The 43051-nt window shown below is 55.4% G+C and carries 39 protein-coding genes and 1 pseudogene (1 of these 40 cut by a window edge); 14 read left to right on the top strand and 26 right to left on the bottom strand.

The genetic code is table 11. From position 1 onward, the window contains the following. The coding region (locus I9182_RS18130; protein WP_245222715.1) for a LysR substrate-binding domain-containing protein at positions 1-582 on the top strand (582 nt) is incomplete at its 5' end. Here the strand turns inward: I9182_RS18130 and I9182_RS18125 are convergent. The 9 genes from I9182_RS18125 to I9182_RS18085 form a co-directional block, all read right to left on the bottom strand. Next, positions 570-1334, bottom strand: a complete 765-nt coding sequence (locus I9182_RS18125) for an SDR family NAD(P)-dependent oxidoreductase (RefSeq protein ID WP_170486583.1) — start codon at positions 1332-1334, stop codon at positions 570-572. The genes I9182_RS18130 and I9182_RS18125 overlap by 13 nt on opposite strands. Positions 1335-1741: 407 nt before the next feature. Next, positions 1742-2884: a serine hydrolase domain-containing protein gene (locus I9182_RS18120; RefSeq protein ID WP_010443828.1), complete on the bottom strand. Its 1143-nt coding sequence runs from the start codon at positions 2882-2884 to the stop codon at positions 1742-1744. Beyond that, entirely contained in the window at positions 2881-4971 is a 2091-nt protein-coding gene (locus I9182_RS18115; protein WP_209599175.1) for an acetate--CoA ligase family protein, read from the bottom strand. The genes I9182_RS18120 and I9182_RS18115 overlap by 4 nt, the downstream gene beginning before the upstream one ends. Beyond that, positions 4968-6128, bottom strand: a complete 1161-nt coding sequence (locus I9182_RS18110; protein WP_245222714.1) for an acyl-CoA dehydrogenase — start codon at positions 6126-6128, stop codon at positions 4968-4970. Before I9182_RS18110 ends, I9182_RS18115 begins: the two co-directional genes overlap by 4 nt. Before the next feature lie 11 nt (positions 6129-6139). Then, positions 6140-6937, bottom strand: a complete 798-nt coding sequence (locus I9182_RS18105) for an ABC transporter permease (protein ID WP_209599173.1) — start codon at positions 6935-6937, stop codon at positions 6140-6142. Beyond that, positions 6934-7782, bottom strand: coding sequence for an ABC transporter permease (locus tag I9182_RS18100; protein WP_010443824.1), 849 nt, complete (start codon positions 7780-7782; stop codon positions 6934-6936). Before I9182_RS18100 ends, I9182_RS18105 begins: the two co-directional genes overlap by 4 nt. A 65-nt stretch (positions 7783-7847) precedes the next feature. After that, a complete protein-coding gene (locus I9182_RS18095) occupies positions 7848-8954 on the bottom strand; it encodes an extracellular solute-binding protein (RefSeq protein WP_170418321.1) in 1107 nt (368 codons plus the stop codon). Between the two features lie 76 nt (positions 8955-9030). Continuing rightward, positions 9031-10032, bottom strand: a complete 1002-nt coding sequence (locus I9182_RS18090) for an ABC transporter ATP-binding protein (RefSeq protein WP_209599172.1) — start codon at positions 10030-10032, stop codon at positions 9031-9033. Then, a complete protein-coding gene (locus I9182_RS18085) occupies positions 10025-10915 on the bottom strand; it encodes a 3-keto-5-aminohexanoate cleavage protein (RefSeq protein ID WP_120981302.1) in 891 nt (296 codons plus the stop codon). Before I9182_RS18085 ends, I9182_RS18090 begins: the two co-directional genes overlap by 8 nt. Positions 10916-11058: 143 nt before the next feature. Between I9182_RS18085 and I9182_RS18080 the strand changes: the two genes are divergently transcribed. After that, entirely contained in the window at positions 11059-12105 is a 1047-nt protein-coding gene (locus I9182_RS18080) for a GlxA family transcriptional regulator (RefSeq protein WP_245222713.1), read from the top strand. Here I9182_RS18080 and I9182_RS18075 read toward each other — a convergent pair. The 4 genes from I9182_RS18075 to I9182_RS18060 are packed head-to-tail and all read right to left on the bottom strand — an operon-like array spanning position 12087 to position 16375. Further along, the gene (locus tag I9182_RS18075) at positions 12087-13034 is read right to left on the bottom strand and encodes a 3-hydroxyacyl-CoA dehydrogenase NAD-binding domain-containing protein (RefSeq protein WP_209599170.1); all 948 of its coding nucleotides are present in this window, start codon (positions 13032-13034) and stop codon (positions 12087-12089) included. The two genes, I9182_RS18080 and I9182_RS18075, sit on opposite strands and share 19 nt — an antisense overlap. After that, on the bottom strand, positions 13034-13837 hold the full coding sequence (locus tag I9182_RS18070) for a carnitinyl-CoA dehydratase (protein WP_209599169.1): 804 nt from the start codon (positions 13835-13837) through the stop codon (positions 13034-13036). Before I9182_RS18070 ends, I9182_RS18075 begins: the two co-directional genes overlap by 1 nt. 4 nt (positions 13838-13841) lie before the next feature. Next, the gene (locus I9182_RS18065; protein ID WP_209599168.1) at positions 13842-14882 is read right to left on the bottom strand and encodes an LLM class flavin-dependent oxidoreductase; all 1041 of its coding nucleotides are present in this window, start codon (positions 14880-14882) and stop codon (positions 13842-13844) included. An 11-nt stretch (positions 14883-14893) separates the two neighbouring features. After that, positions 14894-16375, bottom strand: coding sequence for an aldehyde dehydrogenase (locus I9182_RS18060; RefSeq protein ID WP_209599167.1), 1482 nt, complete (start codon positions 16373-16375; stop codon positions 14894-14896). A gap of 142 nt (positions 16376-16517) precedes the next feature. Here I9182_RS18060 and I9182_RS18055 point away from each other — a divergent pair, with 142 nt between their 5' ends. The 6 genes from I9182_RS18055 (at position 16518) to I9182_RS18030 (ending at position 22592) form a co-directional block, all read left to right on the top strand. After that, positions 16518-16919 carry a RidA family protein gene (locus I9182_RS18055; protein WP_209599166.1) on the top strand — a complete coding sequence of 134 codons (402 nt, stop codon included), beginning with the start codon at positions 16518-16520 and terminating at the stop codon, positions 16917-16919. After that, the gene (locus tag I9182_RS18050) at positions 16919-17719 is read left to right on the top strand and encodes an alpha/beta hydrolase (RefSeq protein ID WP_209599165.1); all 801 of its coding nucleotides are present in this window, start codon (positions 16919-16921) and stop codon (positions 17717-17719) included. Before I9182_RS18055 ends, I9182_RS18050 begins: the two co-directional genes overlap by 1 nt. After that, the gene (locus I9182_RS18045; RefSeq protein WP_209599164.1) at positions 17716-19824 is read left to right on the top strand and encodes a CoA transferase; all 2109 of its coding nucleotides are present in this window, start codon (positions 17716-17718) and stop codon (positions 19822-19824) included. Before I9182_RS18050 ends, I9182_RS18045 begins: the two co-directional genes overlap by 4 nt. 13 nt (positions 19825-19837) lie before the next feature. Next, entirely contained in the window at positions 19838-20440 is a 603-nt protein-coding gene (locus I9182_RS18040) for an amino acid synthesis family protein (protein ID WP_209599163.1), read from the top strand. A gap of 497 nt (positions 20441-20937) precedes the next feature. Further along, positions 20938-22086 carry an AAA family ATPase gene (locus tag I9182_RS18035; protein ID WP_029622285.1) on the top strand — a complete coding sequence of 383 codons (1149 nt, stop codon included), beginning with the start codon at positions 20938-20940 and terminating at the stop codon, positions 22084-22086. A gap of 92 nt (positions 22087-22178) precedes the next feature. Then, entirely contained in the window at positions 22179-22592 is a 414-nt protein-coding gene (locus I9182_RS18030) for a hypothetical protein (RefSeq protein WP_170568171.1), read from the top strand. 210 nt (positions 22593-22802) lie between these two features. On the opposite strand, the gene I9182_RS18025 is transcribed toward I9182_RS18030, so the two are convergent. Beyond that, positions 22803-23171, bottom strand: coding sequence for a hypothetical protein (locus tag I9182_RS18025; protein ID WP_209599162.1), 369 nt, complete (start codon positions 23169-23171; stop codon positions 22803-22805). Between the two features lie 399 nt (positions 23172-23570). Between I9182_RS18025 and I9182_RS18020 the strand changes: the two genes are divergently transcribed. Then, on the top strand, positions 23571-25949 hold the full coding sequence (locus I9182_RS18020; protein ID WP_245222712.1) for an autotransporter outer membrane beta-barrel domain-containing protein: 2379 nt from the start codon (positions 23571-23573) through the stop codon (positions 25947-25949). Between the two features lie 88 nt (positions 25950-26037). Here I9182_RS18020 and I9182_RS18015 read toward each other — a convergent pair whose 3' ends face one another. Continuing rightward, a complete protein-coding gene (locus I9182_RS18015) occupies positions 26038-26967 on the bottom strand; it encodes an SdiA-regulated domain-containing protein (RefSeq protein WP_209599161.1) in 930 nt (309 codons plus the stop codon). Positions 26968-27149: 182 nt separating this feature from the next. On the opposite strand from I9182_RS18015, the gene I9182_RS18010 reads away from it, so the two are divergent. After that, positions 27150-27908, top strand: coding sequence for a hypothetical protein (locus I9182_RS18010; protein WP_209599160.1), 759 nt, complete (start codon positions 27150-27152; stop codon positions 27906-27908). Here I9182_RS18010 and I9182_RS18005 read toward each other — a convergent pair whose 3' ends face one another. From I9182_RS18005 to I9182_RS17960, 10 genes are all read right to left on the bottom strand, one after another. Next, on the bottom strand, positions 27909-28850 hold the full coding sequence (locus tag I9182_RS18005; protein WP_209599159.1) for a metallophosphoesterase: 942 nt from the start codon (positions 28848-28850) through the stop codon (positions 27909-27911). Then, positions 28840-30273: a hypothetical protein gene (locus I9182_RS18000; RefSeq protein ID WP_209599158.1), complete on the bottom strand. Its 1434-nt coding sequence runs from the start codon at positions 30271-30273 to the stop codon at positions 28840-28842. Before I9182_RS18000 ends, I9182_RS18005 begins: the two co-directional genes overlap by 11 nt. 19 nt (positions 30274-30292) lie before the next feature. Beyond that, positions 30293-30937 carry a hypothetical protein gene (locus I9182_RS17995; RefSeq protein WP_209599157.1) on the bottom strand — a complete coding sequence of 215 codons (645 nt, stop codon included), beginning with the start codon at positions 30935-30937 and terminating at the stop codon, positions 30293-30295. 94 nt (positions 30938-31031) lie between these two features. Next, the gene (gene glnT, locus I9182_RS17990) at positions 31032-32360 is read right to left on the bottom strand and encodes a type III glutamate--ammonia ligase (RefSeq protein WP_209599156.1); all 1329 of its coding nucleotides are present in this window, start codon (positions 32358-32360) and stop codon (positions 31032-31034) included. 78 nt (positions 32361-32438) lie between these two features. Then, positions 32439-33776 (bottom strand): FMN-binding glutamate synthase family protein, encoded by a 1338-nt coding sequence (locus I9182_RS17985; RefSeq protein ID WP_209599155.1) that lies wholly within the window; start codon positions 33774-33776, stop codon positions 32439-32441. Positions 33777-33786: 10 nt separating this feature from the next. Continuing rightward, complete coding sequence (locus tag I9182_RS17980) at positions 33787-34470, bottom strand: GXGXG domain-containing protein (protein ID WP_209599154.1); 684 nt, start codon at positions 34468-34470, stop codon at positions 33787-33789. A gap of 1 nt (position 34471) precedes the next feature. Further along, on the bottom strand, positions 34472-35368 hold the full coding sequence (locus tag I9182_RS17975) for a glutamine amidotransferase family protein (RefSeq protein ID WP_142638722.1): 897 nt from the start codon (positions 35366-35368) through the stop codon (positions 34472-34474). A 167-nt stretch (positions 35369-35535) separates the two neighbouring features. Next, entirely contained in the window at positions 35536-36186 is a 651-nt protein-coding gene (locus I9182_RS17970; protein WP_142638724.1) for an XRE family transcriptional regulator, read from the bottom strand. 780 nt (positions 36187-36966) lie between these two features. Then, on the bottom strand, positions 36967-37968 hold the full coding sequence (locus tag I9182_RS17965; RefSeq protein WP_209599153.1) for an ABC transporter permease: 1002 nt from the start codon (positions 37966-37968) through the stop codon (positions 36967-36969). Between the two features lie 10 nt (positions 37969-37978). Next, complete coding sequence (locus I9182_RS17960) at positions 37979-38695, bottom strand: ATP-binding cassette domain-containing protein (RefSeq protein WP_209599152.1); 717 nt, start codon at positions 38693-38695, stop codon at positions 37979-37981. A 42-nt stretch (positions 38696-38737) separates the two neighbouring features. On the opposite strand from I9182_RS17960, the gene I9182_RS17955 reads away from it, so the two are divergent. Beyond that, entirely contained in the window at positions 38738-39448 is a 711-nt protein-coding gene (locus I9182_RS17955; protein ID WP_209599151.1) for an IS6 family transposase, read from the top strand. On the opposite strand, the pseudogene I9182_RS17950 reads toward I9182_RS17955, so the two are convergent. Beyond that, positions 39437-39781 (bottom strand): annotated as a pseudogene (locus I9182_RS17950) (DUF6880 family protein); the annotation flags it as partial. The gene I9182_RS17955 and the pseudogene I9182_RS17950 sit on opposite strands and share 12 nt — an antisense overlap. 282 nt (positions 39782-40063) lie before the next feature. Between I9182_RS17950 and I9182_RS17945 the strand changes: the two are divergent. The 3 genes from I9182_RS17945 to I9182_RS17935 all read left to right on the top strand — a co-directional run. Then, a complete protein-coding gene (locus tag I9182_RS17945) occupies positions 40064-41011 on the top strand; it encodes a response regulator (protein ID WP_209599149.1) in 948 nt (315 codons plus the stop codon). A 66-nt stretch (positions 41012-41077) separates the two neighbouring features. Beyond that, entirely contained in the window at positions 41078-41377 is a 300-nt protein-coding gene (locus I9182_RS17940; protein WP_209599148.1) for an Hpt domain-containing protein, read from the top strand. Between the two features lie 34 nt (positions 41378-41411). After that, positions 41412-43051 carry the 5' portion of an ATP-binding protein gene (locus I9182_RS17935; protein ID WP_209599147.1) on the top strand. Its footprint extends 481 nt past the window's final position, so the window shows 1640 of its 2121 coding nt (coding positions 1-1640); it begins with the start codon at positions 41412-41414; its stop codon lies off the right edge, out of view.

Below are 43051 nucleotides of genomic sequence, written 5' to 3'. Positions count from 1 at the left end.
CATCTCCTTTGCTGCAATAAATGCTATCAAAGGAGCGGCATCAAACCGCGACACGTCCAGTTCGACAATGAGCGGTTTGATCTCGATATCCAATACGGCACAGGGAAGTGGCCAGGATACAAAGCCGACCGGTTAACTTGGGAGGTGATCAAACCGGTTTGCTCTCCAATTTTGCTTGAGGGTTCCAAAGCGATCCGCAAACCAGATGATCTTGCCCACCATCGCCTGCTACACGTGCTCGGTTACGAGGAGGGTTGGGCTGACTGGTTGCGTTATGCAAAGGCAAGCGGTGTCAACTCGGGACAGGGGTTACAGTTCGACACCTCGCTGCTTGCTTTCGAGTTTGCCTCTCGTGGTGGCGGTGTAGCTTTAGCACGGTCCTCAATGTGCGGCGTCGAGATCGAGCGCGGACGACTTGTTGAACCCTTCGAGCTCGAAGCGCCCCTGCAGGAGGCTTTCTACTTGATCGCACCGGAAGCGGATCGCGACCATCCTGATGCCCAAAATTTTCGCGAGTGGCTGATCGAGACGTCAGAAAACGACCTCGAAAACAAGCGCATTCGAGAGACCTATCCGGCTTGAAGCCGCACGCCTGCGTCAAGACGAATGGTCTCGCCGTTCAGCATTGGGGTTTGGATGATGTTAACGGCAAGGCGCCCAAATTCCGCGGGCTCGCCAAACCTGTTTGGAAACATCCGGCCATCTAGCATCCCGTCGATTACCTCCTGCGGAATATGATCAGCGATCGGAGTGCGAAATAATCCGGGCGCAATTGTCATGACCCGCACTCCGCGGGGCATGAATTCACGGGCGGCCTGCAATGTCAGACTGGCAATCGCGCCCTTTGAAGCCACATAAGCCCCCTGCCCAATTTGACCCTCGATTGAAGTAATCGAGCCTGTGTTGATGATAATCCCGCGCTCGCCATCTTGATTGAGCGGCTCCTGCTGCATCATCCGGGCTGCGCATTTCGTCATGACGCTGACGGTTCCCATCAGGTTGACGTTGATCACCTTCGCGAAAGCTTCCATATCAACTGGACCGTCCCGTCCGACAAGTCGCATACCGCCGGGGATGCCCGCACAGTTGACAACTATGCGAATTGGTCCGCTCCGGTCTTCGGCCAGATCCAAAGCGGCCTCGACCGCAGAACTGTTGATAACATCACAACCTATGCCAAGCGCGCCGATTTCCGCTGCCGCGTTTTTTACCCGAACTTCATCGAGGTCCAGCAAGGTAACTCGTGCTCCGGCTTTGCTGAGCGCCTGTGCAGTAGCAAGCCCCAGTCCTGATCCTGCCCCGGTCACGATCGCAGATAGTCCTTCAATATCCATGCGTGATAATCTCCGTTTGTTCAAAACTTCTTAACCCAGAACCAGAAGTTAAACATCGAAGTTCTATTTACCCTTTGGCCAACCAAAAATCATTTTGCCTCCGCGTGCAGTGCAATATGTCGGGACGGACGGGTCACAAACCTGCGCTGTTGTTTGGAACAATTGCTCCGCGATAAGCGACTTCAGGCGGGTTGAGTCACACCCGCGACATGCCTTGTTGACAACTTCGGCAGGATATCCCGACAGACGTAAATGCCGCGCTGAGAAGAAGTTCAGTTTAGGTGATCGAAACTGGATGATCGAAGAGTGGGTCGGATCACTCTAAAAGATTCGGCCCAGGTCAAGGACTGCAAAGCGGCCAATCCGTGCCTTCCCCGCTGACACCTAGCTCGGCAACTGCAAACCCGTCAAATGACAGAAAGGCAGACGTCTCGAAGCGTTGTGGCCAGCTCTCCCATATAGGTGTCATCGTAACCCGAGTCATTCTCCAGCACACTTAAGAATGCACAGCTGGTGCCGGTGACCATATCCACCATGAGGAACTGCCCTCCATAGCCAGCATGACCGATTAATCGACCGTCGGTCATGGTCTGGTTTGAGTACTTGAGCCAATTCTTGGGTGGTGTCATCGCTGGCGCGCGGCGGATCAGAGTTTTTTGCAGGAAACCGGTGTTGGCCATAGGTCGACCGTGCAGGTCGCGGCCTTCCCGCGCCAGTAGCAACCCGAACCGCGCGAGGTCGCGCACGCTTAGGCAACCGCCACCGGAAAACGCTGGGTGCCCGTCCTTGCTGAGGCTGATGTGAAACGCGCCCTCGTATCCTGCGGCATCAGCAATCTCTTCGATTTGCTCAGCCATTGGAATGGGCGAAACCTTGGCCGCTATCAGGGTCAGGACATCCGTGTTCGCGGATTTATAATCGGCTTGTCGCACCCCCGAGTTTGCCCTGAAACCAGTAATCGAGGCCGCAAATTCCGCAAGCGTGATTTCCTTTTCACCCACGCCGGGCAAGCGCCAACCCAAGGCGACCTCTTCAGTATAGCAGTCGGCATCGGGGTCAGCATAATCCTCGGTGAAGTCGTTATCGACGTTCATATCGAGCAGAGATTGAATGCTGGCCTCGGCATACCCGCTGCCGATACCCGGCAGATAGTCGCGGACCTGCGCGTCCAATGACAACAGCCCCTGTGCAAGCAGACGACCTATGATTAAGTGGATGTGTAGCTTTGTCACTGACTGGATGGAATGCGGCGCTGAGGTCGAAAAATCATCTGCGGCTTTTTCCAGAATGATCTGGTCATTCTTTAAACAGCAGAACGCAGAGAAAGCCGGATGGGCAAGCATTTGTGCCAGTTCAGGCACTCGGGCGCACAGATTCTGCTCGGCGGCTTCCAGCTGCAAAACCTCTCTGGAACGCACCATGAGACATCGGCGGAACAGCCGATATGCATTGTGGAACCCATGCCGGCGAAATTCCGGCTGGTTCCACCGCTGCTTGTTGTCGTCTCCAACAGCCAGATCGGGATTGGGTATGATCCTATTCCTGCTCATGACCGGGGCACCTGGATCAGGGCATCAACGGCGACGATGTGATCTGGGTAGACAAACATAGGGTTGATCTCGATTTCTGCGACCTCGCCGCGCGCCTTTAGGAATTCAGTGCACAACCGGTGTAGCGCATCCGCAATTCGTGGAATGTCCGCCTGTCGACTGCCCCGGTACCCCTCTAACAAGCGAGCTACACGGAGCGAACACAATGCGCGCTCGATCTCGTCTTTTGAGGCAGGCAACAACACAGTGCGCGCATCTCGGACCAATTCGGTCAAAACACCGCCGCTACCGATGACCAAACTGGGACCAAATTGCGGATCAGCACGCAGCGTGACGATCAGCTCTGCAAGCGGCTTGGGCGACATGGCTTCGATCAAGAAGCGATCCGTCACCGCCGCGCGGTCATACGCCGCAACCGATGCCGTCATTGCCTTGATCGCCGAAGACAGCCCCTCTGCATCCTTGATCCCCAAAGCGACCGCGCCCGCTTCGGTCTTGTGAGGCAAGCTTGGTGACATCATTTTCAGTGCGACCGGATAGCCGATATCCTGCGCAACGCCAGCTGCCTCGGCCGCATTGCAGACATGTCCGTTTGGCACAGCAACAGCCATTTGCCTGAGCCAGGATTTACCTTTGTCTTCGGTCAATACCATTGGGTTCTGTATAGTTGCACCGGGTCGCAAGGCAGCAGGCCGGTCAATCCTTGTCCGCGCCCTTGCTTCGGACCACCAAATAGCATCACGCATGGCATTCAACGTCTCGTGAATACCCTGCATAGGCGCAACCCCCAGTTCAATGAGATGTCTGCGGGTCCCACGATCAAGATTTTCAGGTAGGGTCGCGCAGATCGCTGCCGGGACGGAGTGTTCCTGAGCGGCCTGCGCAAAAGCTGCAGCATCGTTCTGGTAGTAGATCTTGGACGCGTCCAACCCTTCTGCCGGGTAGTCCTGCACCAGAACAGCCAGATCCGCGTTGAGGGCCGATAGCGCCGTGGCAAAAACCGGGTAAGTCTTATCGCCCTGTCCCCAGATCGGGGTTGTATAGTCCAGCGGGTTGGAAACCGTCGCGATCTCAGGCAGCAAACTGGTCAGGCTTTCCTGCCCTGCAGAGCCCACTTTGGGAAAGCACACACCAATCCTTTCCGAGTGATCTGCGAGCATCGTCGCCCCGCCCCCAGAACAGGTAAAGCCAGCGACACGCCTGCCTTGCGGCGCGCCTGCTACGCAGAGGTACTTCAGCGTTTCTAGAAACTGCGACGGGCTGGTGACGTCGATCACCCCGGTGCGATCAAACAGTGCCTGATAAAGCTCGCTCGAACCAGACAGAGAGCCGGTGTGACTGACCGTCAGAGTCGCCCCAATGGCGGAATTGCCGGTCTTCAGTGCGACAACCGGAACCCCCCGATCCAGGGCTTTCAGCGCGGCGCGTTCAAAAGCAGCAATGTCACGCAACCCTTCGATGTGCAATCCAATGGCGCGCACAGCCGGGTCTTCAGCAAAGGCATCCAGGAATTCCTCAATCCCCAAGACCGCCTGATTGCCTGCAGAAACCATATAGGCCATTGGCAAGGAACGCGCGCTCATTGTGATGTCGGATGAGAACATACCGGACTGGGTAACGATCGCTGCACCGTATCCCGGCGACCAGCCGCCATGTTCAAATGACCAAAGAGCGGCATTGTCGATATAGTTGATCATGCCATAGCAGTTTGGGCCGATCAGAGCCATATCTCCGGCGACTTCGATCAGATCTCGTTCCGATTGTATGTCGCCAGTTTCCTTGAAGCCCGCGGAAAAACAAACGACACCACCTGCACCCATCTGTTCCAATTCTCTCAGGGCATCAGTCACCCCGGCCGCAGGGATAGCGAGATAGACGGCATCAGGTGGCTCCGGCAGGTCCGAGATGCTGGGAACACAGCCCACGCCATCCAGATCGGCGCGTTTGGGATTAACGGCCCACATTTGCCCTTGAAATCCACGCCGGCGGGCTTCGCGCACGGCAATGGTCGCATCACGTCCACCAATAAACGCGATGTGGCGCGGCTTTAAGAGACGCTCAAGGTTTTCGCGCCGCGCCGGCGTCATGCGCCAAGTGGCCTCAGGATGGACCTGGTGATGATGTGGCGTTGGATTTCGCTGGTGCCGTCCCAAATCCGCTCCAATCGGCTATCGCGCCAGAACCGTTGGATCGGCATTTCCTCCATCAATCCCATGCCACCAAAAATCTGAACGGCATCATCGGCGATTTTGTTGAGCATCTCTGAGCAGTAAACCTTGACCATTGCCGCATCTGCATCACCCATGACACCCGCTTCGGCACGTGCAACGGCGTCTTGCACCATCAGATCGGCCGCGCGCAACGTCATCGCACCGTCCGCCAAACGGAAGCCGGTGGCCTGAAACGTACCGATCGGTTTACCGAATTGCTTGCGCGTTGCGGCCCACTCGGTCGCCAGGTCAAGGATGCGTTCGGCCTTACCGCAGCAGGTCGCGCCGACCCAGATACGCCCCATGCCGAGCCACTTTCCCGACAGCTCAAGCCCGCGACCCTCTTCGCCCAGGATCTGGTCCGGACCAAGACGCACATTGTCGAAACTCAACTCAAAAGTCTTGTAACCGCGATAGCTGACGCAATGCGTCCCTTCGCGGCAGTCGAACCCCGGAAGGCCCACATCGACCAGAAAAGCCGTCACCCGTTTGCGTGGGCCGCGTGGTGTTTCATCTGTGCCAGTTGCAGCAAATACAATCGCGAAATCCGGCATGCAGGGACCGGAGATAAAGTGTTTGGATCCATTCAGGATCCAGTCATCCCCGTCGCGTATCGCATTGGTCTTCATCCCCATGACATCCGAACCTGCGTCAGGCTCTGTCAAGGCAAAGAGCTCACGCTTTTCACCGCGCACGGCAGGAAGCAAATATCGCTCACGCTGGTCTCCTTCGCAGGCCATCAGCAATTCCGTCGGGCGCGCCGCCCAGCTTTGTAGCGCATGGCTTGTACGGCCGTATTCCCGCTCGATCAGGGACATGGGTCCATATCCCAGCCCTCCGCCACCGACCTCTTCGGGCAGGTTGCAGGCGAAGAGGCCCAATTCATGCGACCTCGCCTCAATCTGGCGGCCGATCTCCTCGGGCACATAGCCTAAGCGGTCCACCTCTCCTTCATGCGGATACATCTCTGTTTCGACAAATCGGCGAACAGTGCTAACCAGAAGCTCTGTTTCGTGACGGGTTTCCAGATTCATGGCAGCCTCATTCATTCTGCCTGAGCCCGCGTGTTTCGCCGCGACAGAATCGCAGAAACGGCAAAGGCAATCAGGGTGATGGCAATCAGGATCACGGCAGCGGCAGCCACTGTCGGATCGGTGTTTTCACGGATGCCGTTCCACATGCGGCGCGGCAACGTGTAGACGCTGTATTTCGAGATGAACAAGGTCACCACGATCTCATCCCAGCTGAGGATAAATGCAAAGAGCGCACCGGCAAAAACCCCCGGCCTGATCGAAGGCAGGATCACCCGGCGCATGGTGGTCCAGTTGGAGGCCCCGAGATTCTTGGAGGCTTGTTCAAGCTTGGGATCAAACGTTGCCAAAGACGCGCTGACTGTGATCAGCACCATGGGGGCTGCCAGGATTGTATGCGCAAGGATCAAACCGGTGTAGCTGTCCAAGAGGCCCAGAGGGATCCACAACCGATAGAACGCCATGGCGGAAATAATCTGCGGTATGATCAAAGGCAGCAGCAGAAAGGCGCGAACCAATTCGCTGTACCGCGATGACACCCGCCATAGACCGATCGCACAAAGCGTGCCTAAAAGCGTCGCTAATGCGGAGCAGGACAGGGCAATCACGCCACTTTGGAAAAAACTCGACAGCCATTCCTCACTGGTGAACAGCTTCTCGAAATGACGCAGAGAATACTCGCCCTGCGGCATGGACAAAAAGCGTTTCGGCGTCAACGAAACAGGGATGGCGATCAGGGCCGGTGTCACTAGAAACAACAGCAGCACCCATGCCCCCACGCGGTTGAAAAATGAGAACAGGCCCGGCTTCATCGCGCTGCCCCCCCGAACACCGTGCTCAGCTTCATGAACCGCGACATGATCCAAAGCATCGCCAGAACGCCAAACAGCATGATGGCCGCCAGCATCGCCGCCGTGCCCCACTTCAAAGTCACCAGCAATTGAACCGAGATGTATTCTGCCACCATCAGCACCTTGCCGCCGCCCAACACGGCCGGGGTGACATAAAACCCGAGGCTGAGGATAAAGACCAACAGGGTCGAAGCCACAAGCCCCGGCATGGTCATGGGCAGGTAGACCCGCCAGAAGGTCTGGCTTCCGCTGGCCCCCAGGTTGCGCGAGGCGTCCATCACCCTCTGATCAATGGATTGCATCGAGACCAGCAATGGCAACACCGCATAGGGGATCATGTAATGCACCATTCCAATCAGAACGCCCAACTCGTTGCGCATGAAGGCGATGGGTTCAGCAACTAGGCCGATGTCTTCCAATGTGACATTGACCAGCCCCTTGCGTCCCAGCAACATGAGCCAGGCGAAGGTGCGTACGAGGATGGAGATCCAGAACGACACCAATAGCAGGGTCAGCATGTAAGTCTTCTGGCGTTGATGGCAGTGCACCATCGCGTAGGCGATGGAATAGCCGAAAATGACGCTGAAGACCGTCGTGATGATGCAGATGCGTACCGTGGTCCAGACAATGCGGATCAGGGCGTCACCTTCCGTCAGCTTGGCATAGTTGCCGAACCCGGGCTCGGGGTCTGTCACGCTCAGCCAAAGGATATTCAGGATCGGCCCCAGATAGAGCGCGACCACCATCAGCAGCAAAGGCGCGATAATCAGCCATCCTGGGTGGATATGACGGTTTAAGGCTTGCATCCAGAGCTTTCGACATGGGTTTGGCAACCCGACCCTTAGGATCGGGTGACCATAAGCTAAAGCGATCAGCTGATCGCTTCGAGGAAGGCATTCACCGCGTCGCCGCCGTTTTTACCCCACCATTCAGGATCGTTGTAGACGATCTTGTCGATGTTCATGGCCGAGGTTATCGCATAAGGCTGTTGGTCCTCGGGGATCTGGCCGAAGGCCTCGGGATTCGACGGAGTCATGCCAAGGCAATCCAACAGCGCCAGCTGCGCTGGTATGTCCTGCGCCGTGGCGATGAAATCCATGACTGCGGCGCCAGCCGGGTTGCCCTTGGGCACGATATAGGCCCCCGGCATCGCCATCGCCTGATTGTTCACCAGCTTGTATTGGCCATCGGTGTCGTTTTCGATGTTGCGACCCCGGTTCTGCCAGATGATCGCCATCGAGACCTCGTTGTTGACCACCATCGAGTGAACTTCCGATCCAGAGCCCCAGTAAAGGCTGTCATCTTTGATGGACTGGATTTTGTTCAGAGCTCGATCCATATCAAGCGGGTAGAGATCGCTGCCAGCGACGCCATCGGCCATCAATGCGGCCTCGAGCGACCCATTTGCCCATTTGTAAAGCGCACGGGTCCCGGGGAATTTCTCGGTATCAAAGAAATCGGCCCAGTTTTGCGGTGGATTATCGCCATAGGCTTCAGTGTCATACACAAAGGCATACCCGTAGAGGATGATCGACACCCCATATTCCAGCGCATAGCCGGGCAGCGTTTTATCCTTGGACACCACGGAATAGTCAATCGGCTCCAGATGCCCGGTTGGTCCAAGTGACACGGCGTTGAATAAGTCCGCATCCGCCACATCGGCAGTCACATTGCCACTGTCGACCATTTCCTTGATCTTGCCTTCCAGCGGACCAGAGGTATCAAACTTCAAACCTTTGCCGGTTTTGGCGGTAAAGGCCTCACCGATGGCCGAGCCATGGCATTCTTCGGATTGGCCGCCCCAGTTCCACATCACGACATGGTCTGCCGCCGCTTCGGCGTCGCCCGCCAGTACCGCATTCATTGCAACACCCGAGGCACCGCAAAGCGCAAGAAACGTGCGCCGGTCCATACGGCCAGCCCTAAACGCCTGGGCACTTTCGGCAAGCATTTCCTTTTTGAATTGTTTATCGTGCATTTTCTTCCTCCCATTTGATCCGAGATTTGACCCGGCTTTCGGTCATGACGCCTCTGGGCGTTCTGTGTTGGGGTGCCTAGCCCGTTTGTAGCTCCACTGCTGCTGAGTCCTTCCAAAGCAAATCCACCCGCACCCCCTCTGTCAGATCAGAGGCGTTGCGCCAGACGTCGATATCTACCTCAATCTCGGCCCCTTCGTCGGTGTCCACGATGATCCGCTGCATCGAGCCGAAATAGGTGATGCTGCGAATGGCGCCCCTCATCCGGGCCTCGGTGTTTTCGTTGCCAGGCATCAGATCAATTTTTTCCGGGCGCAGGGCAAAGACCTTTCCGTTTTGATGAATAAAGTTCGATTTCCCGAGGAAACTGGCGGTGAACTGATTGATCGGGCGCTCGTACAGCTCTTTTGGCGTTCCGACCTGCTCGATCGCGCCGTCGCGCATGATCACGATGCGGTCAGACATCGACAGTGCCTCTTCCTGATCATGCGTGACATAGATGAAGGTAGTGCCAACGCGGCGATGAATGTCCTTGAGCTGCTCCTGCACTTCGACACGCAGCTTTTTGTCCAGCGCTCCCAGCGGTTCGTCCAGCAACAGCACAGGCGGCGCAAAACACAAGGCACGTGCAAGGGCCACACGCTGTTGCTGACCACCAGACAATTGCCCCGGTTTGCGATCTGCAAACTCCTGAAGCTGAACCAGCTCCAGCATCTCGTCGACACGGTTCCGAATTTCGTCGGCGGGGCGTTTACGCACGCTTAGCGCATAACCTACGTTGTCGCGAACAGTCATATGGGGGAACAAAGCATATCCTTGAAACACCATGCCGAAATTGCGCTTTTCGGCGGGCACATTCGAGATGGACGCACCGTCCAGCGCAATCTCTCCTTTCGATATGTCGAGAAACCCGGCGATCATCATCAACAAGGTGGTTTTGCCCGATCCCGACGGGCCCAACAGCGTCAGGAACTCTCCATTTCGGATATCCAGGCAGATGTCGTTGACAGCACGGAACTGACCAAAAAACTTGGAGACATCGCGAATTTGCAAGCTACCGGTTTGGGTTGGATCAGCCATCCGCCCCCCTCAGGTTCAGCTTGTTGCGCGACTCTTGCGGTGTCAGGATCCGCCCACCCATCCGTTCGATAATCTCTCGGGCGCGGGTGACAAGCTGGCCGTTTGTCGCCAGAACCCCGCGATCAAGGTAGATGTTGTCCTCAAGACCGACACGCACATTCCCGCCAAGCGCGACAGCTGCGGCTGCCATCGGCATCTGCCCCCGCCCAATCCCAAAACTGGCCCAGCTGGCGCCTACGGGCAGTTGCGCCTTCATAGCCGCCATGGTTTCCACCGTTTGATCGGCCCCCCATGGAATTCCAAGGCACAACTGGAACATCGGCGGAGCATCAATCAGCCCCTCCTCCACCATCGCCTTGGCAAATCGGATATGGCCGAGATCAAAGACCTCAAGCTCGGGCTTCACACCCCATTCCTGAACCAGTGCCGCCATCCGACGCAGTGTCGGTGGCGTGGAAATATAGATCATGTCCGTGTCGGAAAAATTCAGCGTGCCACAATCGAGAGAGCAGATTTCAGGCAGGCATTCCTTGATATGGGCCAGCCGTTCTTCTGGTCCGATCATGTCGGTGCCCGGACCGGGCATGGCGGGATTGGACGGGTCTGAAATCCAATCGCCCCCCATACCTGCCGTAACATTGATGACCACATCCGTATCGCTTTCGCGTATTCGATCCACGATTTCCTTGAAGAGCGCCGGATCGCGCGAGCCCTGCCCCGTTTCAGGATCACGCGCATGCACATGCGCGGCAGAGGCCCCTGCCCTGGCGGCTTCGATTGCCGCATCAGCAATTTCTTTCGGGGTCACCGGCACGTGAGAGCTCTTGCCGGTCGTATCTCCCGCACCGGTAACTGCGCAGGTCAGCACAACTTCGTAGGTCATATCCGAGCCCCCCTTTTTACCTAGATTGCCGCGCGATTGACGGATAAAGATGTCGATTATCCGCCACAGATTAGGTTAGAATGGCGAAAAATCTGACCTAAAGCTTCTTGGTAAAACCAATGCATGTCGACATCACAACGCATATGGCTCGAGCTAAACGGCATGCCGTATTTGTCGTTGTCCCGCGTTTCAACCTGACCACGCTGATCACCATGATCGAAACCATGCGGATCGCAAATTACCTGGCGCCAGAACCGATGTTTTCCTGGGACATCGTCTCGTTCGACGGTCCTGAGATTGTTGCCAGCAATGGCATGACGACCGCAGTTGACACCGACTACGGGAGCCTCACTCCGGCAGGTTTTGTGTTTGTGTTGGGCAGTTGGGGTACTGAACACTACGAAAACACCGCTTTACTCACCTGGTTGCGAAAACGCGCACGCGCAGGCGAAACTGTTTGCGGCGTTGAATTGGGCAGCTACATCGTCGCACGTGCAGGCCTGTTGGACGGCAAACCTGCGACTATTCACTGGTCGTGGTTGAGCGGGTTCCGGGAATCCTTTGATCGGGTCGATGTCCATGAGTGTCTGTTCACTATTGACGGCAAGGTAATGACGTGCGCGGGCGGGTTGGCTGGGGTCGATCTGATGCTAAGGCTGATTGAATCCATCAGCGACAGCGGCTTTTCGGGGGAGATCGCAGACCAGATGCTGCATCACCCCATTCGCGACGCCGCCTCACCCCAGCGCAGCACCATGGGCCGGAGCACGGAAACCATGCTTCCGTTGATCCGAGAAGCGATGACCCTGATCGAAGAAAACATAGAAGAGCCGCTCAAAGTGCCCCAAATCGCTGATGTTCTGGGTGTTTCTCAGCGTCAACTGGAACGCCAATTCAAGAAACACGTGGGCTGTACCGTGGTGCAATTCGGCTTGTTGCGCCGATTGCAGAATGCTCGCCTGCTGTTGATTTCGACCGACCTCAGTGTACGCGAGATTGCCACCGCATCAGGATTCAATACACTGTCACATTTTGCCTATTCATTCGGTAAATTCTTCGGCCGGCGCCCATCCGAATACCGTGAGGCATGGCCGAAAAGCGAGCCGGCACCCAGCTGGCCCGGCTCTCTCTCGGATTTCTTGTCCATTCTGAACAATGTGCCATCGCAAGGTTATCCCCCACGGGACTGACGCAGAGCATTCAGCACTGCAACTATTTCGCGATCCCGTTGGGCCGCCATGTCCTCGAAATCCCGGTCGCCGGCGACAGCGTTGCAGCCATCGACCATGCGATCCCGCAATTCCTTCGTCAGCTCAGGTGCCTCCAACCGGCTCCAGGGCAGTTTAAGCGCCGGGCCGAACTGATCCAGGTTGGTGGCCATGCCTCCGGCACCACAGGCCACGTGAAAAGCCATACACTGACCCTGCGAGACCATACGAGGCGCCGGGCCGTTCATGAGTGCGATGTCGATGTCTTCCGGCGTTGCCTCTCCATTGGCGACCATATGCAGGGCCTCTCGCCAAAGCGCCTCTTGCAGTCGGGTCGCGACAAAGCCGGGGATCTCTTTTTTCATCATCAACGGGGCCTTGCCCGCGATTTCGTAGAATTTCCCGGCCCAAGCCACCGCCTCTGGTGATGTCTGTTCGCCGCCCACGATTTCGACCAGTGGTAGCAAATAGGGTGGATTGAAGGGATGGCCGATCACACAGCGTTCCGGTGTCGCGCAAGTCGCTTGGATGTCGGTCATCATCAAGCCGGACGTGGAAGAGCCAATCACGACGTCTGTTGGCAAAATGAGCCCGAGTCGTTGATAAAGTGCCTGCTTGATCTCAAGACGCTCGGGCGCGCTTTCCTGCACAAATTCGGCGCCGTCCAGCGCAGCCTCCAAATCTGTAACGATGCGCAAGCGGTCAAGCGACGCACCGGCGGCAAGCCCCAAATCCGTCAAGCTCTTCCAAGCAGTGCGTAAGATTGCGTGAAAGGCATCGGATTCGCTCGCGTCATGCAAATAGGCGGTCACATCATAACCACGCGCAAGAAAATGCGCTGCCCAGCCGCCGCCGATGGGGCCGGCTCCAATGCTGGTGATGCGGGTGATCGATGAGGGGTCAGGATACATCACTCACCCTTGAATTTGGGTTCACGCTTTTCGACAAAAGCCGCGACACCTTCGGCCGCGTCATCAGATTTCAGCATCTTGCGGTAGATCGGCATCGGATCGGTGCGCATCTTGTGAAAGGCCTGTTCCAGCGGCACGCACTCGATCTCGCGCTGCACTTCCTTGACAGATTGCATTGCAAGAGGCGCCGACCAGGCAATCGAGGCCGCCCATTCCCGGGCCGCCGCCATCAATTGATCCTTTGGAACCACCTTGTTGACCAACCCGTAATGCGCCGCCTCCATCGCGGTCATGCGACGGCCCAACAGAAACATCTCCATCGCGATGTTGTGCGGTATTCTTCGAGGCAGGCGTTGCAGTGCCCCCGCATCTGGAACGATGCCCAAAGGCATTTCAGGTAGGCCAAACTCCACATGGTCCGCCGCGATCAGAAGATCACAGGCCATGGCCATTTCGAACCCACCACCGATTGCCAGACCGTTAATGGCCGCGATAACCGGCTTGTTGAGCGCCCAATTCTCGGTCAGACCCGTGAACCCGCCGAACCCGTAGTCATCACTTTCCCACCAGTTGTCGAGCTGCATCTCACCTTCATTCAGGGCCTTCAAATCCCACCCGGCGGAGAAAATCCGATCTCCGCCCCCGGTCAGGATCGCGCAACGCAAGTCTTTGTTCTCGTGCAACTCCTGAAACGCCGCGGCCAAGGCCTGACTGGTGGGAACGTCGATGGCGTTTACTTTGCCCCGCTCTAGTGTGATTTCCAGAACGTGGCCGTCGCGGTGTGTTTTGACCCCTTCTGCCATTGCTTCAGTCCTCCTTGAATTCCGGCATGACCTCGTCACAGAACATACGCAAGGATCGCTGCTGCGCCGCGTGATCAAGCCCCATCGAGGCATAGTAGATGAACTCGTTCACACCCAAAGCCTCATAGCGCTTGAGCTTGGTGATGATGGTGTCCGGATTTCCGAACATGAGGTTTTCCTCTAGCATCAACGGATCGTATTGCTCGCGCCCTTCGATCTCATCAAGCGACAGGGGGGCGGGGAAACCGTTCACAACATCACCGGCGTTTCGGAACAGGTTCTCGAATTGAGAAAGCAGTCGGCGAATGGCCGCGAGGGCTTGTTCGCGATCGGAGTCGTTGTCGTATACACAGGCGTGCCGCATCAAAGCGAAGCGGGGCAGCCATCCATTGTCTGCCTTGGCGATGGCCTCGTCCAGCTGGCGCTTGTATAGTTCCGCCTCGGCAAAGGGTCTGGTCAACGGCCAGCAATTCACATGACAGCGCTCGCGCATGGCATAGTCGTAGGTGATGGGTGATCTCGCAGCGACCCAGACCGGCACCTCGGCCTGAACCGGTTTTGGAACGGATGTTGAGGTTGGAAATTGCCAGAACTCTCCGTCATGCGCATAGTCCCCGCGCCAAAGCGCGCGCACGGCCGGTAGCATTTCTTGCATGTATCGCCAGGCGTCGGATTGCTTGAGGCCCGGCTTCATGCGGTCAAACTCTCGCTGATAAGCCCCCGATCCAATGCCAAACTCCAGCCGCCCCCCACTGATCAGGTCGGTGAAGGCAGCCTCGCCCGCCAGATTGATAGGATGCCAGTAGGCCGCAGTGGCCACTGCCGTACCAAGCCGGATCCGGCTGGTTTCGGACGACCACCAAGTCAGCAATTGGAACGGGTTGGGCGCAATCGTCATTTCCAGCGCGTGATGCTCAGCAGCCCAAACGATATCGAAACCGCCATTTTCGGCGATCTGCACCATTTCCAATGTGTGGCGCGCGACATCTTTCATATCCAGACTGTCGTCAATCCGCTCCAAATTTATGGCAAGTTGGAATTTCATGCTCACCTCCCTCAGCGCATTACAAACGGGTTCGCCATCGGCTCATCCGATGTGTTCATCCAGACCGTCTTGGGCCGGGTGTAGTCGTAGATCGCCTGGAACCCGCTTTCTCGGCCATAGCCTGATCCTTTGACGCCACCAAACTCGGCTATCGGCGACACAACACGGTAGGTGTTCACCCAGACGATGCCGGCACGCACCGCATTTGCCATGCGCAAGGATCGCGCGCCGTCGGTGGTAAAGATGCCCGCCGCCAGCCCATGTTCGGTATCGTTGGCCAGTTCCAGCACCTCAGATTCGGTCTTAAAACGCTGGACGCAAAGTACAGGGCCGAAAAGCTCTGTATCTACGATACGCAGATCCTGCCGTGGGCAGTCGATGATGGTTGGCTCGAAATATAGCCCTGCTTTGCCTTCCGGCTGCTTGCCTCCCACCAGAACTGTGCCGCCCTCTTCCTGAGCGAAGGCAACCTCGCGTTGGATGTGGTCCAACTGTCCGGAGGTGCAAAGCGGCCCCATCTGAGTTTCCTCGGCCAGTGGATCGCCAATGAGTATCTGCTGCGCCTGCGCCACCATCCTGTCGAGAAACTCATCCGCGATGTCCTCGTGCAAGTAGAGCCGCGATCCGGCGACGCAGCTTTGCCCTGTCGCGCCAAAGATACCGGCAATCGAGGCATTGACTGCACTTTCGATATTGGCGTCATCAAAAACAATGAAGGGCGACTTGCCGCCCAGTTCCAATGAGACCTCGGCAAAGTTGCGTTTTACGTTTTCCAGCACATGGCGCGCGGCATTTGGGCCACCGGTAAAAGAGACGCGCGCCACCAGAGGATGCCCGGTCAAAGCCCGTCCACAGGGCTCACCATGACCCGTTACGATGTTGACCACACCAGGCGGGATACCGGCCATTTCGACAAGTCGCCCAAACTCCAGCATGGCCGCGCTGGCATGTTCGGATGCTTTCAGAACAACCGTATTCCCGGCAGCCAATGCCGGGCCGATCTTGACCGCTACAAGGAACAATTGCGAATTCCAAGGCACCACGGCAGCAACCACGCCCAGAGGCTCGCGCTTGGTAAAGACAAACATGTCAGGTTTGTCGATGGGCAGTGTCTCGCCGCTTACCTTATCCGCACACCCAGCAAAAAAGTGGAAAAACTCGGCAATGTACTTGGCTTGCCAACGCGTTTCCTTGAGCATCTTGCCGGTGTCGATGGATTCAGTTCGTCCCAGCTCTTCGGAATGATCCGCTAGAAGATCGCCCAGCTTGCGCAGGCATTTGCCGCGCTCGGTCGGTGTCATACGCGCCCACGGCCCGCCGACAAAAGCAGTGTGCGCCGCGGTGACTGCGCGGTTTATATCATCCTCAGTTGCCTCTGGAACACGGCTCCAGACCTCACCATTGGCTGGGTTGACGCTGTCAAAAGTACCGCCATCCGCAGCGTCGACCCAGTCGCCATCAATCAGCATCTGATAGTTTTTGACATCAGCCATGGCGTGCCTCCCCCTGATTGTTGCCTCCCTATTCATGTCTGCTTTCGCGCCTCAGGGTTATGAAAATACGACGCAGTCTGTCGAAAAATCCGGGTCTCGCATCCGATCATGGGTGCAGGCTGTTCCAAAGGGAGGCTTGGAAATGGGTAGCAAAAAGCAGGTTATCGGAGGTCCACTGGAAATTGGCGGACGGGTTCTGTCGCTGTCCCGCGCCATTCGGGCAGGTGATTTCGTTTTTCTGACAGGGCAAATTCCTATGCGAGACGGCGTGCCTATGACCGATGGCACCATCGAAGAGCAGACCCGCGCAGTTTTGGACGACATCACCAAGACACTGGCCAAGGCAGGCTGCACCCGCGACGATGTCATCAAGGCCATGGTCTGGCTGCGGGAGCGCGACGATTTCCCTGGATTTAACGCCGTCTACGCCGACTATTTTCCAGTTGAGCCTCCAACCCGGTCGGCTGTGGTCAGCGATCTTCTGGTGGATGCCCGCGTTGAGGTCGAAGTCGTAGCCTATCGCCCCCTCAAGGACCAATCCTGATGGGCATTGCACCAGACGGAACCCATTTCAAAATGACAGGACCAGAGGATGGCCCTGTTGTCGTGATGATCCACGGTCTGGGCCTGAACCGGAATTGCTGGCAATGGACGACCCCTGCACTGTCTGATCGCTTTCGCGTTCTCACCTATGATCTATATGGTCATGGGCAAAGTGCCCCGCCACCCGAACGCCCCAGCCTTTCAGTGTTTTCACGCCAGCTAGAGAGCTTGCTGGACCACTGCGCCATCCAGAGCGCGGTTATCGCAGGGTTCTCGTTGGGTGGCATGATCGCGCGTCGGTTTGCCCAGGATGTGCCACAACGGGTTTCAGCTCTGGTGATCCTTCATTCCCCTCACAAACGGACCGACGCCGCACAAGAGGCAATCTTGAAACGGGTGGAACAGGCACGGCGGGACGGACCAAAGGCAACGGTCGAAGCTGCGCTGAACCGGTGGTTCACCGATGCGTTCCGCCAGTCCAACCCTCGTATGATGGAGACGGTTCGTGACTGGGTCATAGCCAATGACAAAGCAATTTACCACACCATCTATCGCGTGCTGGCCGATGGTATCGACGAAATTGTTGCGCCAAGCCCGCCGATTTCTTGCCCTGCGCTGGTGATTACTGGTGATGAGGATTTCGGCAACGGGCCCGACATGGCCTTTGCCATCGCAAGCGAGATTGCGGGGGGCAGTGCACTTATCCTCCCGGGACTGCGGCATATGGCACTTGCCGAAGACCCGGACGCAGTGAACAAGCTACTCCGCAGCTTTCTCAACAATCTGGATCTGAAGCCATGAGCACCAAAATCCTCAAAGGCCTGCGTGTGTTGGATTTGAGCCGGATGCTTTCAGGTCCCTATTGTACAATGCATCTGGCGGATCACGGGGCCGAGGTGATCAAGATCGAAAGCAAGCATGGCGACACCAGCCGCGGCAACGGACCGTTCCGTCAAGACGATCCGGATCATGCCTGGGCCGGCTACTTTGTAAGTCTGAACCGCGGCAAGAAAAGCGTGCAGCTTGATCTGAAATCGCCGGAGGGCTGCGCGACTTTTCGAGAACTTGCGGCAACGGCGGATGTCATCGTCGAGAATTTCCGCCCGGGCGTAATGGATCGCCTTGGCCTGTCTTATGAAAGCCTTGTTGCCGACAACCCCCGGCTCGTCTATGCCGCGATCCGTGGCTTTGGCGACCCGCGCACAGGCCAAAGCCCCTATGCCAACTGGCCTTCGTACGATGTGGTTGCGCAGGCCATGGGCGGTCTGATGTCCGTCACCGGACCGAATGCTGACACACCCACCAAGACCGGACCCGGGGTGGGTGACATATTCACCGGCATGATGATGGCTTTCGGTATCATGGCGGCCCTGCGCGAGGCCGAAGCGACGGGCAAAGGGCAGTTTGTGGATGTGGCCATGTATGATGCCATGATCTCGCTCTGCGAAAGAATGGTTTACTTGCATGACGTGACAGGAGAGGTGCCCGGACCGGAAGGCAACGGGCATCCATTCCTTTCCCCGTTTGGCCTCTACCCGGCAGCCGATGGCCACATCGCGCTTGGTATTGTCGATGATGCGTTTTGGCAGCTTTTGACACGGCTGATGGGGCAACCGTCACTTGGACAAGATGACCGCTTCTCCACAAGGTCGGCCCGGGCCAACCATGCTTCCGAAGTAAACCAAATTGTAAGCGATTGGACCCGACAACGGACTAAGAAGCAATTGACGGCAACACTGGGTGGCCAGGTCCCGTTCGGCCCGATGAACACTATCTCGGACATCGCGGCCGACCCTCATGTAGCCAGCCGCGGCATGCTGGCGAAGGTCCCGCATCCGGATGCGGGACATGAACCTTGGATCGTGGCAGCAAACCCGTTGCGGTTCGGTCGGCACCGCCAAGGTGCACTGACGACCCCTCCTGCGCTAGGTGAGCACAATAGCATTCTGGAAGGATTGCCCCCACCGGAGTCGACGGAACCCTTAGCCGGGAAGGCGCTGCGCGACGCCTTCGGGCGCTTTGCCACCGGTGTGACAGTGGTAACTACCCGGCAGCCGGACGGGACCCCGCGCGGGTTCACGGCGAACTCATTTACCTCCGTTTCTCTCGACCCACCTCTACTCCTGGTTTGTGTCGGTAAGCAGGCCTTGTCCTTTGAAACCTTCCTGCAGGCGGATCATTTCACGGTCAACGTCCTGTCGGACGACCAAAAAGAAATCTCGGGCCTTTTCGCGTCTCAATCAGCCAAAAAATTCGACATTGCAGCCTGGCAACCTGACGCGCGGAACATGCCCACGATAGACGGTGCGCTCGCCCGGTTCAGCTGTGCCCGACACCGTTTGGTCGATGCTGGTGACCATCTGATCCTGATCGGCCGCGTGGAGGACTTCGAAACGCGCGAGGGACATCCGCTGGGCTACTTTCGCGGTGCCTATTTCGATTTGGGGCTCAACAGTGCCCTGACAGAGGCCGCCACTGCAGGTGGTGTGACCGTCGGAGCGGTACTGGCCAACGAAGATCGGGTCCTACTCTCCGTTGACAAAAGCGGGCACATTTCAGTGCCGGTTGCTCCTGCAAATAACAATTCTGCAGATGGGCTGATCACTGATCTGTCAAACCGAGATTTGATTGTAGAGCTGGCGCATCCTTATGCGGTTTATCGAATATCCAAAAGCGGGACGCAGCGGATCATCTACCACGGAAGCGTTCATGGGCAGCCCCCTGACGGCATGCAGTACTTTGATCTCGGCGACTTGCCGCTGGAACGCGTACGCGACGGGGCTGAAAATTCGATGTTGCGCCGGTACGCAAAGGAAAACAGCCACGGTACATTTGGTTTCTACCACGGAACTGAAGTCGAAGGCGTCGTACACACACCGACCGGGCACCACAGCTATCACGTTTGACAGGAGAAGCAATATGATCCCCGAATTGCGCAAGGTAGTCACCTTTGATGAGGATATTCACACAGAAGGAGGCCGACCTTCGGAACCCGTGTTGCGCATGATCGGCGTGGCAGCGGTGGTCAGAAACCCTTGGGCAGGACGTGGCTTTGTCGATGATCTTTCACCAGAGATTCAGCGCATGGCGCCAGTTCTGGGAGAGATGCTCACCAACAGACTGATCGCTCTGGCGGGGTCAGGCGATGCGATAGAAGCCTACGGAAAAGCCTGTATCGCCGGGACAAGTTGTGAGATTGAACATGCCTCCGCGCTTATTCACACCCTGCAGTACGGAAATTATTTTCGTGAGGCAGTGGGTGCAAAAAGCTATCTCGGTTTCACAAACACGCGAGGGCCCGCGAACACCCAAATCCAGATCCCGCTGATGGACAAACATGATACTGGGCGGCGGTCGCACTACCTGACCGTCCAGTTTTCAATCTACGACGCGCCGGATGTGGATGAACTTGTTGTGGCTCTGGGGGCATCAACCCGTGGTCGCCCGCACCACCGGATCGGCGACCGATACTCAGACCTCGCTGCCTTGGGAAGGGATGTGGAGAACCCGGCTGGGGTCTAGTTTGTTACGATGATGATGCGTATCAGGTAATTGGCTTGAGGCAAGTTGTTGTCTTCGATGCAGACCAACTCAGCACGAGAGCTGACAATCAACAAATAAGGATTGGGCGCAAAATAGCCAACGACCGCCGCCTCCTTGATGGGGTATTCTGGGTCGGCTAAACCGGAGTCACTTCGCGTTCAGCCGGAAGCGTTTAGAAATGCTCAGACACTCATCATCAGGCAGCGAGCGCCAAACATGGAGTTCGCTCAGGGACACCAACCTCATAAAAAGCGGCTTTACAACTACTACCCACCTCCCTTTTTCTAGTGCGTCTAGCTCATTTGGACAGAAATAACAGCAAGGAAGTTTGTTCCATGCAACTGTATCAGCCACAGACAAAGCTCTCATTCGCAGCGGCTACATGAAAGCCTTAATCAAAACCTGTTGCGGACATCCTGTGTTTAGTCTGATAGGTCGTCTGTTGATGTGTGATCGCCGGAGCCGGAAAGACTGAAATGCTTGTTACAGTTGCTGTCGCCGGTTATCGATCTCTCCGAAATCTGGTTCTGCCACTTGCTCCCCTGACGGTAATTACCGGTGGCAATGGGGTCGGAAAGTCGTCGCTGTATCGCGCGCTTCGAATGTTGAGCGAGGTGTCACAAGGTAGTGTCATCTCTACACTCGCGTCTGAAGGAGGGTTGGGCTCCACAATGTGGGCGGGGCCTGAAGTGCTGTCTCGAGGGATGAAAACGGGTGAAGTACCCATCACCGGAACGACTCGGAGCAAACCAGTCGGCCTAAAGCTTGGCTTTGCGTCCGAAGACTACGGGTACGCAGTCGAGCTTGGATTGCCAGCAGAAACCTCAGCCTTTTCTAATGATCCTGAGATCAAGTCCGAAGCATTGTGGATCGGCGAGACATTGAGCCGACACAACGCGCTTGCAGAGCGCCGTGGCCCGTGTGTACGGGTACGGTCGGAGTACGGTTCTTGGAACCAGGCGGCCACTACCCTTCCACCGTTTGACAGTATGATGACCCACGCAGCCGATCCGAATAACGCATTAGAGCTGCTGCATTTACGAGACCGTATGCGGAATTGGCGGTTCTATGATCAACTTCGGACTGATCGTGAGGCCCCGGCCAGAAGGCAACAGGTCGGCACCCGAACTCCAATTCTTGCAAGTGACGGCTCGGACCTGGCGGCAGCTATTGAGACAATTCGGGAAATCGGCGATGTGGCAACACTTGAAAAGACCGTCATGGACGCATTTCCGGGAAGTTCAATTGAGGTTCATGCGAAAGATGGGTTATTCAGCCTCACAATGAAACAGCACGGGTTGCTGCGCCCGCTCAGCACTGCGGAATTGTCGGATGGGACCCTGCGATACCTGCTCCTCGTGGCGGCCTTACTGACGCCACGACCTCCTAGCCTGATGGTCCTAAATGAGCCCGAAACAAGCCTGCATCCTGACTTAATCCCACCTCTAGCTCGGTTGATCAAAGAAGCCTCCGCGCGAAGTCAGATCATCGTCGTTTCTCACAACCGAGCGTTAGCCAAAGCTTTGAGCAAGGGTAATGCGCTCACGCATCACCTCGGCAAAGCCACTGGGGAAACCTTTGTCGAAGCGGCGGAACCCATACCTTGGTCGTGGCCCAAACGATAGCCTTTAGGGAAGTGCTAACAACGCGCGCGATTGAGTTGTGCGTTACACGGAATCGCCTTGACCCACACTGACCTCGCGCGCGATATAACCGCATGGTTTCCAAATCTACGGTACAACTTGCCACTATCTTGTATGGCTTGAGTTCATCGATTGTAGTGGCCGAAAAGGTTCATTTTTCTGGACTCTATGTCCCGGAAGGTCTTTCGTGCGCGGAAGGCGCGCGGATTTCGGAGGAATATGGGGACCTTCGTGCCGGATACGTCATCTATGACGACGAGGGGCGCAAATCGGACGACGGGTCTTGTGCTTACGCTCAAGTTCAGGCTCTTCGCGGAACCGCGGTGCAAATCGTTGATCTGGCCTGCTCATTTGACGGTGCAACCTATTCTTACCGCCAGCTCTTAACCCCGCTTGAGAAAAATAGGCTGCTGGTTGTAAACTCACCAGACGAAGAAACCTCCACTTACCAGATCTACACTTTATGCGGATGGGTTCCTGAGAGCTGAATGCGGTAGCGCTCTCCCGGCGACTTCGTGAACTAGTCTTAAAGGAAACTCATCAGGCGGTTGGCCAGTGTTGAATGCCGTCAAGATTGCACAGAGAAAGAACGCCCATTTCCGGGCATCGTCGCGGTTGCTCTTTCTGGCTATCTTAGTCTCCATTTTTCGATTCTCCATCATGTACCTAAGGTTCCGCTGCGTGGTTCGCCGGTGTTGTCACCGAATTCGATTTAGTTTCGTCACCATCACTGAAGACAAGGAATTTCGACCGTTCTTCGCCAAACAGCCCGAACTGGAACCCTGTCGGCGCCTGTGATCGAAAAAGCTGTGCGACGTCATCGCGCGAATGGTATCGCCATCAAAAGCAACGCTGACACTCCAAGGGTCGTCTGGCTCTCTCACGAAAGCGTTGTCGATGACCTTCTCTGCGGCACCATTTCCGCAGCAGACTATGCCTTCAGACGCTTCCATGATCCGAGATTTCGACACGCCGGAGTTGCAGGCTAAGCGCTGGGAATTGACCGCCGTGGACGAGCCTTTGAGCGTGGCGAAACCGATATCCAGTCCAACTTTCCGCACTTCCACCTTGGGGCTCCTTTCCCTGCAGAAGAGTACATCTGCAGTTCGCCGCGACGCGTGACAGTTGGGCGCAAACATCATCCGCCCAATCCTTAGTTCGAACACCGGCATTCGACAACTCGTTGCACTTTGATTGAACGACCGCTTTAAGCGCTTCGTCGCAGCAGACGGACATAACTGGTGTGCTTTCTGCATGCGCGAATACTCCGGGCAGAGTTCTTGCAGTTTCGTGAGTAAATTCTATCGCGAGGCGAATAATCTTCAAGCGGCACTGTTGCACCGCGGCCCCCATCAAAAACCATTTGCCATAGCGGTCTTTCATTCGAATATTTTTTTGTGCTCAAATATCCTCCGGATCATCGCAAAAGGTTGTGGCCGCGTCTGTGAAGTTAGTGGGGAGAGCTTATGGAAACAAAGGATCGAGTTCAGGCAAGCGTAGCGCCGTACGTTGATCGCGCACTTTTCACTAAGCTCACACTCGGAGCCTTGGCGTACTTCTTACTGCCCGGCATTGCCCAGGCCCAAAGTTCGCAATCTTGCGCTGAAGTTGGTGCTCCGCGTCAAGAATACACTGCTGGAACAGAGACCATTCTTAGCGGGCAGACGATATCTTCTACTGTGAAAACCTGCCTGCCAATTCCAAACGGACCCATTACAGGACTTACAATTGGAAACTCCTCTATCACGTCCTCTGGTAAAATAGAGTTGTATGTCCCGGGGCAAAGTCAAAATCCAGACAGAGCATCGGTACTGACTTTGTTGAACGTCGATGTCGCGGCGGGGACCGGCGACTTTGTTTCACGGGAGGCCCTGACGACGCAAATCAACGGCAGATTACGAGTCAATATTGTAGGGACTTCGATTGGTTCGGGAAGGTCGATGACATTCGCACCCGCCAATGGTGGAGACGTTGACCCTACCGAGGTGTATTTCCAATCAGACACGCCGTTAACTTACGATAACTTGACAGTAACAAACGCGACGGAAATCGCGTTTGGTGTGATCAACATTCAGACAAGATTTGCTCAAGCGTCTGATTTTACACTGACCAACAGTTCAATGACGGCCACCAGCAATATGGTGATCGGTGCTGGTTCAACACTTCGGCTTGACGCGTCCAGCAGCTTAACCACGGTCGATTTTGATAACTTTGGTACTCTGGCCGGCAACGGCACCGTGAACGCATTCAATTTCAACGTGAGAAATGGCGCTGTTCTTTCACCAGGCTCCTCGATTGGAACGTTGAATTTTACTAGTGCAATTTCCTTCGATGCGGGGTCGACGATTTTGTCGGAAGTCGACCCCGCAGCGGCACAAAATGCGGATCTGGTTTCGTCAACAGACGCAGTCACTGGCATCAACAACGCCACCATACAAGTCGAAGCCGCTCGTCCCGGCCTGACTGCGCAGGACTATGCTGCTGGCAACGACTATACGGTTTTTCAAGCCTCGAGTTTTGATGGAAACTCCCCAACTCTTGTTGCCGGAGGATCTCTGCCCGCCCTATCCAGTCTGAGTATCTCAAACACGCCAACCGCGGACGGTAGAATTGATATTGCGTTTTCGACCCTCCCCGTCTCGAGTTTGCCACAACATCCATCAGTTGTTGGATCTCCCAATGCAAGCAACCTTGCTGGTGCGGTGGCCAACACTACAAACACGTCACCTGGAACTAATCTGACCAATGGCTCAACCTTGGGCAACACCGTTAACACGCTTACCAATTCAGGCTTGGCTGGGTTTAACCGTGTGCACGCAGAACCCTATTCCTCCAATTTGACCGTTGGGCTTGAGCAACTTGACCTGATAACCAACGCTGTGCTGAGCCACGCTGACTGCCGCAAGTATCAAGCGGTTGGCTTCAGCAATGCGGATCAACCCGTTGCAGCAGGCGAAATCGACTCGGCCCAGAGCCCGAGTGGCGCAATTGACTGCTCTGATCGGCGCTGGTGGATCGACACGGCCTATGTGAGCGGGGACGTTGATGGAAGCAATGGCCTTGGGACATTCGACTATTCGCTGGGCACGATTTTGGTCGGAGCGGATGTCGCAAGCACCGATAGAGGTGTGGTCGGCGTGTACGCAGGTTTTGGGACATCCTCCATGGATGAACACGATCAAGTCGATCAAGACTTTTCGACCGACAGCTATCATGTGGGCGTGTATGGGCGTACAACAACCGGAACTTGGGAGTTCTCCGGACTGATCGGTTACATGTTCGGTGAAACTGATGCCAAGCGGAACAACCCTTCTGTTGATGGCTTTACGGGGGGCGAGGCTAAATCGGATTTGGACCAAGAGGGAATCCACGCCGGTATCCAGGCACGGAAGTTGTTTAACCTGGAGAGCGGTGCAAGGGTTTCTACGGTTTTCGGATTGAACTACGGGCGTATCCAACAAGGTTCAGGCACAGAGACTGGCGGTGGTGATTTCAATTACTCGATTGAAAAAGCGAACGCAGAATCGCTGGTCGCTTCTATTGGAATTGACTACCAGCGGGATTTCTTGACAGAGAATGGTTTGCTAACTCCAATCGCCTTTGCTCGTTACGAGTATGATTTTTTTGCCAACAAGGACAGTGAACACGAAATCACTGTCACGAGCCCGATATTTGGGACATTCACGCAAGTCGGACAAAACCGAGGCGCCAATGGTTTCGTTCTTGGGCTTGGACTGGGCTATCAGATTTCTGATCTGGCAAGACTAACGGCAGGGTATGGTTACTCAGTTCGTTCCATCGGCCAAGAGCATGGCCTCGGTGCAAACTTAAGTGTTCGGTTCTGATTAGGGTGGAGCAACGAAGAGGAGTGGTAAGTTAGCTGCAACAACTTGCGGAAGCTATCGTGGCAATGTGAGCGTCATTCTCTAGCGATCAAAATTTGGGGATATTAAAAACATAAAGCCGCGATTTCTTGGCGTCGTCTGTCAGGATATAGAGAAGCCCTCTGGTCTCATCGAGGGCGATCCCTTCGGGATGTTTAACTTCCTTTTGTTTGCCATCTTCTGTGAACGTCAAGCGGATAGGCTTCACGGACTTGGACTCTGGATTGTAGACGAAGATTTGACGTCCTTTGTCACTCACAATCCAAAGAGAACGTGAGGACGGGGACCAAGCCAGGCCGCTCAAATCCAGTTCGTCATCATCTACACGCTCGGAGATAAAACCTGCATCGCGGGCTAAAGGAATGATCTCAACAATTTCGTCTAGCTCTGGTGATACGACCATTAACAACCTTGGTTGTCCCTCAATGCCAATGAAGACCCGCCCGGATTCCAGGTCGACGGCGATGCCCTCAGGTCCCTTGTTCAAAGGGTTACCGACGAGCAATTCAGCGGCGTCCGAGTAGCCTTTGAGAGATGTGAGAGGGATTGTCGTTAGTTGAATGGGGTCAGTCGGGTGAACGACTAGAATTGATCGATCAGTTTCCTGAAGTACTAAAACAGACCCATCTTTTCGTGATGCAACGCCCTCCAGATCTGATCCCGTCAATGAAGGCAGCTTGAAAGAGTTTCCCAATGCCCCGTCTATTCCAAGTAGGTGCAGTTTAGGTTCAGCGTCGCTGACTGACCACAAGAAGCCCTCAGCGTTGGACAGAGACAATCCGGAAGGCTCCGAGAAGCCTTCCGATTTATCCGCCACCTTGAAGGAGTCGACGAGTGTCAAGCCAGGACTCTCGGCATGGGCGAGCTCGCTCCATGCCAGAAATGCAACAGTAGCGCTTGCAAATGAAGCCAGTGTCCCAAGTTTGATGAAGCACCGTGAAAACCCAAGTTTCGACCGAAGCAACTTGTGTTCTGACATTGGATTTTCTCGCGCTTGGACCATATCCACGTATCAGCGTTCGTATCACAGTCCGGATGCGATGTCCTAAGAATGCACGGAAATCTCTTTACCTGATCCCGCCTGTTGCGATTGAATTGAATGGGGCACGATATGCATTTGAAGAAGCGTAAGCCTTTGACGTGAGCAGGAAGGAAGTTAAGTTGAACAAGACGTTCCCACTTATGGCCGTGCTATTGATGGTGCTGTTGCCAGGCGCTGCGGTGTCACAAGTCGACCCTGCGACCATGTTGGCCGGTACTTCGGAGTCAGAAATACTTATCGAGCGACGTTGGATACAGTTTCGGGGCAAACAGGAACTGTATTTCTTTACTCTCGACGTCATCGTAACTGTCATATTGACTGGACTGATCGTTTATCACCCTGTGAGGCGGAGAGCCCGCAGAAGTGTCAGTGATATCATGATGCCGAGGCTGTTCTTCTTATACGCGCTTGTCGGCATGGCGGTTGGATTCTTGGTAGTCCAGCACGGATCAATGATCGGGTTCGTGATCTTTGGAATAGGAGCCCTGTTGAGGTTCCGATCAAATATGGATGACCCGGTCGACACGGTGGAAATGATTATTGTGACCGTGCTTGGGCTCGCTGTAGGGCTGGGCTTGCCCTTAATGGCCACACTGGTGGCGGTTGTATGTTGGTGTTTCATTTGGCTCGGTGGACAAAACAAGGGCGTGGAGATTTCGCTCAAGGCTTCAGACGAAGAGCACTCATTGAAAGTCAGCGGAGCCATTGAAACCATGGCCGCAGACGCTGGCTGGAAGCTGGTCAGAGAACACCACGTTCCGGGCAAATCTCGCGTTTCTTTGCTTTTCATCACCTCGGGTGGACTTTCGGAAGCCCGGATCGAAGAGATGATAAACGATTTGGTGCCTGAAAAAGTTGAGCTGAAACTCAACTTCTAGTCATTTCACAAGGTCCAATCGTTTCAACACGGCATTGGGGGATCTGATTTCTTTCGGAAGCGACTTGAAGTCCACCGACCTTTCGAAATCAGGCCCTCGATATACTGCTATCTCAAACTCTCCATTCAACTGGAACGTAACATGAGTGAAGCTGTGAGGTGATCTGGCAATATCGCCAATTAGCCGCCGCGGACCACCTCCCAAACAAGCTTGAGAGACGTAAGCTACACCGTCTTTCCAACCGGGATAGAAGGCATGATGGTGGCCTGACAGATGCAGAACGACACCGCTTTCCAAATAGATTTTTTCAAGTGTTGGGTCACCGATGATTTCGCGTTCGCGCTGGATCGCGAACGGCCAAAGTGGGAGGTGACTGAAAGTGACAATCGGGTCTCCGTCTGCACCCAATTCCTGTAACCGGTCCTGCTGGTCACCGGATAGGGGTCCTAGGGTCGTTGCATCCAGCGACGCAAACGTAATGCCCTGCATCTCAAATGCGTAAAAGAACGGGTAGTCATCTGAAACTAGGAAGTCGACGTCTGGCTTTCTTGGTGTCCATTCCTCTGCGTATATTTTTCTTTCACGCTCGAACCCACGGTAGGCAGAGGCGTCATGGTTTCCGGGCGTGACCGCAAATGGAATTCCAGCGGCCTCCAAAGGATCTGACACGGCCTCGTGAAAAGCCTTCCACATCTCTCTGACCTGTTTGTCTGACAAGTTGGGAATGCGCTGTCCCGCAACCATATCGCCCGTCGAAATCACCAGATCGGGATCGATCTCGATTATGCGCTCAATCGCTTTGCCGACGCGGGCATCGTATCGTACCGACCCATAACTTCCGTTCAGATCCGATATGACGATAACATCCAATGCCACCGCTTTGCTGGCGAGCAGAGCGGTCCAAATGAACGCCGCAATAGGGGCAGAACGCTTATGGGTCACTACAGTCCACAGCCTCTACCTCGGTGTCGTTTCTCAAAAAGAATGCGACAGGATTCAAGTCGAACATCAAATCGCCATTTGAACAATTGTCCTGGAGGATGGACGTTGCCAGCTGGGTGTTTTTTACAACTTGTGCAATCTGCCTATCTGACAACCCAAGGCTCTGCGACAGCCAGCCGTAGACGGGACCTTGAGATTTAAGATCATTATTCAAAGAAACCAAGCGCCGATACGTACTTGGAGAGAAGTGTCGCATTTTCTCCAGCATTTGAGTGGACTTCGCGAAGTTGGCATACGCTACCCGCCCACCAGCATCGTTGTCGTTTAGATTGCTGCGACGGATCAATAACGCCTCGGCAGGAACATCTCCATCGTTTGGCTCATGGTGCTTGGCTTTCTTACGCTTCAGTTCTCCGTCTTCGACCCAATACCAATAGGGTGTGAAGTCTATGTTTCCCACGCGGTCCTGCTGGCTAAAGATGAAATCTAGGAGAACAATCTCGGTAAGTTCTTGCATCCAAAATGTCATCTGTTGATCACTGACATCAGGACCGAGATCCTTGTTGATCTGCCGGTCCTTTCGGCCTTCTTTAACGCCCTCTGCAATAGCCTCTGGCAGGGGTTTTGAGGAACGCAAAGCCAAGAAAGCAGGCGTTTCCTGGAAATCACGGTTTTGGCCTTTCCCCCATCCAGACTTGCGGGTGCCGTTGATTTCCGAACCGTATCGATGCCCAGGACTATCAAGCAGTACACCGTATATTTGCGTTCGATCCGAGGTGAACAGATCATCGGTTGGTTGGTATGAGTTTGGGTCGGCATCCGCAGCCGCGAAGACCCGCCAGCCTTCGTGGTTCATGCGCCCGCCATGAGAGCCGCCAGAAATCGCAAGGCCAGGCTCTGCAACCTCGGAAAAATGGGTCCGGGCGTCCATGCTTCGCCAAACGGCGACTGGAACTTTTACAGTCGCGTCGAAATATCTGGAGAAATGATAGTAAAGCAGCGACGAGGTGGAAAAGGTTCCACTGGTGCCCTTTTGGTTCATGGTGGATTTTAATTTGGCCACCCTGTCCTTGGCTAGATCTTTCGCCGCCTTCCCCTCTTTGCAAGCGTTTCTCTCGAATTCAGAGCGCTTCCCCACGTAGGGACCTTCCGAAATATCGTAGACGGCCATTCCTGGGCTGGTGCTCCAGGTTTTTGGGCAAATGGCAATTTCGGAGGCATAGAAATCGATCTCGCAATAGGCTGTCTCTTCCTCAAGATCGCTTTTTTGATACGCGCCCGTTGGAACTTTTTCGATCCGAATGCAGCGTTCCGTAACGCCGTTGGGACTCTCAAATGTCGTGGCTTCACCGAGGACATCGTCGCTCGCCCACAAGGCAGTGGGTGCAATGAAAGCCAGTGACCCCAGAAGATTGAACCTCATTTGGATACTCCTCCCGATATCATTTGGGGCAAATCGCTGCCTGTTGTTCGGTAGAAATCGTCAAATTGGGGTCGACACTGAATTTGGAGAACTTTGAGTCAATCCACTGGTCACACCCGCCTGAACATGGGGCACCGTTACGGGCATCATTCCAATAATCCTTGGCCCTTTCTTCCGTCCAACCGCAAAACTGAACGAGCGCCATTGCCGACAATGCTCCCGAGGAATGAACGCCCCACATGCAGTGCACCAGAACAGGACCCTTTCTAGGGTTTTCAATCACCTCATGTATGGACGCCATGACGGCACTGGGACGGGAGGATCTGGCGCTCTGATAGTCAAAGGATCCGTTTCCACAACTAGTGCGACCGTATTCAGTGTTTTTGCCAAAGTCGGCATAAAACCCGGTTGAAAACCCTTCATCACACAAAGTTTCGCGTTGACCTTCACTCAGGCCCGTTCGATCCTTATCGCCACCTTTGAAACCAGAGCGATACAATACTCCGCTTAAGACTGGGCGAAAGAAAGCAACGCCGTCAACGCCTCCGTCGCTACCTTTTGAGAGCATTTGACTGTTGCTTGGACCGCCATTTCGACTGGTCACGTCAGAACTCGCAGCGGTTGCGAGAACACCAATGAATATGAGGGATATCAAAAACCGCATGCCAGCTCCTTTCTATTTTTCAGCCTGTAATGCTCAAACTCTTCCCACTTGGCGGGGCCAGAACATCCTAAAACAACGCGATGGGATCAAACAGTTAGACATCCAATGTGTGTTCTTTTTCCCAACGCGAAAAGTGGTTTGTAAAAGACATCCACTCCTGATTCTTCATCTTCAGGTAAGCGGCCGAGAATTCCTCCCCCATAGCAGCCTTCAACCCTGCATCCTTGTCATATTCGCGCAGCGCGTCCAGCATGTTCAGCGGCAGCTTGGGCGCATCGGTGACAGTGTGCCCTTCGGCATACATGTCGATATCCCAGCGTTTGCCCGGATCAGCCTCGGACCGGATGCCCGACAGACCGGCGGCGATGATGACCGCCTGCAACAGGTAGGGGTTGGTGGCCCCATCGGGTAGACGCAGTTCGAACCGGCCCGGTCCGGGGACCCGCACCATATGGGTGCGGTTGTTGCCGGTCCATGTGACCGTATTGGGCGCCCATGTGGCCCCCGACATGGTGCGCGGCGCGTTAATGCGCTTGTAACTGTTCACCGTCGGATTGGTGATCGCTGCCAGCGCGCTTGCATGTTTCATGATCCCGCCGAGGAAATGCTTGCCCTTCTCGCTCAGGCCCACCTCACCGGTCGGACCGTCGCCTTCACCTGCAAATACGTTGGTCTTCGCGTCCGCACCCGGCGCATCCCAAACCGAGATATGGGCATGGCAGCCATTGCCCGTCAGACCTTCGACCGGCTTAGGCATAAAAGTAGCGCGGAAGCCGTGCTTCTCGGCCACCGATTTGGTCATGAACTTGAAGAAGGAGTGTTTGTCGGCGGTCTTCAGAACATCATCAAACTCCCAGTTCATCTCGAACTGGCCGTTGGCGTCCTCGTGGTCGTTCTGGTACGGGCCCCAGCCGAAATCAAGCATGTAATCGCAGATCTCACGCACCACATCATAGCGGCGCATCACCGCCTGCTGGTCATAACAGGGCTTCTCAGCCGTATCGAATGGATCACTGATCTGCTCGCCATCGGGGGTCAGCAGGAAGAATTCAGCCTCGATACCGGTTTTGACATGCATCCCCATCTCGGCAGCCTCGCCAATCAGGCGTCGCAGAACATTGCGCGGGGCCTGGGCGACGTCCTTGCCTTCCATAACGCAATTGCCCGCAACCCAGGCGACCTCGGGTTTCCACGGCAGTTGGATGACCGAAGACGGGTCAGGCACAGCCAGCATGTCGGGATGCGCCGGGGTCATGTCGAGATAGGTGGCGAAGCCCGCGAAACCCGCCCCTTCCTCTTGCATGTCGGCAATCGCTTGCGCAGGAACCAATTTGGCCCGCTGCCCACCGAACAGATCGGTGAACGAAATCATGAAATACTTGACGCCTTTTTCCTTGGCGAAAGCTGCCAGATCTGTTGTCATGGTCACCTTCCCTTTCCCAGTTGGTTCAAAGAAGAAAGGCGCCGCCCTTTTGGGCCGCGCCTTCGTATTGTTTGCAGTTCAGAACACGGCTTTGCCCGGATACCAATCGGTGCCCGCCAACGGCACTTTGGCCATCGCAGCCGCCTCCATCGTCAAGGCGCAGAGGTCCTCGGGCTCCAGATTGTGCAGGTGATTGTGACCACAGGCGCGCGCGATAGTTTGCGCCTCGAGCGTCATGACCTTCAGGTAGTTGCTCAGCCGACGACCCGCCTCGACCGGGTCCAAGCGTGCAGCCAGTTCCGGATTCTGCGTGGTGATGCCCGCAGGGTCCTTCCCTTCGTGCCAATCGTCATAGGCCCCGGTTGTGGTGCCCAGCTTCTGATACTCGGCCTCCCATTTCGGGTCATTGTCGCCCAAAGCGATCAGTGCAGCCGTACCGATGGCCACCGCGTCCGCGCCCAATGCCATCGCCTTGGCCACATCGGCCCCGGTGCGGATACCGCCCGAGATCACCAGTTGCACCTCGCGGTGCACACCCAGGTCCTGCAACGCCTGAACAGCAGGGCGGATACAGGCCAGCGTCGGAATGCCGACATGTTCGATGAACACGTCCTGCGTGGCAGCGGTGCCGCCCTGCATCCCGTCCATCACCACGACATCGGCCCCGGCTTTCACCGCCAGCGCAGTGTCATAATAGGGCCGCGTCGCGCCGACCTTCACATAGATCGGCACCTGCCAGCCGGTGATCTCACGCAGTTCGAGGATCTTGATCTCCAGATCATCCGGCCCGGTCCAGTCCGGGTGACGACAGGCCGAACGCTGGTCAATCCCTTTGGGCAAGGTACGCATTTCAGCCACGCGGTCGCTGATCTTCTGACCCAGCAGCATGCCGCCGCCGCCGGGTTTGGCCCCCTGCCCTACAACGATCTCAATCGCATCCGCCTTGCGCAGATCATTGGGGTTCATGCCATAGCGCGACGGCAAATACTGATAGACCAGCTTCGAAGAATGCCCGCGCTCTTCGGGTGTCATGCCACCGTCACCAGTGGTGGTGGACGTTCCAGCCGCCGATGCGCCACGGCCCAGAGCCTCTTTTGCAGGACCGGACAAAGCGCCAAAGCTCATGCCTGCAATGGTGACAGGAATATCTAACTCGATGGGCTTCTTGGCAAAGCGTGTGCCCAGCGTCACCGAGGTATCGCAACGCTCACGGTACCCTTCCAGCGGATAACGCGAGACGGACGCCCCCAGAAACAGCAGGTCGTCGAAATGCGGCACCTTGCGTTTCGCACCGCCACCACGAATGTCGTAGATACCTGTGGCCGCCGCCCGTCGGATTTCCGCGTTGATCGGATTTGTAAAGGTCGCCGACTGAATCGGCAAGGTGCGGGGGATGGTCTGATCCGTGTCTTTCATTCCCATGTCCTCAGTACGCGGCTGCGTTGTCGACGTCGAAGTTATAGAGCTGACGCGCCGAGCCATAGCGCTTGAACTCTTCGGGCTTGGCGTCCGAGCCCGCGCGTTCCAGCAGGTCGGTCAGGATTTCGATATGCTCAGGCCGCATCTCTTTCTCGATGCAATCCGCGCCCAGGCTCTTGACCGAGCCACGCACAAACAGCCGTGCTTCGTACAGCGAGTCTCCAAGCGCATCGCCTGCATCGCCGCACACAACCAAATTGCCTGCTTGTGCCATGAACGCGGACATATGGCCGATATTGCCGTGCACAACGATGTCGATGCCTTTCATCGAAATCCCGCAGCGCGAGCTGGCATTGCCTTTGATCACCAGAAGCCCACCATGCCCGGTCGCGCCCGCATATTGGCTGGCGTCGCCTTCCACGACAACGGTGCCAGACATCATGTTTTCGGCCACTCCCGGCCCGACCGAGCCTTCGACCTTGATGGTCGCCTGCTGGTTCATGCCCGCACAGTAGTAACCAGTCGAGCCTTTGACGGTGACCTCAATCGGCGCGTCCAGACCCACGGCGATGGCGTGGTTGCCCTTGGGGTTCTGCACTTCCCAATTGGTCTGGTTGGTCTCGGCGCTTTGCGCCTGAAGGGTCGAGTTCAAACCCCGCAGGCCGTTTTCTGCAACATCATAGGTCTGCATCTCAGTGGCTCCAGAAATAGACGGTTGCGGGTTCGGGTTCCCAGACCTTGGCGTCTTCGATGCCCGGCAGGTTTACTAGCGCGCGGTATTCGCTGCCAAAGGCCACGTATTGATCAGTCTCGGCCATAACCGCAGGTTTGCAAGCGATGGGATCGCGCACCACGCCGAACCCATCCTTTGTGCCGACCACGAATGTGAAGAACCCGTCGAGATCCTCCAAGCTGCTTTCCAGCGCCTCACCCAGAGTCGCGCCGTTCTGCATCCTCCAGGTCAGGTACGCCGCGCCCACTTCGGTGTCGTTCATCGACTCAACCCGCACGCCTTCGCGCTTGAGCTTGCGGCGCAGTGCATTGTGGTTCGACAGCGATCCATTGTGAACCAAACACTGATCCGCGCCGGTGTTGAACGGGTGCGCGCCTTCCGTGGTCACAGCGGATTCCGTTGCCATGCGCGTATGACCGATCCCGTGGCTGCCGCCCATGGTCGACAGGTTGAAGCGATCTGCCACGTCTTTGGGCAGGCCGACCTCTTTGTAGATCTCAATCGCGGCACCGTCTGACATCACGCGCAGACCGGGACGCAGATCGCGCACCGCTTGGCGGGCCTGTTCCACCTTCGTGCTGTCCAGTTCCAGAATCGCATGCGTGTCGTTGGCCTGCAGAGTAACCTGCGCCTCGATCGCCGCCCCCAGATCAGCGGCAAGCGCGGCGAAGTCCTCCTCAGGCTTGTCCGACTGCACTGTCAGCTTCGCGGCCCCGGCGGCCTCGGCCCCATAGATTGCGATCCCTGCGCTGTCCGGGCCCCGGTCGGTCATTGTGACCAGCATATCCGTCAGCATCGAGCCCAGCTTGGGCTCCAATGTCTTGTCCTTGAGAAACAGACCGACAATTCCACACATCAGCTTTTGCCCTATGAAATTTCATCGAGCCCGACGCTAACAGCGCGAGGCGAGAAAAACAACTATAAGAAATAAATATTCATGTGGGGAAACTATCGCGCGAGACACTCACATCCGCCAACCGCTAGGACCGATGGCCGCCCGGCTCGAAGAACAATAGGCAAGACTTAGCTGGTCTGCCGATAAGAAATGATCGACAGGTATTTCGCTGGCAGCTTCACCAGAACTTCTGGCCCGTGCGGCGCGTCGGCATCAAAGAAAAGCGTGTCACCGGGCTTCAGGGCATAAATGCTGTCGCCGTGGCGATAATCCACCTCACCTTCGAGCATATAAAGCATCTCGATCCCGTCATGCTGGAATGTCGGGAACCGGTCAGATTCCTCGGTTAACGTGATCAGATAGGGCTCGACCACCACGCCACTGGCATTAGCCCCAAGATGGCCCAGAAGGTTATACTGATGCCCGGCCCGTGTGCCCGCCCGCTCGGTTTCGACCCCCTCACCCGCTTTGGTATGCACTGCGTTTCGGGTTTCTTCATAGCGGCGAAAAAAAGAGGTAATCGGCGTGCTAAGCGCATCTGCTAAAGATTGCAGCGTGGTCAGCGACGGTGAGGTCGCCCCGTTCTCGATTTTGGACAGCATGCTGATCGACAGGCCAGTCAGAGCGGATAATTCGGCTATCGTGATCCCCTGCTGCAATCGCAACGCCCTAATTTCGCGTCCGATTGCGGTTTCCAGATTCTTCTCACCAATGTCCCGAACCTTATGCGGATCCTGCGACAGGATCGCTTTTTCATCGGTGGTTTCCGCCTGCGCCATCGCGGTCCTCTTGATCGCTTGTGGTGTTTGAACCAACCATGACATAAGAGCGACCGTTTTGTGTAGCTGGTCTTGCCAGGAAATTTTTATTCACCATAGTATCCGCCGGACTTGCATCTCAAAACGCCTGGAACGGAGGCTGACATGCATCAGACATCAGAGCATTTGAAGGATGTTGATCTGGTTCTGTCGCAAGTTTCTTTGAGAGCTGCTTCCCGGTTGCTCATCCAGAAAATCATGAATTCCAGAACCTCAGAAATTCAAACCTCCAAGTAATTGATTTTGTTGCGACTACAGTCTCAGCAATTTCAATGGGCAGCACGAAAGAACTGAAAGCGCTTACGAGCCAGGAGTGTTGTCTTGATCTGACGCCTCGTCGGGCCAACCAGAAAGGAAAAACTGCCAGGTCGCGATGGCTCCAATCGCGCCAAACAGAATGGCCCAGAATAAGTTCCCGATTACAAGCTCCAGGATCGCCCATCCAGCGCTCAAGAGTGTGACGGCAACCCGCCGCCAGAGCGGAAGAAAGAAGGGTACGCGAAGTTCGAACATGTTCATCCGGGGATCACTCCAACGCTATGGAACACGTGATGTTAGACCTCTGGCACGATAGGTGCGCTGGTAAATGCAATCAACCTACGCCTTACCCCACGGTTACACGTTTCAGATGCTGCGCATGGCGTTGAGCAGTTGCAATTGTAGACAGCAGCACTGCCAACATTCAATGCCTCGGCACCGTGGCGCACAGCTCCGGCAGCCACACCACGATGTCATTTGCTGTCACTTCACCACGTCTACCTTGCTTCTGTTCAGCGAAATAGCGATGGCCGCAATCAGCAATACACCCAGGGCGACCTGACTCCATGATGGTGGCACACCCGCGATTGTTAGCCCGTTGCGGACGATTGTCAGGGTCAATGCCCCGATGATCGTCTTGACTACACTGCCATAGCCACCTGTCAGCGGTGTACCACCAAGCGCATCTGCGGCAATTGCGTCGAGCTCAATCATCAGACCCGCCTGAGGCGTTGCCGCCCCTGCCCTTGCCAGGTTGACGCAAGCCGCCAACCCCACCATCAATCCTGCAGCGGCAAAGACTTTGATCTTGAACGTCGTGACATTGATGCCGACCAGGCGGAGGACTTTCTCGTTGCCTCCAACGGCGCGCAACTGTTGACCAAAAACAGTCTTCTCATAAAAGGCCCACATAAACAGCGCGACAATCGCCGCAAGAATGAAGATCGCGGGGAATTTGCCCATCGATAAAAGCCAGGGTGCTGCGACAGACGAGATGTTGGTGCCGCCTGACACGCTGTCGTCCGTTATATAGATCGCCGTACCGTCTGACGCGATGATCACAATGGCCCGCACAATGATGAGCATCGCCAATGTTGTCACAAATGATGGGATCTTGAGCAGTGAAATAATCAGGCCGTTGACCATGCCAACAAGGCCACCTGCGACAATTCCCAGGATCAAGCCCACATCCCCGAACCAGAGCATTCCAAGTGCCCCCAGAAACGCCGAAAATGCCAGGCTTGATCCGATGGAGATATCAATGGAGCCGGTGGTCACGATCATCAACTGTGCAAATGCCAGCAACATCAAGACAGGCGTTTGCTGCGCGATGAACGTCCAGTTGCGCACCGACATGAAACGGTCGCCGGAAATCGCCCAGAACAACAAGATCACCAGAACAATGGCAATGAACGGCACATAGTCTCGCAACATTTCCGCGCGTTTGGGCGTCAGGAAGGGGCCGGAGGCGGTTGTTTCGGTCATGTCGTTCTCCTCATTCACCGAGAGTTATGGCCTTCACGAGCCGGTCCGAGGTAATCTCGTCGCGCTTGAATTCACGCGATGTGACCCCGTGATGGGTCACTACGATACGGTCAGCGAGGCGGCGCACCTGATCGAGATTGTGGCTGACCAAAAGGAATGACGTGCCCTGCTTGTCGCGCACATCCTCAACCAATCGCTCGACCTCCGCTGTTTCATTCGGTCCAAGTGCAGCGGTCGGTTCGTCAAGGATTACGATGTCGCTCCCCCAGGCAATTGCGCGCCCGATCGCGATACTTTGTTGTTGTCCTCCGGACATCGAGGAGATTGGTTGTGACAAATCCTGAACGGTGGTGACATTGAGCTGCGCGAGGGCTTCACGGGTTTTTTCGCGCATCTTTCGTTCATCCACAAAAATCCCCCATTTGCGGGGGATGCGCCCCAGAAACAGGTTGTAGGGCGCCGTCATATTGGGAACCAGTGCCAAATCCTGATAGACAACTTCGATCCCGCATTCCTGCATATGAGAAACGCTATGCTCAGCGCGGGACACTTCCTTGCCGTTGATGATGATCTGTCCGCCGTCCGGAACATGGGCCCCAGCCACAACCTTCATCAACGTTGATTTTCCGGCACCATTTCCGCCCACGATCGCGACAACTTCACCGCGATGAAGATCAAAGGAGCCGTCACGCAAAGCCTGGACACCACCAAATGACTTCGAAGGCATTGCCAAGTTGATTGGGTTGTCCTTCTCGGATAGCGCGGTACCATGACCATACCGACCTCATTGCCGCGGCTGAAGGGCTTCCGTTTTCCTCGCGAAATCATCGCCTATGCGGTGTGGGCATATCATCGGTTTGCTCTCAGCACGGCGGATGTCGAGGACCTCCTGGCGGAGCGTGGCGTCATCGTCAGTCGTGAAGCGGTTCGTCTCTGGGTGAACCGTTTCGGGTCTCAGTTCGCGGCTTGTATCCGACGCGACCGGCCCCGGCCGCACGACAAATGGCATATGGACGAAGTGGTCGTCCCGATCAACGGCGTGAAACATTGGCTGTGGCGAGCAATCGATGGCAATGGAGATGTACTCGACATTCTGATCCAGCCTCGCCGCAATGCCAAAGCCGCAAAGCGTTTCTTCGGCCGACTGGTTGCAGCCTATGGCGAGCCGCGTGTCGTGATCACGGACAAGCTGCGCAGCTATACCAAGCCGATCAAGGCCATCACGCCGGACGCCGACCATCGGGCGCACAAGGGGCTCAACAACAGGATCGAAGGGTCACACCGGCCGACGCGAAAGCGGGAAAAGATGATGGGTCGGTTCAAGTCACCACGCCAGGCGCAACGATTTCTCGTCGCCCACGACCATATCACTACGATCTTTTGTCCCCGCCGCTATCGCCTTTCCACTCTCTCCTACCGCCATGCCAGAGCCGACGCGTTCAAGCTGTGGGAAGGTTATGCTGCCGAACTATCGGCCTGATTGCGCGGCCTCACGCTTATTCCAATCCACGGCAGATAACTTGGCAATGCCCATGGAATAGAACCAGCCATCCGTATTGCCCGCCACTTCTTCAGCCCGCTGCTCAGTAATGGCATCCTTCAGATCGGCATCCCAGCGAGCCAGGCTGCTTTGCGGCAGATGCGGCGCCACGATCTCGGTTACCTCGACCAGATAGCCGTGAGTGCTTTCGCCAAGGGCGGTCATGATCTTGTCGGGTAGCAGATCCGCTTCGGGTGTAGCCATGCTCTGCGCCAGATCACCTGTCGCGGTGATTGCCTGATAATAAACGTCCTGAATGCGACCCGAAGAATCGTCGACACGAGTTGTTTATCCTTGAAGAGGGTTGAAAGGCGGGGATATAGAACATTTTCGCTTAGTTTCAGATTGGTCTTTCCGCGCTCCGATTAACCATCGGCAAGCATCCGTCACGTTGCAAATCGCCCTTCTCAACGGAGATACGCTGCTTAACTTTTTGGATGCCTTCAAAAGGAATTGTAAGACTTTCGTCTACAATCCGCTTGACCAAGCGATCGTATAGTTTTTCTATCTATGCGGGAAGCTGTTTCCTTGATAATCGCATAGCATGTGAGCAATATGAAGATTTTGGTTGTTGATGACGAACCATTGTTTTGCGAATTGATTTCGGCAGAACTTGCTGCATGCGGGTTTGAAGACGTTCACGCTGTGAACTCCGGAGCTGCCGCGATTTCGCTGGTGAGAGAAATTTCCGACCCATTCGACTGCATACTTCTGGATATTGATATGCCCGGCATGGATGGCATTGAGGTCTGCCGCCTTCTGAGAGTTGAGCCCAGTACAACTGAGCTTCCGATCGTAATGGTTACAGCACGGTCCGAAATCGAAAGTGTGGACAGGGCGTTTGCCGCTGGTGCCACCGATTACCTTACCAAGCCAATCGATCGGCGTGAGCTGCAAGGGCGCATGACAATGGCTTCGGGTATGGCCCGCGAGCGTGCCGCTCGCCGGGCCGCACTGGCACGGAACACGTCAACAAATAAGTTATCTTTTGAAGAGTCGTTTCGGCTCCGGATAGATCACTCCAGCATGGATTACCTGGCCATGCAGAACTACGTACTGAAACTCGGAACTATGAGGTTGTTTAGCCTTGTCGCAATTGCGTTTCAGGTCATCAACGCGAAGCAGCTTTACCAAACTCTCGACAGCTCGGATTTTCAAGACACAATGTCTGACGTTGCCGAGGTGATCGCCGAAGCTTTGGCGTTCAATGATGCGATCGTGTCCTACGTTGGTTCAGGTTTCTTTTTGGCATTGGTCAGCCGTATTCCAGAAATATCGGTCGAGGAAGTTGCCGCTCAGATCGAACTGAAGCTGCAAGACATGAACGAATGGTACGCCAACCTGGATCAGATGCCGGTTCTTATGAGGGTTGGAACGCCCTGTTCCAGGGGAATTGTCAACCTGTCTTCGGCGACTGAGCTACTCGACACAGCTATGCAAAAAACAAAGGAATCCACAGCCGTAGTAGGCGGGGTTATTGCTGAAAGTTCAAAAGTATATTGAAGGCGCGGATGAGCTTGGTGACATAGGATGACAATTGGGTCTGGAACTACAACTGGTGCAAGACAAATGGACGAGGTTCTCAGGCAACTACGTGCCAAATTCGTCATGTCGTGCCAAGAGCGGTTGGAAACTCTCTCTGCTGCCGCAGAGGACCTGAAAGTTGATGCTGAAAACTCTGACGCTCTCGCTCGGGTTCGGCGAGAATGTCACAAGATCGCAGGTTTGGCCGGGTCGCTCGGGTTTGCCACCATTGGCGATCTAGCTGAGGAAATAGACATTAATTTAAAAAAGAACCAGCTTGCTTGGGCACAGATCGAGCCAAGGGCCCAAGAGTTGATGGCGCGCTTGGCAAATATCGGAGACTAAGCAACGCTTCTTCGAGACATGTTTTGAACGCACTGTGCAGAGTATCGCTCAAGGAAAAACTAAGTACACTGCTATACGTTGGGAAGTCGCATTGGGCACGCAACAAGAAACGCTGAGACAACTAAAGCGAAAACAAAAGCGGACGTTGTCGCTGATTTACGCTGCGATTATTCTTCTTGGCTGTTTGAGCATTATTCTTATGGACAAGGCGATTACCGCGCAGAAACTTGAGGCAGAGCGGTCCGCCGTTCAACGGTCTCTCAATTTGACCAAGTTTCGCTTGGAGCGGCTTATTGAAAGCTACAGCCACATGTCGCGGAGTCTTTCTGTGGCGCAGTTGACCGAGACTGGAGTAGAATTTCAGACTTTGGCCCAGTTGCTTCGCGATAACAATCCAATCATTATCAACATCGCGCGTTCGCAAGATTTTATCATCACGGATGTCCACCCGGTTGACCCGAACCGGGATCTTATTGGATACGATTATCGCGACAACCCCCAACAATTGGCATCGGTGCAACGTGCATTGGACAGTCAAGAAACTGTAATCGTCGGTCCTATTACTCTACTTCAGGGTGGGCTGGGACTTTTATTGCGAAATGCCCGACCCGGGCCGGACAATGTAGTCGGGAATGTCGTCCTCGACTTCAACCGGCTTCTGGCTGAAGCCGGAATGGAAGCCGAGCCGCGTGAATACGCGTCGTCGGCGCGAACCGAGATTGCGGACTTGGGCACTCAGATCGTTTTTGGTACCGAAACCGTATGGTCGGCTGCCCCAGTACTGGCCGAAGTTGAGCTGGGGGATGTCAGGTTGGAGTTGGCCAAAGCACCCGCGGGCGGTTGGATGCCAGATACGGCGCATCGTCCGGTGTTGATACTCACAACAGCTGTTCTGGTTATGATTGCTTTGTTTGGAGTTAACTATGCGCGACGGCTGATCGTGGAACGGTCGGACGCCAGACGGCGACTTGTCGATGCAATCAACTCGATTAATGACGGGTTCGTCATTTTCGACAGACAGGACAGATTGCTTTTGTGCAATCAGAAATACCGTGATTTCTTCAACGTTTCCAGCCACCTTATCGAACCTGGGACACCTTTCGAAACAATCCTTCGCGACGAGGTCAGGCAAGGCCAGTACCCAGAGGCGGAAGGGCGCGAAGAGGAATGGATAACAGAACGACTTGAGCTTCATGCCAACCCCAATGCCCAAACTGAAATCGAACTTGCCAGCGGAAGCTGGCTAAAAGTTTCAGAATCTCAAATGAGAGACGGGAGCACCGTCGGGATTCGCACCGACATCACTGAACTGAAAAAAGCGCTGCAAGCGGCAGAAGAAGCGATTGGTACCAAGACCGAGTTCATCAACAATATGAACCACGAGTTGCGTGCGCCTTTGACTGTCATTTTGGGATACATTTCATTTTTTAGAAAGGTCGAATTGTATCCACAGTACCAAACCCTGAAAAATGCGATTGGTACAGATGCCGAGCTGTCGCGATTGTTGGATGATTTCACGGGCGTAATCGTCAATCAGGCTAAAAAGTCCGAAGCTTCCGGGAAGCACCTGCTTGGCTTAATAAACTCTGTTCTGGATTGGGCCAAGTTAAGCTCCGGCAACGTTGAACTAAACTTGGAAACCGTACATCTCGACGGACTCTTGACCGAATTGAG

It is taken from the genome of Ruegeria sp. HKCCSP351, assembly GCF_017872535.1.
Classification (GTDB): Bacteria; Pseudomonadota; Alphaproteobacteria; order Rhodobacterales; family Rhodobacteraceae; genus Ruegeria.
This window is presented reverse-complemented; position numbering and strand designations above follow the sequence as displayed.

What these genes read in the sequence shown, in the direction of transcription:
- I9182_RS17995 (WP_209599157.1), bottom strand. Translation starts at nt 30,937, where the DNA reads ATGCGGTTTTTGATATCCCTCATATTCATTGGTGTTCTCGCAACCGCT.
- I9182_RS18060 (WP_209599167.1), bottom strand. Translation starts at nt 16,375, where the DNA reads ATGGCTGATGTCAAAAACTATCAGATGCTGATTGATGGCGACTGGGTC.
- I9182_RS18015 (WP_209599161.1), bottom strand. Translation starts at nt 26,967, where the DNA reads ATGTCAGAACACAAGTTGCTTCGGTCGAAACTTGGGTTTTCACGGTGC.
- I9182_RS18085 (WP_120981302.1), bottom strand. Translation starts at nt 10,915, where the DNA reads ATGACCTACGAAGTTGTGCTGACCTGCGCAGTTACCGGTGCGGGAGAT.
- I9182_RS18100 (WP_010443824.1), bottom strand. Translation starts at nt 7,782, where the DNA reads ATGCAAGCCTTAAACCGTCATATCCACCCAGGATGGCTGATTATCGCG.
- I9182_RS18090 (WP_209599172.1), bottom strand. Translation starts at nt 10,032, where the DNA reads ATGGCTGATCCAACCCAAACCGGTAGCTTGCAAATTCGCGATGTCTCC.
- I9182_RS18035 (WP_029622285.1), top strand. Translation starts at nt 20,938, where the DNA reads ATGCTTGTTACAGTTGCTGTCGCCGGTTATCGATCTCTCCGAAATCTG.
- I9182_RS18040 (WP_209599163.1), top strand. Translation starts at nt 19,838, where the DNA reads ATGATCCCCGAATTGCGCAAGGTAGTCACCTTTGATGAGGATATTCAC.
- I9182_RS17940 (WP_209599148.1), top strand. Translation starts at nt 41,078, where the DNA reads ATGGACGAGGTTCTCAGGCAACTACGTGCCAAATTCGTCATGTCGTGC.
- I9182_RS17970 (WP_142638724.1), bottom strand. Translation starts at nt 36,186, where the DNA reads ATGGCGCAGGCGGAAACCACCGATGAAAAAGCGATCCTGTCGCAGGAT.
- I9182_RS18070 (WP_209599169.1), bottom strand. Translation starts at nt 13,837, where the DNA reads ATGGCAGAAGGGGTCAAAACACACCGCGACGGCCACGTTCTGGAAATC.
- I9182_RS17965 (WP_209599153.1), bottom strand. Translation starts at nt 37,968, where the DNA reads ATGACCGAAACAACCGCCTCCGGCCCCTTCCTGACGCCCAAACGCGCG.
- I9182_RS17955 (WP_209599151.1), top strand. Translation starts at nt 38,738, where the DNA reads ATGACCATACCGACCTCATTGCCGCGGCTGAAGGGCTTCCGTTTTCCT.
- I9182_RS17985 (WP_209599155.1), bottom strand. Translation starts at nt 33,776, where the DNA reads ATGAAAGACACGGATCAGACCATCCCCCGCACCTTGCCGATTCAGTCG.
- I9182_RS17960 (WP_209599152.1), bottom strand. Translation starts at nt 38,695, where the DNA reads ATGCCTTCGAAGTCATTTGGTGGTGTCCAGGCTTTGCGTGACGGCTCC.
- I9182_RS18000 (WP_209599158.1), bottom strand. Translation starts at nt 30,273, where the DNA reads ATGAGGTTCAATCTTCTGGGGTCACTGGCTTTCATTGCACCCACTGCC.
- I9182_RS18105 (WP_209599173.1), bottom strand. Translation starts at nt 6,937, where the DNA reads ATGAAGCCGGGCCTGTTCTCATTTTTCAACCGCGTGGGGGCATGGGTG.
- glnT (WP_209599156.1), bottom strand. Translation starts at nt 32,360, where the DNA reads ATGACAACAGATCTGGCAGCTTTCGCCAAGGAAAAAGGCGTCAAGTAT.
- I9182_RS18055 (WP_209599166.1), top strand. Translation starts at nt 16,518, where the DNA reads ATGGGTAGCAAAAAGCAGGTTATCGGAGGTCCACTGGAAATTGGCGGA.
- I9182_RS17975 (WP_142638722.1), bottom strand. Translation starts at nt 35,368, where the DNA reads ATGTGTGGAATTGTCGGTCTGTTTCTCAAGGACAAGACATTGGAGCCC.
- I9182_RS18115 (WP_209599175.1), bottom strand. Translation starts at nt 4,971, where the DNA reads ATGACGCCGGCGCGGCGCGAAAACCTTGAGCGTCTCTTAAAGCCGCGC.
- I9182_RS17980 (WP_209599154.1), bottom strand. Translation starts at nt 34,470, where the DNA reads ATGCAGACCTATGATGTTGCAGAAAACGGCCTGCGGGGTTTGAACTCG.
- I9182_RS17945 (WP_209599149.1), top strand. Translation starts at nt 40,064, where the DNA reads ATGAAGATTTTGGTTGTTGATGACGAACCATTGTTTTGCGAATTGATT.
- I9182_RS18095 (WP_170418321.1), bottom strand. Translation starts at nt 8,954, where the DNA reads ATGCACGATAAACAATTCAAAAAGGAAATGCTTGCCGAAAGTGCCCAG.
- I9182_RS18045 (WP_209599164.1), top strand. Translation starts at nt 17,716, where the DNA reads ATGAGCACCAAAATCCTCAAAGGCCTGCGTGTGTTGGATTTGAGCCGG.
- I9182_RS18050 (WP_209599165.1), top strand. Translation starts at nt 16,919, where the DNA reads ATGGGCATTGCACCAGACGGAACCCATTTCAAAATGACAGGACCAGAG.
- I9182_RS18120 (WP_010443828.1), bottom strand. Translation starts at nt 2,884, where the DNA reads ATGAGCAGGAATAGGATCATACCCAATCCCGATCTGGCTGTTGGAGAC.
- I9182_RS18030 (WP_170568171.1), top strand. Translation starts at nt 22,179, where the DNA reads ATGGTTTCCAAATCTACGGTACAACTTGCCACTATCTTGTATGGCTTG.
- I9182_RS18020 (WP_245222712.1), top strand. Translation starts at nt 23,571, where the DNA reads ATGGAAACAAAGGATCGAGTTCAGGCAAGCGTAGCGCCGTACGTTGAT.
- I9182_RS18125 (WP_170486583.1), bottom strand. Translation starts at nt 1,334, where the DNA reads ATGGATATTGAAGGACTATCTGCGATCGTGACCGGGGCAGGATCAGGA.
- I9182_RS18065 (WP_209599168.1), bottom strand. Translation starts at nt 14,882, where the DNA reads ATGAAATTCCAACTTGCCATAAATTTGGAGCGGATTGACGACAGTCTG.
- I9182_RS18080 (WP_245222713.1), top strand. Translation starts at nt 11,059, where the DNA reads ATGGCTCGAGCTAAACGGCATGCCGTATTTGTCGTTGTCCCGCGTTTC.
- I9182_RS18075 (WP_209599170.1), bottom strand. Translation starts at nt 13,034, where the DNA reads ATGTATCCTGACCCCTCATCGATCACCCGCATCACCAGCATTGGAGCC.
- I9182_RS18110 (WP_245222714.1), bottom strand. Translation starts at nt 6,128, where the DNA reads ATGAATCTGGAAACCCGTCACGAAACAGAGCTTCTGGTTAGCACTGTT.